General features: G+C 68.3%; 36 protein-coding genes and 1 riboswitch. Of the genes, 23 read left to right on the forward strand and 13 right to left on the reverse strand.

What is annotated here, in order from left to right; all coding sequences use genetic code 11:
- The first annotated feature begins 92 nt into the window (after positions 1–92).
- A riboswitch (TPP riboswitch) is annotated at positions 93–212 on the forward strand.
- The 4 genes from thiO to ACFRAU_RS23310 all read left to right on the forward strand — a co-directional run bounded on the left by thiO (position 205) and on the right by ACFRAU_RS23310 (position 3,274).
- Positions 205–1,458, forward strand: coding sequence for a glycine oxidase ThiO (gene thiO, locus ACFRAU_RS23295; RefSeq protein ID WP_378001681.1), 1,254 nt, complete (start codon positions 205–207; stop codon positions 1,456–1,458). Its footprint overlaps the riboswitch before it by 8 nt.
- A gap of 39 nt (positions 1,459–1,497) precedes the next feature.
- Complete coding sequence (gene thiS, locus ACFRAU_RS23300) at positions 1,498–1,734, forward strand: sulfur carrier protein ThiS (RefSeq protein WP_377997622.1); 237 nt, start codon at positions 1,498–1,500, stop codon at positions 1,732–1,734.
- Between the two features lie 5 nt (positions 1,735–1,739).
- Positions 1,740–2,534 (forward strand): thiazole synthase, encoded by a 795-nt coding sequence (locus ACFRAU_RS23305; protein WP_378001682.1) that lies wholly within the window; start codon positions 1,740–1,742, stop codon positions 2,532–2,534.
- Positions 2,535–2,599: 65 nt separating this feature from the next.
- Complete coding sequence (locus ACFRAU_RS23310; RefSeq protein WP_378001683.1) at positions 2,600–3,274, forward strand: 4a-hydroxytetrahydrobiopterin dehydratase; 675 nt, start codon at positions 2,600–2,602, stop codon at positions 3,272–3,274.
- A gap of 36 nt (positions 3,275–3,310) precedes the next feature.
- Here the strand turns inward: ACFRAU_RS23310 and ACFRAU_RS23315 are convergent, their stop codons facing one another.
- The 3 genes from ACFRAU_RS23315 to ACFRAU_RS23325 are packed head-to-tail and all read right to left on the reverse strand — an operon-like array spanning position 3,311 to position 4,571.
- The gene (locus tag ACFRAU_RS23315) at positions 3,311–3,613 is read right to left on the reverse strand and encodes a hypothetical protein (RefSeq protein ID WP_377997619.1); all 303 of its coding nucleotides are present in this window, start codon (positions 3,611–3,613) and stop codon (positions 3,311–3,313) included.
- Between the two features lie 8 nt (positions 3,614–3,621).
- Positions 3,622–3,846, reverse strand: coding sequence for a DUF3107 domain-containing protein (locus tag ACFRAU_RS23320; protein ID WP_076801574.1), 225 nt, complete (start codon positions 3,844–3,846; stop codon positions 3,622–3,624).
- Between the two features lie 56 nt (positions 3,847–3,902).
- Positions 3,903–4,571, reverse strand: coding sequence for a TetR/AcrR family transcriptional regulator (locus ACFRAU_RS23325; RefSeq protein ID WP_377997618.1), 669 nt, complete (start codon positions 4,569–4,571; stop codon positions 3,903–3,905).
- Between the two features lie 84 nt (positions 4,572–4,655).
- Here ACFRAU_RS23325 and moeB point away from each other — a divergent pair, with 84 nt between their 5' ends.
- The gene (gene moeB / locus ACFRAU_RS23330; protein ID WP_377997617.1) at positions 4,656–5,855 is read left to right on the forward strand and encodes a molybdopterin-synthase adenylyltransferase MoeB; all 1,200 of its coding nucleotides are present in this window, start codon (positions 4,656–4,658) and stop codon (positions 5,853–5,855) included.
- 8 nt (positions 5,856–5,863) lie between these two features.
- Here moeB and ACFRAU_RS23335 read toward each other — a convergent pair whose 3' ends face one another.
- From ACFRAU_RS23335 to ACFRAU_RS23345, 3 genes are all read right to left on the reverse strand, one after another.
- Positions 5,864–8,212, reverse strand: a complete 2,349-nt coding sequence (locus tag ACFRAU_RS23335) for a multicopper oxidase domain-containing protein (protein WP_378001684.1) — start codon at positions 8,210–8,212, stop codon at positions 5,864–5,866.
- The gene (locus ACFRAU_RS23340; protein WP_378001685.1) at positions 8,209–8,784 is read right to left on the reverse strand and encodes a hypothetical protein; all 576 of its coding nucleotides are present in this window, start codon (positions 8,782–8,784) and stop codon (positions 8,209–8,211) included. Before ACFRAU_RS23340 ends, ACFRAU_RS23335 begins: the two co-directional genes overlap by 4 nt.
- 207 nt (positions 8,785–8,991) lie before the next feature.
- Entirely contained in the window at positions 8,992–10,356 is a 1,365-nt protein-coding gene (locus tag ACFRAU_RS23345; protein WP_378001686.1) for a glutamyl-tRNA reductase, read from the reverse strand.
- A 158-nt stretch (positions 10,357–10,514) separates the two neighbouring features.
- Between ACFRAU_RS23345 and hemE the strand changes: the two genes are divergently transcribed.
- Both hemE and hemG read left to right on the forward strand, forming a co-directional pair.
- Positions 10,515–11,609: a uroporphyrinogen decarboxylase gene (gene hemE / locus ACFRAU_RS23350; RefSeq protein WP_378001687.1), complete on the forward strand. Its 1,095-nt coding sequence runs from the start codon at positions 10,515–10,517 to the stop codon at positions 11,607–11,609.
- A gap of 6 nt (positions 11,610–11,615) precedes the next feature.
- Complete coding sequence (gene hemG / locus ACFRAU_RS23355; RefSeq protein ID WP_378001688.1) at positions 11,616–13,115, forward strand: protoporphyrinogen oxidase; 1,500 nt, start codon at positions 11,616–11,618, stop codon at positions 13,113–13,115.
- A 124-nt stretch (positions 13,116–13,239) separates the two neighbouring features.
- On the opposite strand, the gene ACFRAU_RS23360 is transcribed toward hemG, so the two are convergent.
- Complete coding sequence (locus tag ACFRAU_RS23360; protein WP_378001689.1) at positions 13,240–13,929, reverse strand: hypothetical protein; 690 nt, start codon at positions 13,927–13,929, stop codon at positions 13,240–13,242.
- Between ACFRAU_RS23360 and ACFRAU_RS23365 the strand changes: the two genes are divergently transcribed.
- From ACFRAU_RS23365 to hemL, 8 genes are all read left to right on the forward strand, one after another.
- Positions 13,916–14,272: a hypothetical protein gene (locus ACFRAU_RS23365; protein WP_378001690.1), complete on the forward strand. Its 357-nt coding sequence runs from the start codon at positions 13,916–13,918 to the stop codon at positions 14,270–14,272. The two genes, ACFRAU_RS23360 and ACFRAU_RS23365, sit on opposite strands and share 14 nt — an antisense overlap.
- A 74-nt stretch (positions 14,273–14,346) precedes the next feature.
- Positions 14,347–15,048, forward strand: coding sequence for a hydrogen peroxide-dependent heme synthase (hemQ, locus tag ACFRAU_RS23370; protein ID WP_377997610.1), 702 nt, complete (start codon positions 14,347–14,349; stop codon positions 15,046–15,048).
- Complete coding sequence (locus ACFRAU_RS23375) at positions 15,045–16,280, forward strand: ferrochelatase (RefSeq protein ID WP_378001691.1); 1,236 nt, start codon at positions 15,045–15,047, stop codon at positions 16,278–16,280. The genes hemQ and ACFRAU_RS23375 overlap by 4 nt, the downstream gene beginning before the upstream one ends.
- Positions 16,277–17,275, forward strand: coding sequence for a hydroxymethylbilane synthase (gene hemC / locus ACFRAU_RS23380; RefSeq protein ID WP_378001692.1), 999 nt, complete (start codon positions 16,277–16,279; stop codon positions 17,273–17,275). Before ACFRAU_RS23375 ends, hemC begins: the two co-directional genes overlap by 4 nt.
- 17 nt (positions 17,276–17,292) lie before the next feature.
- Positions 17,293–18,201 carry a uroporphyrinogen-III synthase gene (locus ACFRAU_RS23385; RefSeq protein WP_378001693.1) on the forward strand — a complete coding sequence of 303 codons (909 nt, stop codon included), beginning with the start codon at positions 17,293–17,295 and terminating at the stop codon, positions 18,199–18,201.
- Between the two features lie 42 nt (positions 18,202–18,243).
- Complete coding sequence (gene hemB, locus ACFRAU_RS23390; protein ID WP_378001694.1) at positions 18,244–19,224, forward strand: porphobilinogen synthase; 981 nt, start codon at positions 18,244–18,246, stop codon at positions 19,222–19,224.
- Positions 19,224–20,339, forward strand: coding sequence for an LLM class flavin-dependent oxidoreductase (locus ACFRAU_RS23395; protein WP_378001695.1), 1,116 nt, complete (start codon positions 19,224–19,226; stop codon positions 20,337–20,339). Before hemB ends, ACFRAU_RS23395 begins: the two co-directional genes overlap by 1 nt.
- A 29-nt stretch (positions 20,340–20,368) precedes the next feature.
- On the forward strand, positions 20,369–21,700 hold the full coding sequence (hemL, locus tag ACFRAU_RS23400; protein WP_377997604.1) for a glutamate-1-semialdehyde 2,1-aminomutase: 1,332 nt from the start codon (positions 20,369–20,371) through the stop codon (positions 21,698–21,700).
- A gap of 91 nt (positions 21,701–21,791) precedes the next feature.
- Here the strand turns inward: hemL and ACFRAU_RS23405 are convergent, their stop codons facing one another.
- The 4 genes from ACFRAU_RS23405 to ACFRAU_RS23420 form a co-directional block, all read right to left on the reverse strand.
- Positions 21,792–22,529: an amino acid ABC transporter ATP-binding protein gene (locus ACFRAU_RS23405; RefSeq protein ID WP_377997791.1), complete on the reverse strand. Its 738-nt coding sequence runs from the start codon at positions 22,527–22,529 to the stop codon at positions 21,792–21,794.
- On the reverse strand, positions 22,526–23,290 hold the full coding sequence (locus ACFRAU_RS23410) for an amino acid ABC transporter permease (RefSeq protein ID WP_354258232.1): 765 nt from the start codon (positions 23,288–23,290) through the stop codon (positions 22,526–22,528). Before ACFRAU_RS23410 ends, ACFRAU_RS23405 begins: the two co-directional genes overlap by 4 nt.
- Positions 23,291–23,308: 18 nt before the next feature.
- A complete protein-coding gene (locus ACFRAU_RS23415; protein ID WP_377997790.1) occupies positions 23,309–24,259 on the reverse strand; it encodes an ABC transporter substrate-binding protein in 951 nt (316 codons plus the stop codon).
- Positions 24,260–24,545: 286 nt separating this feature from the next.
- A complete protein-coding gene (locus tag ACFRAU_RS23420) occupies positions 24,546–25,256 on the reverse strand; it encodes a 3'-5' exonuclease (protein WP_377997789.1) in 711 nt (236 codons plus the stop codon).
- Positions 25,257–25,400: 144 nt separating this feature from the next.
- On the opposite strand from ACFRAU_RS23420, the gene ACFRAU_RS23425 reads away from it, so the two are divergent.
- The 3 genes from ACFRAU_RS23425 to ACFRAU_RS23435 all read left to right on the forward strand — a co-directional run bounded on the left by ACFRAU_RS23425 (position 25,401) and on the right by ACFRAU_RS23435 (position 32,709).
- Positions 25,401–25,817, forward strand: coding sequence for an MGMT family protein (locus ACFRAU_RS23425; RefSeq protein WP_377997787.1), 417 nt, complete (start codon positions 25,401–25,403; stop codon positions 25,815–25,817).
- 137 nt (positions 25,818–25,954) lie between these two features.
- On the forward strand, positions 25,955–29,218 hold the full coding sequence (locus tag ACFRAU_RS23430; RefSeq protein WP_377997792.1) for an ATP-dependent helicase: 3,264 nt from the start codon (positions 25,955–25,957) through the stop codon (positions 29,216–29,218).
- The gene (locus ACFRAU_RS23435; RefSeq protein WP_378001696.1) at positions 29,215–32,709 is read left to right on the forward strand and encodes an ATP-dependent helicase; all 3,495 of its coding nucleotides are present in this window, start codon (positions 29,215–29,217) and stop codon (positions 32,707–32,709) included. Before ACFRAU_RS23430 ends, ACFRAU_RS23435 begins: the two co-directional genes overlap by 4 nt.
- 128 nt (positions 32,710–32,837) lie before the next feature.
- On the opposite strand, the gene ACFRAU_RS23440 is transcribed toward ACFRAU_RS23435, so the two are convergent.
- Positions 32,838–34,232, reverse strand: coding sequence for a macrolide 2'-phosphotransferase (locus ACFRAU_RS23440; protein WP_378001697.1), 1,395 nt, complete (start codon positions 34,230–34,232; stop codon positions 32,838–32,840).
- Between the two features lie 211 nt (positions 34,233–34,443).
- On the opposite strand from ACFRAU_RS23440, the gene nudC reads away from it, so the two are divergent.
- The 3 genes from nudC to ACFRAU_RS23455 all read left to right on the forward strand — a co-directional run bounded on the left by nudC (position 34,444) and on the right by ACFRAU_RS23455 (position 38,300).
- Positions 34,444–35,448: an NAD(+) diphosphatase gene (nudC, locus tag ACFRAU_RS23445; protein ID WP_378001698.1), complete on the forward strand. Its 1,005-nt coding sequence runs from the start codon at positions 34,444–34,446 to the stop codon at positions 35,446–35,448.
- Positions 35,449–35,535: 87 nt separating this feature from the next.
- Positions 35,536–37,668 (forward strand): ATP-dependent helicase, encoded by a 2,133-nt coding sequence (locus tag ACFRAU_RS23450; RefSeq protein WP_378001699.1) that lies wholly within the window; start codon positions 35,536–35,538, stop codon positions 37,666–37,668.
- A complete protein-coding gene (locus tag ACFRAU_RS23455) occupies positions 37,668–38,300 on the forward strand; it encodes a M48 family metallopeptidase (protein ID WP_377997782.1) in 633 nt (210 codons plus the stop codon). The genes ACFRAU_RS23450 and ACFRAU_RS23455 overlap by 1 nt, the downstream gene beginning before the upstream one ends.
- 16 nt (positions 38,301–38,316) lie before the next feature.
- Here ACFRAU_RS23455 and ACFRAU_RS23460 read toward each other — a convergent pair whose 3' ends face one another.
- A complete protein-coding gene (locus tag ACFRAU_RS23460) occupies positions 38,317–39,747 on the reverse strand; it encodes a zinc-dependent metalloprotease (RefSeq protein ID WP_377997781.1) in 1,431 nt (476 codons plus the stop codon).
- Positions 39,748–39,969: 222 nt separating this feature from the next.
- On the opposite strand from ACFRAU_RS23460, the gene ACFRAU_RS23465 reads away from it, so the two are divergent.
- A complete protein-coding gene (locus ACFRAU_RS23465; RefSeq protein WP_377997780.1) occupies positions 39,970–41,130 on the forward strand; it encodes a PDZ domain-containing protein in 1,161 nt (386 codons plus the stop codon).
- Positions 41,131–41,259: 129 nt separating this feature from the next.
- Positions 41,260–44,244 carry a UPF0182 family protein gene (locus tag ACFRAU_RS23470; RefSeq protein ID WP_377997779.1) on the forward strand — a complete coding sequence of 995 codons (2,985 nt, stop codon included), beginning with the start codon at positions 41,260–41,262 and terminating at the stop codon, positions 44,242–44,244.
- The last annotated feature ends 68 nt before the right edge of the window (positions 44,245–44,312 follow it).

Genomic DNA, 44,312 nt, shown 5'->3' on the forward strand with positions numbered 1-44,312 from the left:
CCGATGAGCACCAGATCACGACCAAGACAGGTGAGGGACCCACCAATTTTCCACCGCCACGGCGCGGCGACCGCCCCTCGGAGACTAAACTGGGCAGGTACCGCGGGAGCCGTTACTGCTGTCATAAAAGGCGCAGGGCTGAGAGGGCGTCAGAGCCGACCGCTTGACCTGATCCGGTTAGTACCGGCGTAGGGAAGGATTTTCATGAACCCTGACATCAGTGGCGCGGAATGTGCCGCCACCAGTCTTGAGGCAGATGTCGCCGTCGTCGGCGGCGGCGTGGTGGGCCACGGCATCGCCTGGGAGGCACGGCGCTCGGGCCGGTCGGTGGTACTCATCGATGAAGCGCCCGGCAGCGGTGCAAGCTGGGCCGCGGCCGGCATGCTCGCTCCGGTCAGCGAACTGCATTACCAGGAGGAAGGGCTCCTGGAGCTGATGCTGGAGTCCTCCGCCAGGTGGCCGGAGTTTGCCGCCACGCTCACCGCCGGCGAAGACGCGGGATACCTGACGACGCCGACCCTTGCGGTGGGTGCCGATCCCGCCGACCGGCGCGCCCTGATGGACCTGCGGGACGTGCAGCGGACCCACGGCCTGGAGGTTGAACCGCTGACCATCCGTGAGGCACGGTCACGGGAGCCGCTGCTCAGCCCCGGGATCTCCTGTGCCCTGGACATCCCGGCAGACCATCAGGTGGATCCCCGCAGGCTGGTCCGCGCGATTGCTGCGGAGCTGGCCGGCCATGGCCAAGAGATCGCGGCAGCGGACGGCTACGCCGTGCGCGAGCACGCCGCCGGCCTGCTCTGGGACGGCGGAAGGGTCTGCGGGGTCCGGCTGGCCGGCGGCGGCACCGTCAGGGCCACTGAGACGGTGGTGGCCAACGGCCTGGCCGCGGCGCAGCTGCAGAACCTGCCGGAAGGCCTGCAGCTGCCGCTGCGCCCGGTCTACGGGGACATCCTCAGGCTCAGGGTCCCCGGACACCTGCAGCCCCTGCTCACCGCAACAGTCCGCGGTATGGTGCGGGGCGTTCCGGTCTACATCGTGCCGCGCCAGGACGGCACGGTGGTGGTCGGCGCCACGCAGCGCGAGGACGGCGTGCCGGGCACCAGCGCCGGCGGTGTCTACCAGCTGCTGCGCGACGCACAGGTCCTGCTGCCGGCAGTCGCCGAGCTCGAGCTCCTCGAAGCCACCGCGCGGGCGCGGCCGGGCACACCCGACAACGCGCCGCTGCTCGGCCGGGTGCCGGCCCGCGGGCAGGGGCCCGGGACGGACGTGGCCGGCCTCATCATTGCCACCGGGTTCTTCCGCCACGGCGTCCTGCTGACCCCGGCGGCGGCAGCGATCTGCCGCCAGCTCATGGACGGCATTCCGGACCCGCGCTGGGCCCACTTCCTGCCGGGCCGGTTTTCCCCCGGGCTCCCGGACCCGGTGGCAGCACTGTCACATTTGAGCCCCGCCTGATTTGATCCACGTCACATTTGACCCAAACAAGGAACCAGCATGAACATCACTCTGAACGGCATAGATCAGGTTGTGGGCGAGGGCGCCTCGGTCACCTCGCTCGTCAGCCAGATCACGGGGCGGCGCCTGTCCGCCAACGGGCAGGCCGCCGACGGCCAGCGACTCGGTGTGGCGGTGGCGCGCAATGCAGCCGTCGTGCCCCGCAGCCAGTGGTACAGCACCGCCCTCGCCGAGGGCGACGAGATCGAACTAGTCACGGCAGTCCAAGGAGGATGAGCACGATGGCAGAAACATTGATTGAAACAGCAGACAGCCTGGTCATTGACGGGGTGGAACTGACATCGCGGCTCATCATGGGCACCGGAGGGGCTCCGAGCCTGGACGGTCTCGGCGCGGCGCTGGTCGCGTCCGGCACCCAGCTGACCACAGTTGCAATGCGACGCTATTCGCCTGCGGAAACGGGCTCGCTCTTCCAGCTGCTGGTGGACCACAACATCCGTGTGCTCCCCAACACCGCCGGCTGCTTCACGGCCCGGGATGCCGTCATGACGGCCGAGCTGGCCCGTGAAGCCCTGGAGACCGACTGGGTCAAGCTCGAGGTCATCGCGGACGAGCACACGCTGCTGCCGGACGCCGTGGAGCTCGTGGACGCCACAGAGCAGCTGGTCAACCGCGGCTTCAAAGTCTTCGCCTACACCAACGACGACCCCGTCCTGGCACTCCGGCTCGAGAACCTGGGGGCCTCCGCCGTCATGCCGCTGGGAGCACCGATCGGCACAGGCCTGGGCATCCTCAATCCGCACAACATCGAGCTGATCGTGTCGCGGGCGTCTGTCCCCGTGGTCCTGGATGCAGGAATCGGTACGGCCTCGGACGCGGCACTGGCCATGGAACTGGGCTGCGACGCCGTACTGCTGGCCACCGCCGTCACCCGGGCGCAGAACCCGGCACTCATGGCCGGGGCCTTCAAACACGCAGTCGTCGCGGGTAGGCTGGCGCGTGCGGCCGGGCGTATCCCGCGCCGTGAGCATGCCCTGGCCTCGTCGGCCATGGAGGGCCGGGCGGAGTTCCTCTAAACCCCGGCCAATCTCCTTGGCGGCCCGGCGGGGCAGGCTCAGCAGGTACTGCCAAGGAGTCAGTTGTGGCCGCCAAGGACGACATCCTCACCCGACCCCAGATCGACGAGGCGCTCGCAGGCCTTAGCGACTGGCGTTACCGGCTGGGCGGCCTGGTCACCGTCTATAAGACGCCGACGGCGGCTGCCGCGCTGGAACTGATCGCCGCCGTCGGGCGTGTGGCAGAGGACATGGACCACCATCCGGACCTGGACTGGCGCTACAACCGGGTGTTCATCCGGTTCAGTTCGCACGACGTCGGGGGCGAGGTGACCACGCGGGACACTGGAGCCGCGGCCTCGGTCAGCGCGGCCGCGTCGGCGGCCGGCGCCGAGGCCCAGCCCGGCCTGTACCGGTCGGTGGACATCGGCATCGACACAGCCAACGCGGCGGAGATTTCCGAGGTCTGGCGCGTCGCGCTCGGTTACCGGAAGGGCCGGTTCGGGGACCTCACGGATCCGTACGGCCGCGGTCCCGGTGTGTGGTTCCAGGAGACCGCGACCCCCAGCGTCAACCGCCTGCACCTGGACGTCCACCGCTCGAAGGCGGAGTCGGCACCCGCCCTGGAGAAGACGGCGGCCACCGGGGCCTTAATGAACAGTGACCACGCACCCAGTTGGGTGGTGGTCACTGATGCCCAGGGAAACCGGCTCTGCCTGTGCACCGAGGAAGGCCACGGGCCGGACGCTAGCGAATCCTGACGCTGCCGAGTCCTGACGCTGCCGAATCCCGGGCGGTCAGATCTTCAGCGCTGCCGTCAGCCGGTGGGTGTCCTGTTTGGCCCGCGTGCGGCCCAGGTAGACAGCCACTGCCAGGGCAGCAGCCGTCCCGGCCGCCATGGGAAGGACCCACGGTATCCAGGTCAGGCCCGGCTGGTAGCCCAGCCCCGCCCAGATGCAGATGATCCACGCCAGCATGCCTACCGCCGCAGCGGTACCGGCCGGCAGGAGGATGCCGTACTTGGTATGGCGCCGGTCGTTGGCCCAGACGATGAAGCCGGCAGCGGCAGTCACCAGGAGCACGATCACGAGGGACAGCACGGCTCGGCCTACAGGGCGCCGAAGCCGACCCGGCGCACTTCCTCAGCGCCGATTTCGACGTAGCCCAGCACGTTGGCCGGGACGATGATCTGGCGGCCCTTCTCGTCGTTCAGGCGGAGCTCACTGCCCTTGGCGATGGCCTCGGCCACTACTTTAGCCACAGCGTCAGCATCCTGAGCCGATTCCAGCACAATTTCACGGCCGACGTTCTGAATGCCGATCTTTACTTCCACAGCGAGGCCTCCCAGCCAATCAAGGTTGAAATTACAAAGGTAGTTTCAGTTGTAGTCTAGGTCTCTTTGGGGAAGCGAGAGATTCCGCGCCAAGCTAAACGGTAAATCAGGTCGCTGGCCACATCGAGGTCGAGGTTCCCGTCCGTCTCGAGCCAGTAGCGGGCGCTGACCTGGGCCATGCCGGCCAGCCCGCGTCCCAGCAGCTGGGCTTCCAGCAGCGGCAGTTTGGTGTCCTCGGCGATGATCCTTGCAATGGCCTCGGCGAACGTCTTGTTGAACGTCTCCAGGCGCGAGCTGACATCGGCGTCGTTGATGAGGTCGGACTCGAACACCAGCCGGTGGGCCTGGTCGTCGCTGTCAATGAAGCGGAAATAGGCGCGCATGACGGCCTGCACACGCTCCTTGTTGTCCGTGGTGGAGTTCATGGCCCCGAGCATGAGCTCGGTCAGTGCCTCGAGATGGCTGTCCAGCAGGGCAAGGTACAGCTCACGCTTCGACGGGAAGTGCTGGTAGAGCACGGGCTTGCTGACGTGGGCCGTTTCCGCGATCTCGTCCATGGCTGCGCCGTGGTAGCCGTTGGCAACAAAAACCTCCTGGGCAGCTGCCAGCAGTTGGGCCCGGCGCTCGTCGCGCGGCAGCCTGGCGGAGCGCTGGCCGGCGGGGCGGGCCGGGCCGGCATTGGATTGCGCGGCCTGAGTTCGATCAACCGGTGCATGATGAACCACTGTTGGCCTTCTTTCCTTTGCTGTTAACTTCACTTTACCCGGGGGTAATATGACCGCGCGGTATCTTCAGGCATACATTGAAGTATGGCTTCTCCGTCCACCGCAAATACTGTCCGCACGCAGCCGGGCCCCCTCGTCGATCCCGCGCCCGGGCTGTCCACCGAAGAGGTGGAGCGGTATTCCCGGCATCTCATCATTCCCGAAATCGGAGCCCTCGGCCAAAGGCGGCTGAAGAACGCGCGTGTGCTGGTCATCGGTGCGGGTGGCCTGGGCGCGCCGGCGCTGCTCTACCTTGCCGCTGCCGGCGTGGGAACCATCGGGATCGTCGACGACGACGCCGTGGACCTGAGCAACCTGCAGCGGCAGGTCATCCACGGAGTCCACGACGTCGGCCGTCCCAAGATCGAGTCCGCACGGGATGCCATCGCTGAGCTGAACCCGCTGGTGGACGTCCGGCTGCACAACGTCAGGCTCGATGCCTCCAACGCACTGGAGCTCTTCGCCGGCTACGACCTCATCCTGGACGGCGCGGACAACTTCGCCACCCGCTACCTGGTCAACGACGCCGCCGCCATCCTCGGCAAGCCGTACGTGTGGGGATCGATCTTCCGTTTCGACGGGCAGGTCAGCGTCTTCTGGGAGCAGCACGGACCCACCTACCGCGATCTCTATCCGGAGGCGCCGCCGGCGGGTTCCGTGCCGTCGTGCGGGGAGGGCGGTGTGTTCGGCATGCTGTGCGCGGCGGTCGGATCGCTCATGGTGACGGAGGCAGTCAAGCTGATTACCGGCGTCGGGCGTTCCCTGCTGGGCCGGGTGGCCCTGTACGACGCCCTGGGCGGCAGCTGGCGCGAGATCAGGGTGTCCAAGGACCCCGACGCCCCGCGGATCACGGAGCTCACCGACTACGAGGCCTTCTGCGGCATCGCGCCGGCGGAGACAACCGACACGGACCACACCGTCACGGCAGCGCAGCTGGCAACCATGCTGGCGTCGCGGGAAGCGGGGCTGAAGGACTTCGACCTTGTGGACGTGCGTGAATCGGGGGAGTACGACATCGTCCGGATCGACGGTTCCGTGCTGATCCCGCAGGGACGCATCCTCTCCGGCGAGGCATGGGGCGAGCTGCCCCAGGACAAGGACATCGTGTTCCACTGCAAGGCCGGGACGAGGTCCGCCGCCGTGCTGGCAGCCGCCCGGAAGGCCGGCTACCAGCGCGTCAGCCACCTCGACGGCGGCATCCTCGCCTGGGTTCGGGACGTGGAGCCCCAAAAGCCCGTCTACTAACCCCGGGCTCACCGCGCGATGACCGGGATTTGCCGTGACTTGACCACCTTTCGGGTGATCCAGTCCAGCAGGTCCACAGTGAGCGTGTAGTCACCAGCCGCCGGCGGGCGCAGGAGCATGTCGTAGCGCTCGGCGGCACCGAAGTTGATGATGCTGGTGCGCATGGGGCTCGTTTTCGAGATGGGCAGAGCCGGCGCATTGGGGTTTGAAGTGTCCCGGAACGGCCGGCCGTCGTGGGCGATCAGCTCGGCCATGGCGACGCGCTTTCCCGCGGAGTCGGTGAAATAGGCGTTCACCGGGAAATAGTTGGCGTTCAGCAGGCGCAGCAGCGTGGGCTTTACCGTGCCCCCGGTGGAGACGCGGGCACGGATGCGGGTCAGCTGGATTGGCCCCTCTGCTGTGGGCGCGGGGGCAAGTTCGCCGCCGAGCAGGTAGAAGTGCTCGGGCTGGAACTTGTCCAGGCCGGCATCATCTCCGGAGAGGCCCGCGGCGTGGTTGAGTTCGTGCCAGCGCGGGTCCACCGAATACGGGACCAGGATGGTCTCGGTGTCGATGTCGTACTCCGGGCCGTCGACGAATGCCCGCCGCGCTCCCTTGGTCACCGGGTAGTCCTTATGTACCGGCGGGTCGATGATCAGCGGGCCGAACATGCCCATCTGCACATGCAGCGTGGTATTGACGTGGCAGTGGTAGAAGTATGTTCCGGACGCGCCGACGTTCGGGTTTCCGGGGATGCCCCGCTCAGGCCGCCACTGGTAGGTGTAGGAACCGGATACCTCGAAGGATGTGTGGCCCACGCCGTCGTTCCTGGGGTCGGGCTCCATGCCGTGCCAGTGGACTGTGTGGACCCGCTTGCTCGGGTGGATGGTGCCGTGGAACAACTGTCCTTCCGTGAGTCGAACCAGGGGAGCGGGGAAGATCCGGCCTGAGTTCTCCGTCTCGAACGTCCACATCTCGAACTCTCCGCCGTCGTCGAACTTCATCTTCTGGTTGAAGAACTTGAATTCATGTGCGACGTCGGGCTTCAGGGGGAACTCGGTGGCAGGGCTTCCCTCGTGCATCTGGTTCGAGCTGAAGTCCACCTGGCTGCGGAACAGTTCGTGCGGCGGGGTGGCGTTGACCGGTCCGGGTGCGGCGAGGGTCCAGTGGCCCACGAGCCCGCCGGGGTACATGCCGCCACGCGCCACCTGCGACGGCTCGGCATGACAGTGCATCGGGTAGTTCCAATCCGTCTTCCGGGCGTTCCACACCTGCTCGATGGCCTCCGGCGGGCGCCGCATCGGCAGCATCGACTCCTTGCGGTCCAGCGGGTGCATTTCCACCACGTCTTCCCACTGCTGGAGCACCACGTGTCCGTCGGAATCCACCCGGCCCTTGGTGCGCGGAAATGGCTCACCGTTGCGCTGCACCGTCCAGAGATGGTTTCCGTGGAAATGGAGCTGGTGGTGGACGACGCCCGCATTGACAAAGCGCATAAGCTGCCCGGCGCGGACAGTGCCGGCCGCGGGTGTGAGGCTGAAGTTCCGGACGTCGATCTGGCGCGCGGAGCCGGACATCAGGGTGTCCTCCTCCCGGATCCGGTTCAGCGACTCATCGGTGGAGGCGGCCAGGGACTGGTAGCCGCTGCGCCCGTTGAGCGTGAAGTAGCGGGGCACCACGGGCGTCTTGTCCGGGTCAACGGTGCCCTGCCGGGAGGCGATGCCTGCCCAGACAGGATCGACGTTGTGGAGTATCCACAGCCACTGGCGCTCGAATTCGGGTCCGTCCGCGCCCGCCAGCCACGGCGAGTCCGGGTTCACCACCAGGAGGGCGCCGAACAGGCCCAGGATCCGCTGCACCGGATCCGCATCGGGGTCTGCCGGTTCGCCGCCGGGGTCGCAGTACAGGTAGGCGCCTTCCGTCGGCGCCTTAAAGGTCAGCGTCTTGGTTTGCCCCGGCCTGATGGCCCCGGTTCCGACGTGGCCCTTCGTTGGGCCGGCGTTGAGGAACTGGAGGGAGTGGTCCTGCGTGAGGTTGTTGGTCACGCGGATGCTGATGGTGCTGCCGGTTTCCGCGATGAGCGTCCGGTCCGGGAAGAAGCTGGCCCAGTGGGCGCGGCGGATCAGGAACTCCCCCGGGTTGAGGGGATCCTTGGCTGCCGGTGCGGGCCGGCCCAGGGGAGGCAACGCGGCCTTGAGCGGATAGGTCCGGCTGGCCACGACGGAGCCGTTGCGCAGGAACACCCGGGGACTCACGGCCAGGCTGGGTTTCGGATCCTTGACCGCGCTCCGGCGGTCCCCAAACCCGCGGTGGTAGACGAGCGTGCCGTCCACCATCGGAAGGTAGCCGTCATTGATGTGAAGGTCCAGGGGGCTCATGAGGTCTCCTTGGCGACGCTGAGAAGCGGCAGGGCGAGAGCCTGGCCGGCGACGTCCTCCAGCCCCGTGTATTCGATCTCCATGGCGACGGAGTCGTGAGGGGCGAGGTAGCTGATCCAGACCTGTTCAGTGGCGCCGGCGGCAATCGTGCCGGGGCCGCGGTCGGCGTCCTGCGGGGCAACGGTGATGCCTGAGGGCAGGAGCTTCAGCCGCAGCTGTCCGGGGCTGAACAGGACCGGCTCGGACCGGACATTGGTGAGTGCCACTTCGAGCACGACGACGTCGCCCCAGGTGAAGTTGCCGGGCTGCGGCCAGTCGGAGTCCAGGAGGGGATCGCTGTGGTGGTCGTCCACCGCGGTGCCCCGCCGGCTGGAAATGCGCTGGATCCCTGGCTGGCCGGCCGCGGCGGCCCGCCGCGTTCCGTCCGTGACCTGCGATATGGCCGAGGCGAGCGGCGTGGCAGCAGGCCGCCCCTGCGCATCAAGCCTGGCCAGGCGTCCGGCGTCGACGAGGGACAGGGTCCCGAAGGCCGTGGCGAGCCCGGCTCCGCCCCCGGGTCTGCTGCGGGACACTATGCCGTAGGTCCCACCGCCTAGGAGGAGGAGCGCTCCGCCTCCCACAATCAGTCCGAATTGCCGGCGGCTCAGAGGCGGGACGGCAGGGGCCGGTGAAGAAAAATGCATGATTGCTCCCCAATATGGTGTTCACGGGCAACATCAATGCTGCGCGGGGAGCCTATGGAAAGCTTGCGGGACCTTGTTTGTCAGAACATGCGCCGGTTAGGCGGAGTTCCTGTGTGCCTCGTGTTCGGGCAGGGCGCCAGTACTCTGCTGGCTTGGGGCGAGGGCACTGTGGTCCACGGGGCATTCGGCCTTGGATGCGGCAGCCGGCTGCTCCACCGTGATGCCGTACAGGGTTTCCAAGGCAGCGACGTAGTCGTCCTGCTGGCCGTTGGATGCCAGCTCGCGGGCGCGCACCGTGGGGACATGGAGCAGCTGCTTCACCATGCGGCGCAGCGCAAACTCCACCTCTTCGGCAGCGGCGGTGCAGCCGTGGCGGGCGCGCACCTTTTCCATTTCCGCGTCGAGCACGTTCATGGTGTGGCGGCGGAGGGCCACAATGGCCGAGTCCACGGACCGAGCCTCGCGTTCCTGTTCAAAAGCCTGGGCGGCGCCGGAAACCATGGTGCTGGCCTGGGCGAGGGACTCCGCCTGCTCCTGGGGCGCTGCGAGCCGCACGGACTCCAGCGTCAGCAGCTCCACGCCGTCGAGCTCTCCGACGGCGGGATCAAAATCGTGGGTGAGCGCCAGGTCGATGGCGATCAGCGGCTGGGCGGACCCGGCGCGGACCCGGGCGAGCTCGTCGGCTTCCACCCTCGTGTCCGAGCCGCTGCAGCCGATCATGACGTCGGCGGCGGTGACGGCGGCGTGCAGGGAGTCGCCGTCGAGGGCGGTCCCGCCGCGCGTTGCCACGAAGGTGGCCGCGCGTCCGGACGAGGAGAACACCGAGATGTCGCGGCAGCCGCGTTCCCGGAGGAGGGCCATGGTGGCGCCTGCGTAGGCGCCGGTGCCGAACACCACAACCTTTTTCCTCGACCAGTCGGTCTCTTCGGAAAGGTCGGTGGCGAGGTCCAGGGCCACGGAGACGATGGACAGGCCGCGGGAGCCGAGCGCAGTCTGCGCGCCGACGTCCTTGGCTGTCTTGGAGGCGGCCTGGAACAGGCGGACCAGTCCGGCGCTTGCCGTGCCTTCGTGCTGGGCGGTGATCAGGGCCCGGCGCACCTGCCCGGCGATTTCACGTTCGCCGACCACCGCGGAGTCGAGTCCCGAGCTCACGGCGAACAGGTGCTTGGTGACCTCGGGGCCGGTGTTCGTGCTGAATGACCGGGACACCAGCTGCTCGCTGAGTCCGCTCGATTCGCTGATCTGGCCCACCAGGGCGGCGCGTGCAGCCTCCACGTCGTCGGCGTGCGGCGCCTCGCCGTAGATTTCGTAGCGGTTGCAGGTGGCAAGGACAACCGCGCCCTTGACCGCCGGGGAACCGGCGAGGGCGGACGTGGCAATGCCGGAAGAACCGTTGCTCAGCTGAGCAACGGTTTCGAGGTCGATGTCGGCGTGTGTAGCCACCAATGAGAAAAGAACCACAGCAGGACAATCATAGCTTTTTCGCACCCCCGTAGAACAACCCCCTGCCCGGAAGCGGGGCTTCCGCGGCTGTGATTCCGGCCACGGCCCGGTTGGGCACGCGCGGGATGACAGGCTGTCGTTATCTTTTGGGGGCGAATTTGGGCACAATCAAAGGCATGACTTCTAGCGCTGTAACCCCCGCCGGTACCGGACTCGATGCAGGCCATCCGCTTCGCGACGGACGCACTGCAGACTCTGCGCTCATCACGGCGTACCGCGGCGGCAAGCCCAGCCGCCGTCCGGTGTGGTTCATGCGCCAGGCGGGGCGTTCCCTGCCTGAATACCTGAAGGTGCGCGAGGGCGTCGCCATGCTGGAGTCCTGCCTGCGGCCCGAGCTGGCCTCGGAAATCACCCTGCAGCCGGTGCGCCGGCACGACGTTGATGCGGGCATCTTCTTCTCCGACATTGTCATTCCGCTCAAGCTTGCCGGCGTCGGCGTGGACATAGTTCCGGGCGTGGGGCCGGTCCTGGACAAGCCCGTGCGGACCGCCGCCGACGTCGCGGCCCTGCCCCGCCTCACCGAGGAGTCGCTCGAACCCATCCGGGAAGCTGTCCGGCTGACCGTGGACCAGCTCGGCAAGACCCCGCTGATCGGCTTCGCCGGAGCACCCTTTACGCTGGCCGCATACATGGTGGAGGGCCGGCCCTCCCGCGACCATCTTGGTCCGCGCACCATGATGCACGCCGACCCCGAGACCTGGACGGCGCTGGCCAACTGGGCCGCGGACGCCTCCGGCCTGTTCCTCCGCGCCCAGTTGGAGGCCGGTGCCTCGGCCGGCCAGTTGTTTGACTCCTGGGCGGGTTCCCTTGGCCTGGCGGACTACACCCGCTTCGTCGCCGCAGCCTCATCCCGGGCACTGGACCACGTCCGCGACCTTGGCGCGCCGCTGGTCCACTTCGGCACCGGCACCTCCGAACTTCTCGTGGCCATGCGCGACGTCGGTGTTGACGTCGTCGGCGTCGACTACCGGCTGCCGCTGGCGGAGGCCAACCGCCGGCTGGGCGGCACCGTCCCGCTGCAGGGCAACATCGATCCGGCGCTGCTGTCTGCCCCGTGGGAGGTCCTTGAGGCGCACGTCCGCGAGGTCATCGCGTCGGGCGCGGCAGCCCCCGGCCATGTGCTGAACCTCGGCCATGGCGTACCGCCGGAGACGGACCCGGACGTCCTGACGCGCGTCGTCGAACTCATCCACTCCATCTCTCCGGAGTAAAGGGCCGTGGCTGCAGGCAGTCCTCCGGCTGCCGGGCGCACGGCGCTGGTGGTCGGCGGCGGCATCTCCGGGCTCCTGGCCGCACGGGAGCTGGCCCGGGCGGGCCTCAACACCACCGTGCTGGAAGCTGCCGACGCGTGGGGCGGCTGTGTGGGCCGGCACGACGTTGCCGGGCTGACCCTGGACAGCGGCGCCGAGTCCTTCGCCACCCGTTCCACCGCGGTGGCCGATCTGGCGGCCGAACTGGGGCTGGGCGGACACATCGTTGCCCCGCGGCCCGGCGGCGCCTGGGTGCAGCTGCCGGGCGGACCCCGTGAACTTCCCAAGACAGGCGTGCTGGGCATCCCCGCCAATCCGTGGGACCCGGAGGTGCGCCGCTCGCTGGGCCTGGGCGGCTCCCTGCGCGCCTCGCTGGACAAACTGCTTCCGGCCTCCATAGGGACCACCGCCGAGGTTTCCAGCGTCTCCGCGCTGGTGCGGGCCAGAATGGGACGCCGCGTCCTGGAGCGGCTGGTGGAACCCGTGGTGGGCGGCGTGCATTCGGCTGATCCCGGGCTGCTCGACGTCGATATGGTCGCCCCGGGGTTGCGCGCCGGCGTCGCCCGGCACGGCTCGCTGGCGGCCGCTGTGGCCGCCCAGCGCAAGGGGGCCGGAACCCAGTCCGCGCGAACCCAGGCTGCGCCGGCGCAGGGCGCGCCGACCCAGGGCAAACCTGCCAAGGCAGGCTCCGCCGTCGCCGGACTGAAGGGCGGCATGCACACCCTCGTCACGGAGCTCGTGGCGGACCTCCGGGCGCGCGGCGTGCAACTGCTGCCGGCTACTGCGGCCACCGCTGTCACGCGGACCCCGCGCGGCTGGGAGGTAGCGGCGGGGGAGGACGGCTTCACGGCAGACGTCCTGGTGGTCGCTTTGGACGGGCCGTCTGCAGTACGGCTCCTGGGGGAAGCGGTCCCGGCCCTGGCCGGGCATCAGCCCGGGCCCGGACCCTTGGTCAAGCTTGTGACACTCGTGGTTGATCTCCCGGCGCTGGACCGTCGGCCGCGCGGGACCGGAATCCTGGTGGCGCCGCAAACGGAGGGAATCCGGGCGAAGGCTCTCACCCACGCCACCGGCAAATGGGACTGGGTAGCGGAAGCGGCCGGAAGCGGCAGGCACGTGTTGCGGCTCTCCTATGGGCGCAGCGAGGGTGCTTCAGCGGCTTCGGCAGGGTCTGTGCCGGGGCCGGAATCAGCACCGGACGAGGAACTGCTTGACACGGCTTTGCGGGATGCGTCAGCGCTGCTGACTGTGCCCGTCACACGCGAGGCGCTGGTGGACTGGGACGTCGTCAGCTGGGCCGGAGCCCTGCCTTTTGCCGCTGTGGGGCACCGGCAGCGGGTTGCCGAAGTGCGGCAGGTCTGCGCCGGCGTCGACGGGCTGCTGATGGTCGGCGGCTGGCTGGCCGGCAACGGGCTGGCGGCTGTGGTGGCCGACACGAAAGCGCAGGTCACGGCCTTCCTGGCGTAGGGCATCCCGTGGCCCCGGGGATGCCCGGAGACAGGTTCCCTGCCGCCCGCGATACCGTCTGGCCGGCCCGCCCGCAAGTTTTCCCCGGCACGAAAATGTGTCTAGGGTCGATGACTATGGTCAATCAGAAGTCCGATGGTTTTCGTTCGCTGACTGGTTTCCATGGGGGTCTCCGGCGCGGCACCGCAGCAGCCGCGTTCGGGGCGGTACTGGTCTTGTCCGCAGGTGTTCCTGCATCCAACGCTGCTGCGTCCGACCTGCTGGGGGATTCGGAGCAGTCCGGCACTGCCGGGACGGGGCTCACCGCCACCGTCGACGCCGCAGGCCTCGAGGCCTGGGCGGCGGCAGCCCTGTCGAACGACCACAGGTCGGGGGAACCCCGGCCCTCGGACCAGCCCGCACCCTCGGTGCCGCCGTCGCTGGCACCCGTGGTCCGAATTCCAACTCCGGCTCCCGCTGTGACCATCTCGGCCGGCCCGACGCCGGCCGTTCCCGTGCCGTCGCCCTCTGTCACGGTCCCGTCCGTTCCGGTTCCCACTTCTCCGGTCCCGTCCGTTCCGGTCCCGACTGTTCCCGTACCGACCACTCCGGCACCGTCGTCTCCAGCCCCGCCGGCAGGCTCGTCCGGAAGTTCGGCGCCTGCCCCGACCCGGTCATCGAGCCCGGCAGCCCCATCCTCGCCGGCGGCCCCATCCTCGTCCGGAACAGCATCGCCGTCGGGAACGGCAACGGGAGCCGGAGGCTGGCCGGGACCCTCAACCGGCACCGGCGGCACCCCGGGCGGCCAGATTCCGGGCGCGGTGGCAGGAACCACCGGATCCTCTGCGCCCGCCGCCGGCAGTTCCCAAAGCGCAGCCACCACCAAGTCCGCGGACGCCAGCCCGTTCGGGGAGATTGCGGGCCTGTCAGGCGGAGCCGGGCTGCGGGGACGCTCGGCCGCGGGCATTCCTGGCGGAGTCTGGGGCTCGGCACAGCTTGCCGGCCCCAACAACATGGCCACGATCAGCTCGCCCTACACGCGGGGTCCGGCCGAAAATGCCGTTATGGGCGTCTCGCGGAGCGGCACCATTGCGCCGCAGGTGTGGTGGGGAGCAGGGCTGCTGGCGCTGGCAGGGGCGGCGGGTGTGGCTGCAGTCCGGATCCGGAGGTCGCTGTGAAATAAACCACTTCTACGCGACGTAGAAGTCGAGTTTTTCGACTTAGGCCGCATGGAAGGGGCAGGATAGTAACCATGAGCCACACTCCTGCCGAATCTGTCACTAAAACCGAAGAATCAGCCGAGCAGTTCTTCACCCTCTGGACCGTTTTCAAGCGCTCCGCCGAGGTCCTCCGCAGCGCCGATGCCGCCGAGGATTTCGACGCCCTGGTAGCACGCCTGGCCGAGGGAGGGGTGACCCACCGTGGAAGCTACGACGTTTCCGCCATGCGCGCCGACGCCGACGTCATGGTCTGGCTCCACGGCCCCAAGCCCGAGGCGCTGCAGCAGGCCATCCGGGATATCCGCCGCAGCAAGCTGTTCGCGGGAACCGAACTCGTATGGTCCGCCATGGGCGTCCACCGCGAAGCGGAGTTCGCCAAGAACCATACCCCGGCCTTCTCCCGCGGCGTCGAACCGGCCGAATGGCTGTGCGTGTACCCGTTCGTCCGCTCCTATGAGTGGTACCTGCTGCCGGACAACGAGCGCGGCCAGATGCTGCGTGACCACGGACTGCTGGGCCGCGACTTCCCGCAGGTCATCTCCAACACCGTTTCCTCCTTCGCGCTGGGCGACTGGGAGTGGATCCTTGGCCTGGAGGCGCCCGAGCTCGTGGACCTCGTGGACCTGATGCGCCACCTGCGCTCCACCGAAGCGCGCAACCACGTCCGCGAGGAGATCCCCTTCTACACCGGGCGGCGGATCACGGCCAGCGAGATCGCCGAGGTCCTCGCATGAGCCCGCTGGATCCCCAGGACGGCACCGGAAATCCGGTCACCGAGGCCGGCAGGATGGCCCCCAAGGAATACGACGGCGTCCTCCTCGCCTCCTTTGGCGGTCCCGAGGGCCAGGACGACGTGATCCCGTTCCTCCGCAACGTCACCCGCGGCCGGGGGATCCCCGATGAGCGCCTCGAAGAGGTGTCCCACCACTACCGCGCCAACGGCGGCATCAGCCCGATCAACCAGCAGAACCGCGAGCTGAAGGCAGCCCTCGAAGCCGAGCTGGCTGCGCGGGGCATCGAGCTTCCTGTGCTCTGGGGCAACCGCAACTGGGATCCCTACATCCCGCAGACCCTCCAGGACGCGTACGACGCCGGCCACCGCCGGCTGCTGATGCTCACCACGAGCGCGTACTCCTGCTACTCCAGCTGCCGCCAGTACCGCGAGGACATCGGCATGGCACTGACCGAAACCGGGCTCGACGGCAGGCTGGAAGTGGACAAGGTCCGCCAGTACTTCGACCACCCCGGCTTCGTGGAGCCCTTCATTGCTGGCACCGCCCAGGGAGTCGCCGAGGTGCGCGCGCAGCTGGCCGCCGCCGGCAAGCCCGACGCCCCCATCCACGTGCTCTTCGCCACGCACTCCATCCCCACCCGGGATGCGGTGGCCGCCGGCCGCTCCGGGGACGAGCCCCGTGAGTTTGCCGAGGATTCCGCCTACGTGGCACAGCACCTGGCCAACGGCGCGGAGATCATGCGCCGCGTGGAAGCCGAGTCCGGCCTGCCCGCCCCGTGGTCGCTCGTCTACCAGTCCCGGTCCGGTGCCCCGCACATCCCGTGGCTCGAGCCGGACATCAACGACGCCATCGAAGAGCTCGCCAAGCAGGGCGTCGCGGGCATCGTGATCGTGCCACTGGGCTTCGTCAGCGACCACATGGAGGTCGTTTGGGACCTGGACACCGAAGCGCTACAGACCTGCCAGGACCTCGGCCTCGCCGCCACGCGGGTACCTACTCCGGGAACGCACCGCCGCTTCGTCGAGGGGCTCGTGGAATTGATCTGTGAACGCACGGTCGCGAACAACATCGCCGACCGCCAGGCCGTCACGGGCCTCGGCCCGTGGTACGACGTATGCCGCCCCGGCTGCTGCGAAAACTTCCGCGGCGAAAAGCCCACCATTGCCGGCGCCGACACCACGGTCGGCCAGGGGCACGACCCCTACCCGGCCGCCGGGCAGGACGCGAAGTGACGGTACGGATCGGCACCAGGGCGAGCAAGCTCGCCCTGACCCAGACGCAGCAGACCGCCGACCGGCTGGCCGCCGTCGGGGGTTTCGACGTTGAGCTTGTCCACGTCAGGACCGACGGCGACGTCCTCACCGGATCGCTGTCCCAGATGGGCGGCACCGGCGTCTTCGTCGCCGCGCTGCGCGACGCGCTGCTGCGGAACGAATGCGACGTGGCCGTCCACTCCCTGAAAGATCTGCCCACGGGTTCCGCCCAGGGCCTGGCGCTGGCCGCAACCCCGCCCCGGGTTGATGTCCGCGACGTCCTCTGCGCCCGCGACGGCCTCAAGCTGGCCGACCTGCCCAAGGGCGCCCGCGTGGGCACCGGCTCTCCGCGCCGGGCTGCGCAGCTGCGCGCCGTCCGCCCCGACCTGGACATCGTGGACATCCGAGGCAACGTGGACACTCGGCTGGGCCGCGTGCCCGGGCTGCCCGGCAACGCCACCGACGCGGTGGTTGACGGGAAGTCGTGCGACCTCGACGCCGTCGTCCTCGCCGCCGCCGGGCTGGAGCGGATCGGCCGCCTGGACACGGTCACCGAATACCTGGAAACGGACATCATGCTCCCGGCAGCCGGCCAGGGATCGCTGGCCATCGAATGCCGCACCGCCGAGGCGCCCCGCCGGGCCGGCTCCACCGAAGGGTCGCAGGGCGTGCTCGCCCAGGCGCTGGCCGCCCTTGACGACGCCGACACCAGGCTTGCGGTCACGGCTGAGCGTGCACTGCTGGCCCGGCTCGAGGCAGGCTGCGCCGCCCCCGTGGGCGCCTACGCGTACCGCAAGGGCAGCATGCTTCACCTGGAAGCCGTGGTGTGTGCTGTGGACGGCACCGCCTCGGTGCGGGACAAGCGGGCCACGGACGGGCTCACCGAGGTGGGCGCCACCCTGCTCGGCATCGAACTGGCCGAGGTCCTGCTGGCAGCGGGGGCTGCGGACATCGCGGACCTGACGGCGTCCTGACCGCAGCCGGCCACCAAATGGGAACGACGAGCGGGGAGTACCCGGCGGGCGAACGCACGCTTGAAGACCGCCCGCTGGAAGGGTGCCGTGTCCTGGTGACGCGGAGCCCCGAGCGGTCCGGGCCCCTCGCGGAGGCGCTGCGGCTGGCCGGCGCGGTTCCCCTCCTGCTGCCGCTGACGGACGCCGAACGCGCACCGGACCAGGCGGCGCTGGACGATGCCTTTGAGGCGCTGGGCGCGGGCCGCTTCGAGTGGCTCGTGGTCAGCTCCGCCACCACCGTCCTCGCGCTGCGGGAAAAGGCGGCGGAGCGCGCAGTCAAACTGCGCGAGTGGCTTCCGGCTGCCACCCGCGTTGCCGCGGTCGGCCCCGCCAGCCGGAAGGCGCTCGAGGCAGCGGGGATCGCCGTGCACTTCGAGCCGCAGCATGAGCACTCAGCGGCCGGTATCGTCAACGGGTGGCCCGGAGGTCCCGCCGAGGTTCTTCTGCCGCAGGCCGATATCGCGGCCCCTGCGCTGGCGCGGGGGCTGGAGGCGAAGGGCGCCCGGGTCCGCACCGTGGTGGCCTATGCCACGGTGGACTTCCCGGCCGAGCCGGCGCAGCGCCTCGGCCAAACCGTGAACGGCCCCGGCCGGCCCGGCGGCGACGGTACCGGCGGTGAAGGCAGCGCCGCGCCGCCGTTGCTCACGCCCGCCGAAGCAAAAGTGGAGGTCGACGACGGGGCCCTGGCCGCCGTCGTCGCCGCCTCACCCAGCGCCGTGCGGCGCATTGGCGCCACCCTGGCGCCCCTCGGCCCCTGCCGCCTCGTGGCCATCGGCCCGGCGACAGCGGCCGAGGCGGAAGCCCTGGGCCTCGTGGTGGCTGCCACGGCCCGGGAGGCCACGCCGGAAGGGCTTGTCGCCGCCGTCATCCTGGCGCTTGCCCCCTAGACATCCATTTCCCAACAGCAGGAAGACAGTGAAGGACAGGACATGAGCTTTCCGCACCACCGCCCCCGGCGGCTCCGCACCACCCCCGCCATGCGCAGGCTTACGGCCGAGCACCGGCTCGCCGCGGCAGACCTGATCCTTCCCGCGTTCATCCGCGAGGGGCTGCAGGAGCCCAACCCGATCGCCTCCATGCCGGGCGTCGTGCAGCACACCACCGACACCCTCAAGCGGGCGGCGGCCGAAGCCGTGGAACTGGGCATCGGCGGCATCATGCTGTTCGGCATCCCCGAGACCCGGGACGCGGAGGGCACGGCGTCGCTGGACCCGGACGGGGTGCTCAACAGGGCCATCCGTGACGTCCGGGCCGAGGTGGGGGACAGTCTCGTGGTGATGAGCGACGTCTGCCTTGACGAATTCACGGACCACGGCCACTGCGGCGTCCTGGACAGCGACGGCTATGTGGACAACGACGCCACGCTGGAGATCTACGCGAAGATGGCGGTGGCGCAGGCTGACGCCGGCGCCCACGTGCTGGGCCCGTCCGGCATGATGGACGGACAGATCGGCGTGATCCGCCAGGCCCTGGAGGACGCCGGCCACGTGAACACCGCCGTGGTGGCCTACGCCGCGAAGTACGCGTCGGCGTTCTACGGCCCGTTCCGGGAAGCGGTGGACTCCCAGCTGAAGGGCGACCGCAGGACGTACCAGATGGACGCCGCCAACCGCCGCGAGGCCATCCAGGAGGTGGAACTTGACCTTGCCGAGGGTGCGGATATGGTGATGGTCAAACCGGCCATGAGCTACCTCGACATCCTGGCCGACGTCGCCGGAATGAGCCCCGTTCCGGTCGCCGCCTACCAGATCTCCGGCGAGTACGCCATGATCGAGGCCGCCGCTGCCAACGGCTGGATCGACCGGCGGGCTGCCATCACCGAATCTGTTCTCGGCATCCGCCGCGCCGGGGCCAACCTGGTCCTCACGTACTGGGCCAGCGAAATCGCCGGCTGGCTCAGGGAATCCTGATGCCGGCGCCGGCCCAGGGACAGGCCGCCGGACCCACCGGTCCGGTGGGTCCGGTTCAGCCAGTGGGATCACGGCGGATCCTGCTGGGTCTGAACACGTTCGGTGACGTTGGCGTGGACGGTGCCGGCGAGCCGAAGCCGCATGCCCAGGTGCTGCGGGAGCTGCTGGACCAGGCGGTCCTGGCTGACGCCGTCGGCCTTCACGCCTTCGGTGTGGGGGAGCACCACCGCCGCGACTTCGCCGTGTCCGCCCCCGAGGTGTTCCTCGCAGCCGCCGCGGCCAGCACCACCCGGATCCGGCTCGGTTCGGCCGTGACCGTCCTGAGTTCGGACGACCCCATCAGGGTGTTCCAGCGCTTCTCCACCGTGGATGCCCTGTCCGGCGGCCGCGCCGAGGTGATGCTGGGCCGCGGCTCGTTTGTCGAGTCGTTTCCGCTGTTCGGCCTGGACCTGGCGGACTACGAGGTGCTGTTCGAGGAGAAACTCGAGCTGTTCGACAGGGTGCGCGCGCAAAAGCCGGTCCATTGGGAGGGCCGCACGCGGCCCGCGCTGGCCGGGTTGAGCGTGTATCCGCCGCTGGAGCACCACCTGCTGCCGGCCTGGATCGGCGTGGGCGGAACCCCGGAGTCTGTCCTGCGGTGCGCGGAATACGGCTATCCGATCATCTTTGCCATCATCGGCGGCCAGCCCCGCGCGTTCGCCCCGCTGGTGGACCTGTACCGCGAGGCGATGGCCAAGTACGGCCAGCCCATGCAGCAAATCGCCACGCATTCCCCCGGCCACATCGCCGAGACCGACGAGGCGGCCCGCGAGGAGCTTTTTCCGCACTGGCTTGCCCAGCGGAACAGGATCGGCGCCGAGCGGGGCTGGGGCCCGGGAAACCGCCGGGAATTCGACGCCATGTGCGGGCCCGAGGGCGCGCTGTACGTCGGTTCGCCCGAGACGGTGGCGCAGAAGATAGCACTGCTTAAGCGGAACCTCGGCGTCGACCGCTTCGACCTGAAATACGGCAACGGCACGCTGCCGCACGAATCCATGATGCGCTGCATCGAACTCTTCGGCACGGTGGTGGCACCGCGCGTGGCCGAGCTGCTTTCCGGAGACACTGTCCGGTGACACTCCCGCAGACTGAAAGAATGGAAACCATGACTTCCAGTACCCCTCGCAACGAGGAACTTTTCGACCGCGCCCGCCAGCTGATGCCCGGCGGCGTGAACTCCCCGGTCCGCGCCTTCGGTTCCGTCGGCGGCACCCCCCGCTTCATGGTGGCGGCCAAGGGCCCGTACCTGACCGACGCCGACGGCAAGGAATATGTGGACCTGGTGTGCTCCTGGGGCCCGGCCCTGCTGGGGCACGCCCACCCGGCCGTCCTCGACGCCGTGCACGCTGCTGTGGACCGCGGCCTCTCCTTCGGCGCCTCGACCCCCGATGAGGCCAACCTCGCGGCCATCGTCAAGGAACGCGTTTCCGCCGTCGAACGGCTGCGCATGGTGTCCACCGGCACGGAAGCCACCATGACGGCGATCCGGCTGGCCCGGGGCTTCACCGGCCGCAACCTGGTCATCAAGTTCGCCGGCTGCTACCACGGGCACCTTGACGGGCTGCTCGCGTCCGCCGGCTCCGGCGTGGCCACCCTCGCGCTGCCCGGCTCCGCCGGCGTCACGGCCGCCACCGCTGCCGAGACCCTGGTGCTGCCCTACAACGACCTCGGCGCCGTCGAGGCCGCCTTCGCCGAGCACGGGCCCAACATCGCCGCCGTCATCACCGAGGCGGCGCCCGCCAACATGGGCGTGGTGACGCCAGGCGAGGGCTTCAACGCGGGCCTCTCACGGATCACCGCCGCCCACGGCGCCCTCCTGATCGTCGACGAGGTCCTGACCGGCTTCCGCACCGGCTACTCGGGCTATTGGGGACTCACCGGCGGCGCCGCTGACGCTACGGAGAAGTGGACCCCCGACCTGCTGACCTTCGGCAAGGTGATCGGCGGGGGCATGCCGACGGCGGCCCTCGGCGGCCGTGCGGACGTCATGGACTACCTGGCGCCGATCGGTCCCGTCTACCAGGCGGGCACGCTGTCCGGCAACCCGGTGGCCATGGCTGCCGGCGTCGCCACCCTGACGCACGCCACCCGGGACGTGTACTCGTTCGTGGACGCGCGGTCGCTGGAACTGTCCGGCGCCCTGTCCTCCGCCCTGGATGCGGCCGGCGTTGACCACTCCATCCAGCGTGCAGGCAACTTGTTCTCGGTGGCGTTCGGAACGTCCGGGCAGGGGGTCCACAACTACAGCGACGCACTGAAGCAGGAGTCGTTCCGCTACGCGCCCTTCTTCCACTCCATGCTGGATTCGGGCGTCTACCTCCCGCCGTCCGTCTTCGAGGCCTGGTTCCTGTCCGCGGCGCACGACGACGCCGCCATGAACCGGATCTTTGAAGCACTGCCCGCCGCCGCCGAGGCGGCCGCCGCAGCGAAGGCCTAAACCGCCTTCGGGCTCTTAAAAACTCTGGCACCCGCCGCGGCGGGTGCCAGAGTTTTTCGGTGTTTCGGTGTTCCGGTGTTCCGGTTGGCCGCTAGAGGACGTCCGAGAGGAAGCCCTGCAGCCGCTCCGTCTCCGGGTTGCCGAAGACCTGCTCCGGCGGACCGGACTCCACCACCACACCGCCGTCCATGAAGGTCACGCTGTCCGAGACGTTGCGCGAGAAGCCCATTTCGTGGGTCACCACCACCATGGTCATGCCGCCCTTCGCCAGGTCCGCCATGAGGGCCAGGACCCCCTTGACGAGCTCGGGGTCGAGGGCGGAGGTGGCCTCATCGAAGAACATGACCTCCGGCTTCATGGCGAGGGCGCGTGCGATCGCCACCCGCTGCTGCTGACCGCCGGAGAGGGTGGCAGGGCGGACGTCGGCCTTGTGCCTGAGCCCGACGAGGTCGAGCTGGCTGAGGGCCTCCTCACGCGCCTGCTCCTTGGGCAGCTTCCGCAGCTTCCGCAGGGCGAAAGCTACGTTCTCGCCGACGCTCTTGTGCGGGAAGAGGTTGAACTGCTGGAACACCATGCCGATCCTGCGCCGGAGCTCATCAGGGTTCTCCTTCAGGACCGACTTGCCGTCCAGGAGGATGTCTCCGGCATCCGGTTCGATCAGCCGGTTCATGACGCGCAGCAGGGTCGACTTACCGGAGCCGGACGGACCGATCACCGAGGCAGTGGTGCCAGCCGGGACGCTCAGGTCAATGCCGCGGAGGACCTTGTTGTGCCCGAAGGCGAGATGGACGTTTTTCGCTTCGAGAGAGCCTGACGTGAACTGGCTCATGAGTGGGCTCCCTTCCCGACGACGGCGGCAGCCTCGTCCGGTTCCATCTTCTGCGGCCGGCCGGTGCGCAGGCGCGCGTCGATCCAGTTGACCAGGTGCGTCAGCGGGACAGTCATCGCGAGGTAGAACACGGCAGCCGCCACGTAGCCGGACAGGTTGCCGCTCCGGGCGGCGGCGTCCTGGCCGATCTGGAACAGTTCCCGCTCGGAGGCCAGGAGTCCCAGGGTGAAGACCAGCGAGGACTCCTTGATCAGCGCGATGAACTGGTTCACCAGCGCCGGGAGCACCCGGCGGATGCCCTGCGGCACCACGACCATGCGCAGCGAGGGGCCGTACCCGAAGCCCAGCGCCCGCGCGGCCTCGAGCTGGCCCTTGTCCACGCTCTGGATGCCGGAGCGGAAAATCTCTCCGATGTAGGCGCTGGACATGAGCGAGAGTGCGGCTATGCCCATGGGGTACGGGCTCGTGACCCCGGTCAGCTCGCGGAAGATCGGGCCGAAGCCGAGGCCGATGACGAGAATGGTCAGAACCGCCGGGAGTCCACGGAACACGTCCGTGTACACCCGGGCGGCCCACCGCGCCACAGGATTACGCGAGATGCCCATCAGGGCCAGCACCATGCCGGCCACGCAGCCAATGATGCCCGAGACGATTGCGAGGACGAGGGTGTTGGGCAGACCGACCGAGAACATGGCCGGGAGTACCTCGGCGATGGCCTTCCAGTCGAGGAAGGTCTCGGCGAGCCTGTTCAGATAATCCATGTGGCGCCTGTCAGTTGGTTACTTCGTGGGGACCTGGACGGCCTTGCTGCCCGGCTTCCAGCCCTCAGGAGTCTGCTCCTTGATGGTCGGGCGGTCCGTGTACCACTGGGTGGTGAGCTTGGTCCACGTGCCGTCGGCGATCACGGCGTCGAGCGCCGAGTTCAGCGCGTCATTGAGGGGCTGGTTGTCCTTGGCCACTGCGTACGCCGTGAAGTTCTGGGTGTTGACCTTCTTCTCGGCGATCTTCGTGCCGTCGCCGGACTTGACCTGGCCCTCGGCCTGCTGCGACGGGGCAACCCAGGCGTCGATCTGGCCGCTCTTCACGTTGGCGTAGACGGTGTTGTAGTCCGGGAAGCGGACCGGCTCCAGCTTCAGCGTGTTGGTGACGAAGTCGTCCTGGACGGTGCCCTGCACGACGCCGATGCGTACACCCTGCTTCAGGTCGTCGAAGGTCTTCACCTTCGCGTCATCCTTGGTCACGATCGCCATGTAGCCGAAGTCGTAGCCGTTGGTGAAGGCCACGGTCCCGCGGCGGGCGTCCGTGGTGGAGATGGAGGAGGATCCGACGTCGAACTGCTTGTTCTTCACCTGGGCAAGGAGGCTCTGGAACTTGGTCGACGCGAACTCCACTTTGAGGCCGAGCTTGGCCGCCATGGCCTTCAGGAGTTCGTTGTCATACCCCGTGAAGTTTCCATCCTTGTCGATGAAGATGTTGGGCGGGGCGTCGGACAGGGTGCCGACCTTGAGGACGCCCGGGGTGATCAGGCCGAGCTTGGACTTGTCGATCTTGTCCAGGGCGGTGACGTCCTTGGTGGTGTACTTGTCCAGCGCCTGCTGGTCGCTGCCGGCGAGGGCATCGGTCGACGAGCCACTGGGAGCAGCGGTGCCTCCACCGCAGGCAGCCAGGGATACGGCCATGACCACGGCCACGGGAACCGTGGACAGCCACTTCAAGGCTTTGATTTTCATCACGCATCACTTTCATTGGGATAAACGGGGGCGGGCAATCAAGCCGTCTGTCGCCGGGATCCGGCGCCGCAGAGGCGCGCCCGCAAAACTTAATTGTCTCACCTGGCCTTAACGTGGCCGTTAGACGACGTAATGAACGGAACCTGGCGGCATTGGCCGAATATAATGCGGACTTTAGGCAACCGGCAGGTCAATAGCAATGAAAGAATTTGCTGTTACAGAATCAGCAAGGCATTGCCCGGGCACTGGCAGGGTGTGCCCGTTTTTGTGAAATGCGTCGCACCAGTCAGAAGCCGCCGCGGCTGGCGTCCTCAGGAGGCAGCACCGGCCAGTCACCCTCGATGACGGCGGCGGGCTTGGTCTTGCGGAGGTACTGCTGGAAATCGGCCGCCTGGCTGACGGCCCAGTCCACCTGAAGCTGGTGCAGCTGGCTGGCCGGCATGCTCAGTTTAGGGAATTTGCCGGCCATGGCGTCAAGCATGCGCAGTGTTGCGAGTGCGTCCGCGGCTGATGTGTGGGCGTTTTCCAGCTCGACGCCGTACTCCTCGCACAGGGCCGTCAGCGTCCTCTTGCCCTTGCGGTACCGGTCCACCTGCTTGTTCATGATGTAGGGGTCCAGGACGGGGAACCGGCTCAGCTGCGGCACGCCGTAGCGGGCCGACTCGGCGGCCAGGACGGTGAAGTCGTAGCTGGCGTTGAAGGCGATCACCGGAACGCCGTCGTCGAAGAGCCCCTGGAGCACGGCAGCGACTTCCTTGGTGACCTCGGCTGCAGGCCGGCCATGGCTGCGGGCGTGTTCGGTGGTGATCCCGTGGATGTCGCTTGCCTCCGCCGGAATCTCAACCCCCGGGTCAGCAAGCCATTCATGCTCCCGAATCACGTCCCCGGAGCTGTCCACCAGGGTGACGGAAGCCGTCACGATCCGGGCGGCACGGGAGTTGCGGCCCGTGGTTTCGAGGTCGAACGCGGCCCGGGGGAGAGTGTTCCAAGTGCTCATGGCTCCAAATTACCCGGAGGCACCGACAGTAACGGTGCTTGCCCTGCGCGTGTCCGGCATGCTGTGGGAAGACGCGGTGTGGGACGACGCACACGGCGCCCGTCCTGACGGCCGATGGTGACTGCCGGCCGATAGTCTGGGGACATGCGGGCGGAGTATGTAGAGGCGGTGTTGGCGGTGGTCGACCTCATCCCGGCCGGCTCGGCGGTGGCTTATGGCGATGTCGCTGAACTCCTTGGGGCCGGAGGGCCGCGGCAGGTGGGGTCCGTGCTGAGCCATTACGGCAGCGGCGTTCCGTGGTGGCGGGTGCTGCGGGCCAGCGGACTGGCCCCCGATGGCCATGAGTCCGAGGCCCTCAACTACTACCTGCAGGAGGGCACGCCCCTGCGCGGCGACTATCGCGGGTACCTGCGGACGGGCGAAGGCCGGTGGCGGGTGGATCTGACCGCTGCGCGGTGGGCCCCGTCCGACGCCGACTTCGACGCCCTGGACGCGATTGCCGAGCGGCTCGAAGCGTCGCTGCGAAAATTGTCAGTGCCGGATGATGGAATGTCCGTGTGACCGCAACCCTCGATCAGACCGCCCATCCGGCGTCAGTCCACCCGGCATCCGCACTCACATCGGAACGGGACCACGCGGACTCTTTCGCCGCCGCCCCGTTCCCGCCCACCGGTCTTCGGCTGCTGCCCCCGCGCCAGGTGCACTCCCGCGTTCTGGTCCTCACCGCGGACCAGCTGGCCGCCGTCGACCTGCCCCGGGGATCCGGCCCCGTGCTGGTCCCCGGCGCGCCCGGCACCGGAAAGTCCACCGTGCTCATCGAGGCGGCCATCCGCCGGGTGGAGGCGGAAGGGGTGGACCCCGAACGAATCCTCATTCTCGCCCCCGGACGGCTTGCGGCCGACACTCTCCGTGACCGGTTCACCGCAAGGCTGAACCGGAGTCTGAGCACCACGCCCGCCCGCACCTGGGCAGCGTATGCCTTTGACCTCATCCGCCGTGCCAAGGCAGGGGGGCTCCTGCCGCTGTCGAAGGCTCCGCGGCTCCTGTCCGGCCCGGAGCAGGACCTCATCATCAAGGAACTGCTGGAGGGGCACGCCCTGCCGGGCCTCGGGCTGCCCTGGCCCGATGACCTGACCGCGGCCCTGCCGACGCGCGGGTTCCGGCACGAGGTCCGCCAGCTCTTCGACCGTATTACAGAGACGGGCCGCACAGCCGAGGACCTTGCGGGGCTGGGCCACGCCTGCGGACGGCCGGACTGGATTGCCGCTGCCGCACTGTATGCCGAGTACCGCGACGTCCTGGACCTGCGGATGCCGGAGGCCTTTGATCCCGCGGGCATCATCACCGCGGCCCGCCAGCTCTTTCAGGATTTCCCGGACTTCCTGGCGGCGGAACGCGACCGTCTCCAGCTGATTCTGGTGGACGATATCCAGGAGGCCAACCCGGCCGTCTTCGAACTCCTCGCCGATGTGGCCGCCGGCAAGGATGTCTACGTGACGTCCGCGCCGGACACAGTGGTGCAGGGCTTCCGTGGAGCTCGTCCGGACCTCGTGGCAGAGCTCCCGGGCCTTCTGGGCGGCGAGGAGCGGACAGTGGTCGAGAAGCCGCTGTCCCATGCCCACCGCCACCAGCCGGCCGTGGCCCAGGCGTGGCTGGGAGTCGCCGACCGGATATCCCTCCGGTCCGGCGGCCAGCTCTCCCGCCGCCTGGACCCGGTCGGCCCGGACCCTGCTGATAGTGCCGGAGACCCCGGTGATACTGCTTCGGGTGACGCTGCCCGGCCGGCAGGCGGCACCGTGGAGGCGCACCTTCTGCCCTCGGCCGTGCATGAGTTGCGGTTCGTCGCCCAAAGGATCCTCGAGGCACATCTCAGGGACGGGCGTCCGTTCGAGGACATCGCCGTCATTGTCCGGAACGGCGGCCAGCTGAGCCAGCTGCAGCGCTACCTGACCGGCCAGGGGATTCCCGTGCGGATTCCGGTGGCTGAGTCCGCCGTGCGCGATGAGGTGGCCGTCCGTCCGCTGCTCGATGCCTACGCGGTGGCCCTGGATCCCGCGGTCCTCACGCCCGAATCTGCCGTGTCGTTGCTGACGTCCCGGATCGGCGGGGCAACGTCCCTCGAACTGCGCCGGCTCCGCCAGTCGCTGCGGCGGGAGGAACTCCTGGGCGGTGGCGGGCGCTCCAGCGATTCCCTGCTCGTGGAGGCGCTCCTGGAGCCCGGCGCGCTTGGCTCACTGGGCATCGAAGGCCGGTCGGCGCGCAGGGTGGCGCGGATGATCCAGGCCGGGCAGAAGGCCGTTGGCGAGTCCGGGTCCAACGCCGAGACAGTTCTGTGGGCACTCTGGCACTCCACCGGGCTCGCGGCGGCATGGACGGCCGCTGCCCTGGCCGGCGGACTTGTGGGGGCGCGGGCGGACCGGGACCTGGACGCCATGATGGCGCTGTTCCACACTGCCGAGCGCTACGTGGACCAGATGCCCGGATCGGGCCCCGAACAGTTCCTGGAGTACCTGCTGAACCAGGAACTGCCCATGGATACGCTGGCGGCGCGGGCCCAGGTGGACGACGCCGTGGAACTCATGACGCCTGCCAGCGCCGCCGGCCGGGAATGGCCGTTCGTCATCGTCGCCGGCCTGCAGGAAGGCGTCTGGCCCAACACCCGCCTCCGCGGCGAGCTGCTGGGCAGCACGCTGTTCGCGGACGCCGTCGAACACGGTGTGGAGTACGCGCTCCAGCTTGGTCCGCTGAGCCGGCTGCGCGAGATCCGGTACGACGAACTCCGCAGCTTTTCCACGGCGGTGTCCCGGGCCAAGGACGTGCTGCTGTGCACCGCCGTGTCGTCGGAGGATGAACAGCCGTCCTCCTTCCTGGACTACGTCGCGCCGCTGCCGCCCGACCAGGAGGGCCGCGGCTACACGCCGGTGGAACGGCCCCTGACGTTGCGTGCGCTCGTGGCGGAACTCCGCCAGTACGCCCAGCTCGACGGCAGGCTGGCCGCGGAGGCGGATGAGGCCGTGCGTGTGCTGGGCCGCCTTGCCACGGCAGAGGCTCCCGTTCCGGGAGCCCATCCGGACACCTGGTGGGGGCTGGCCCCGCTGACGTCCGTGGACCGGGTTGTGCCTCCGGGCGGCACCGTCTACGTTTCGCCGTCCAAGGTGGAGTCGGTGCAGAAATCGCCGCTGGACTGGTTCATCCAGGCCGCCGGCGGCGAGGCGGCAACGGATTTCGCCCGCAGCCTTGGCACCCTGGTGCACGCCATCGCCCAGGACCTTCCGGATGCCAGTGGAGCCGAGTACCTCGCCGAACTGGTCCGGCGCTGGCCGGCCCTGGGCATGAAGGACAACTGGGAAGGGAAACTGGACTTCCGCAGGGCGGAAGCCATGGTCCGGAAACTGGCGCAGTACGTCCTGGTCATGCGCAGCGAAGGCCGGCGTCTGGCGGGTGTCGAGCAGGACTTTGAAGTGATCCTGCCTGAGCCCGGTGCCGTTCCCCGCGGCGATGTTCCCTCCGATGACGGTCCCCGGTCAGCCGTCCTGCGCGGACAGGTGGACCGGCTGGAGATCGACGCCGAGGGGCGGCTGGTGATCGTTGACCTCAAGACGGGCAAACGGCAGCCGGGCAAGGCTGAACTGGACAGGCACCCGCAACTGGGCGCCTATCAGGCAGCTGTGCTGGCCGGAGGTTTTGGCGCCGCCGAGGCTTCCGACGCCGGGCCCCAGCCCGGCGGCGCGGTGCTCGCCCAGCTGGGCACAGCCACCAAGAGCCCGGGCATCCAGCAGCAGGATCCGCTGGACCCGGGGGACAACTGGGCCCTGGAAATGGTGAACGACTCAGCCGCCGTGATGTCCGGCCACGAATTCGAGGCAAGGCACGATCCCGCCAAGGCCGGATTCGGCGGCGTCGGCTGCCGGCTTCCGGAAGTATGCCCGCTGTGTTCGCGGGGAAAGCAGGTTACCGAATGAGCCGGACGGCAGAGCTGCCCGCGCCCAGATTCAGTCCCGAAGAGTTGACTCTCCTGCTGGGGGAGAAAAACCTGCCGACGGCGGAACAGTCGGCCATCATCTCCTCGCCGCTTGCACCCCGGCTGGTCATCGCCGGCGCGGGCTCCGGCAAGACGGCCACCATGGCCGACCGCGTCCTCTGGCTGGTGGCGAACGGATGGGTCAAGCCGGAGGAAGTCCTGGGCGTCACGTTTACCAGGAAGGCCGCCGGTGAACTTGCCAGCCGCATCCGTGCCAAGCTCAGTGCGCTGCAGCGGACGGCCGCCGGCGGCGCCGGCGGTGCCATGGCAGGGGCGCTTCTCAGCGCCGACGCCCTGGAACCCAAGGTTTCCACCTACCACTCGTTCGCCAGCGGCATCGTCTCCGACTACGGCCTGCGGCTGGGGATCGAGCGGGATGTCGTGCTGCTCGGCGGCGCACAGGCCTGGCAGCTGGCCAGCGAGGTGGTTGAGGCGTTCGACGGCGAATACTCGCATTTCAGGGTGGCCAAGTCCACCCTCGTCAAAGCCGTCATCCAGCTCGCGGGGGAGTGCGCGGAGCACCTCCAGGAGCCAGCGGATGTCCAGGGCTGGCTGATGCAGCGGTTCGCCGGGTTCGAGGCCCTGCCGTATGTCGCCGGGGCCAAGAAGAACCCCACCCAGGCCGCCGGCGAACTGGGAGCCATGCTCCGGACCCGGGCAAGCGTGGCAGAGCTCGTGGGGCGGTATGCGGAAGCCAAGAGAGCACGCGGAGCGCTGGACTTCGGCGACCTCGTGGCGCTCGCAGCACGTGTGGCCCGGGAGGTGCCCCTGGCCGCCGAGATGGAGCGCCAGCGCTACAAGGTGGTGCTGCTGGATGAATTCCAGGACACCTCGCACGCCCAGCTGGTGCTGTTCTCCAGGCTCTTCGGGGACGGCCATGCCGTCACGGCCGTAGGTGATCCGAACCAGTCCATTTACGGCTTCCGCGGGGCGTCCGCCGGACAGCTGTTCCACTTTGTCAATGAGTTTCCGGTCTGTGTGGCGGACAGCCAGTCAGGAGAGGCATCCCGGCGTCCCGCCCCCGTTTCGTATCTGACCACGGCCTGGCGGAACGGCCGCAACATCCTGGCCGCCGCCAACCTCATCTCCGCTCCGCTCAGCGCCGCGGCGGCGCAGGCGGGACCCGCGGGGCAGCGATCCTCCAGCGCCGCCGTGGAGGTCCCTGCGCTGCGGCCGAGCCCGGCCGCGGTGCAGGGCCGGGTGGTGATTGGCCGTTTTGCCACCGATGAAGATGAAGCAGCGGCGATCGCCAAGGACCTCCTGAAGTTCCGGGCCACTGATTTCGACGGGTCCTCCCCGGAACCGCGCGTCCAGCCTGCCATGGCCGTACTGTGCCGCAGGCGCGCGCAAATGGAATGCCTCCGCAAGGAGTTCGAGGCCACAGGAATCCCCTACGAAATCGTGGGCCTCGGGGGGCTGCTGGACACTCCCGAAATCGTGGACCTGGTCTCCACGCTGCGGGTCCTGGCGGATCCGGGCCGCTCGGATTCGCTGATGCGGCTCCTGGCCGGTGCCCGCTGGAGGATCGGCCCCGCCGACCTTATGGCGTTCCGGGACTGGTCCTCGTTTCTTGCCCGGCGCCGCGGCACGGTTGATAGCGGCCGCGGCATTGTCGATAGCGGCCGCGGCACGGTTGATAGCGGCCGTGGGCTGGGTGCGAACGACCTGTCGGGCGACGGGGATCCGGAAGCTGCCGACGTCGTCATCGAGGGCGACATCACCGATTCGGCCAGCCTCGTCGAGGCCTTGGACTGGCTGCCCAACGAGGGGTGGACGTCCGCCCACGGCCGCCGCCTGACACCTCCGGCCCGGGAACGGCTGCAGCGGCTGGGCACGGAGCTGCGGCAGCTCCGGGGGCTGATGGGCGAGGACCTGACCACCCTGCTGGGCGAAGTGGAACGGGCCATGCTGCTGGACATCGAGGTTGCCGCCAGGCCCGGGTTCAGCATTCACCAGGCGCGGCGGAACCTGGATGCGTTCCAGGACGCGGCCGCGGGATTCCTGCAGACCTCCCACCGGGTGGACGTCCTGGCCTTCCTTTCCTGGCTGGAGGCGGCCGCATCGGAGGAGGGCGGCCTGGACGTGCCGCCCGCAGACGTCAACCACGAGGCCGTGCAGCTGCTGACGGTGCACGCCTCGAAGGGTCTCGAATGGGACGTCGTGTTCGTGCCGGGCCTGAACTCGGGCGCGTTCCCCAGCAGCCGCGACTCGAGGTGGAGCAGCGGTGCCGCGGCCCTGCCCTGGCCTCTCCGGGGTGACCGTGCGGATCTTCCACAGTGGGACATTGACCAGCCGGACCAGAAGGGATGGCTGGACGCCGAGAAGGTGTTCAAGGGTGACGTCCAGGCCCACGGCGAGGCTGAGGAGCGGAGGCTGGCCTACGTTGCCTACACCCGCGCCAAACACGTGCTTTGGGTTTCCAGCGGAGCGTGGGTCGGCGGGCGCGGCGGGATGGCGGAGATGTCGCCGTTCCTTGCCGAGCTGGCGCCTCTGGCAGAGGGGGAAACCGCGGAAATCCACCCTGGTTCTGTGGATGAGGAATCCCTGCCGCAGGAGAGTCCCCTGACCCGGGAACTGGAGGTGGCGGGCTGGCCGTATGATCCGCTGGAAGGTCCTGTTGACCCCCGCAGCGGCAACCGGCTCCGGCTTGTGCCGGGACGGCGGGCGGCCATGGACCGCGCCGCGGAACGGCTGCTCACCGAGATCGCCGCCGTCGAAGCTGGTGCGCCGGGGCTCCCGGCAGGCCAGGGGCTCCGTCCCCAGGCTGCAGGTTGGGATCGCGAGGCTGCCCTCCTTCTGGAACGGCGTGCCAGGCGGGCCCGTAGCCGCGACGTGTATCTGCCCGGGCATATCTCCGCGTCCACTCTGGTGGACCTGGGGGAGGACGCCGAGGCTGTTGTCCAGCGGCTACGGAGGCCCGTCCCGCGCGAACCTGGCATGTCCGCGCGCAAGGGCACCGCTTTCCACGCCTGGGTGGAAGAGTACTTTGGAACGGCAGGAATGCTGGATCTAGGCGAAGCACCCGGTTCTGACAACCACATCGACGAGGCCTACGGCCTCGATGACATGGTGGCCACCTTCAGGGACTCCCGGTGGGCACACCGCTCGCCCGCGTACGTGGAAGTCCCGGTGGAGACCCGGATCGGCGACGTCGTTGTCCGCGGCCGCATCGACGCGGTGTTCCAGGACGCCGACGGCGGCTGGGACCTCGTGGACTGGAAGACCGGCCGCCGGCCGTCCGCCGGGCAGCTGAAGACCAAGAGTGTCCAGCTGGCCGTCTACCGGCTCGCCTGGGCAAGGCTGAAGGGCGTGCCGCTGGAAGAGGTCCGGGCGGCCTTCTTCTACGTCGCGGACAACCACGTGGTGCGCCCGCACGACCTGGCATCTGGCGCCGAACTCGAAGAGATCGTGGCTGCCGCCCTGGCAGGTTAGGTGCGCACGCAGGTTAGGGGCGCACACGGGTTAGGGGAGCGCACGGGCTACGAGGTTCACGCCAGCCAGGAAAACTGGCCGGTTGGAACACTCGCCGGTTGAACGCTGGCCGGTTGAACGCTGGCCAGTCAGGTCGTCTTGGCGTCAACCACCGTGAGGGCGACAGTGGAGGTGTCGGTGCCTGAGGGCTTCGGGGCCGGTGCATCCCCAGGTGCCTCGACCTTGGCACCGTCTGCTTCAGCACCGCCAGGGGCGCCGGCACCCTCCGCCGCGTCAGAATCCTCCGCTGCGCCCTGCGACGTGTCCCGGTCTGACGGCTGGTCTGCGTTCTCCCGGCCGTCCTCCCCGTCAGCCGGGATGGACGTCACCTCGACCGGGAGGGGCTTCGCGTCAACCGGGACAGGTGCCGCGTCAGCCGGGATGGGCGTCACGTCGACCGGGATGGGAGTCACCACAACCGGGATGGGCGTGACGTGGACGGCGGGCATGGCCTCGGAAATGTCGGTGGCCGCCGGGGCGTCGACGAGGCCGGGTGCGGCCGGTGCCTGGCCGGCTGGCGCGGCGTCGGGCTTGGCCGGGGGCAGCGGTTCCACGCTGATGGGCTGGCCGCCGTATTCGGCGATGTCGTCCGCCAGCGTGGAAAGCATTCCTTCGGCCTCGGCGATCATGTCGGCGTCGGCCGCCGCGATGCCCTTGACAAGGTACTGGGCCAAGGCAAATTCGGCCGAGAGCGCGGCACGGCGCAGCAGGTGCGTGTCCGGTGCGTCCCGGCGCTTCGCGGTGTAGTGCGTGACCACGGCGTCGACGAAGTCGTGCTCATTGGATGCCACGAGCCAGGCGAGATCGTCGGCGGGGTCGCCGATGCGCAGGTCGGTCCAGCCGGTGACGGCCGTGACGCGGTGGCCCTCGACCAGCAGGTTGTCCTCGTGCAGGTCCCCGTGGACCACGCAGGGGTTGAACCGCCACAGTGAGACGTCTTCCATGGCGTGCTCCCAGCGGCGCAGCAGGAGGGCCGGAATCTTGCCTGTGGTTGCGGCCATGTCGAGTTCATTGAGCCTGCGCTGGCGAAACTCGTTGGGGGTGTAGCTGGGCAGGTCCGCGTTGCTGACCAGCGCGCGGGGCAGGTCGTGAATGGCCGCCAGGGCGGTGCCGATCTCCTTCGCCAGCTCCTGCGGACCAGCCGTCAGCTCTTCAACGGTGCGCGTGGCGCCGTGCAGGTGGGAGTACACGAAGGTGGTCAGGTTCTGCTGCCGGACGGTGCCGGCCACCGTGGGCATGAGAAACGGCAGTTCGGCCCGGATGCCGGGTGCGAACGCGCGCAGCACCAGGAATTCGGTCTCCAGCCTGGTGCTGGCTTCCGCGTGCCGGGGTGAGCGGACGCGCCAGCGTTTGCCTTCGGCATCCAGAAGGAGAGCCGAATCAAAGTCTGCCGGGTCGTCCGGGGCAGAGCTCACAGCAGTCGGGCTCAGTCCGGGGACTGCCGCGGTGGCCACAGCTGCCAGTTCGATTGGTTCTCTTCTCACGGTTCCACGGTAGATTGAGCGGCGTCCAAGACCATGATGTGTCGCGGCGAGTCTCGAGATCCGCCTAAATATGGCTGCGCGGGGGCCAACGGAGAGGTACCTCCAGGCCCGGCGGCGGCCGCCCGAAATGTAAATTGTCACTGCGAGTCAGTACGGTGGATACATGAGTCATGCGGAGGCCGCAGTGCCGGTCGGTCAAGCGGGCGGCGCGATGCCGGAAAATCAGCTGTTGGCCGGCGAACTGCCGGCCAACCATCTCTTCGACACCGTCCTGCCGGTCCGGCCCGCAATGGTCAACAGGGGGTCGGTTGAACGGATGAGGCCCGGCCTCGTTCCGGATCTGCTGGCAGCGGGAACGGCCAAGGCCATGCTCCTGTCCGGCCGGCACGCCCTGGTCCACGGGGACGCACTGGTCCTGGCAGAGGCCGGACCGTTGCTGGACCGGCTCGAACGGTCGGCGTCCGGCCCGGTGCATATCATCTATCTCGGCGCGGCACTCGGCTCCGGAGACCTTCCCGCAGGAACCGGCGTCCTGCTGTTCATCCTGCCCGAACCGGTGGACCCCGGTCCGGCCGGCTTGCCCGCCGGAGCCAGCTGGGAAGGCTTCCGGGACGTCGCGGCGCAACTGGATCCGACCCACACCGCGCTGTTCGTTGAGGCCAGTGCCATTGCCAACTGGCACGCCACCCACACCCACTGTCCCCGGTGCGGCGCCGTCACAAACGTGGAGGCCGGCGGATGGGTCCGGCGGTGCCCGGCTGACAACTCCGAACACTACCCGCGCACGGATCCGGCCATTATCGTCACGGTGGTTGGCCCGGACGGCCGTGTCCTGCTGGGGGGAGGCGGTCCGCTGGACGCCAAGAACTACTCCACGCTGGCCGGGTTCGTCGAGCCCGGGGAATCCCTGGAACAGGCCGTGGTCCGGGAAATCCAGGAAGAGGTGGGGGTGCGGGTCAAGGCATGCCAGTACCTCGGCTCCCAGTCGTGGCCGTTCCCGGCGTCCCTCATGCTCGGCTTTACCGCCGTCACCGATGACACGGAAGCAAAGCCCGACGGCGTCGAGGTCACCAGGGCGCGCTGGTTCAGCCGGGAGGAAGTCCAGGAAGCCGTGCTCAGCGGTGAAATCGTCATCTCCACCAGGCTTTCCATCGCCAGGTCCCTCATCGAGCACTGGTACGGCGGCGTGATCCAGGACCGTCCGGCTGACGACTGAACAGTCCTCAGGCCGGCAAAAACCTACTTCCGTAAACGCCTCCATGGCGGAGCAGCCCATCCATCCCCGTAAAGCAAGCAGCAAGAAGTGACGACAGAAAATCCTGATGGCAACGCCTCCCTGGAGGACCGGATCCTTGGCGGCCTCGACGCGGAGCAGCGGGAAGTGGCCACCACCCTGACCGGCCCGCTCTGCGTGCTCGCCGGAGCCGGCACCGGCAAGACCCGCGCCATCACCCACAGGATCGCCTACGGTGTGCAGTCGGGGGTGTACAGCCCGCAGCGGCTGCTGGCTGTCACGTTCACGGCACGCGCGGCAGCGGAAATGCGCAGCCGGCTCCGCGACCTTGGGGTCGGAAACGTCCAGGCCAGGACATTTCACGCGGCCGCGCTGCGGCAGCTGCAGTTCTTCTGGCCGCAGGCGGTGGGCGGGGCGCTGCCCAACCTGCTGGACCACAAGGCGCAGATGATCGCCGAGGCCGCCCGACGGCTCCGGCTCAGTACCGACCGCGCCTCCATCCGGGACCTGGCGTCCGAAATCGAGTGGGCCAAGGTATCCATGCTCACCCCCGCCAACTACCTGGAAAACGCACAGGACAGGGGCGCGCCTGGAGGCTTTGACCTCACGGCCGTGGCCCGGGTGTTCCAGGCCTACGAGGACGTCAAGACGGACCGCAACGTCATCGACTTCGAGGACGTCCTCCTGATCACCGTCGGCATCCTGCAGGAAGACCCCAAGGTGGCGGCGACGGTCCGGGAACAGTACCGGCACTTCGTGGTGGACGAATACCAGGACGTTTCGCCGCTGCAGCAGCGGCTCCTGGAGCTCTGGCTTGGTGGCCGCAACGACCTGTGCGTTGTGGGCGACGCCAGCCAGACCATCTACTCATTCACCGGAGCGTCCCCGAAGCACCTCCTCGGGTTCAAGGCCCAGTACCCGGACGCGAACGTGGTCAAGCTGGTCCGGGACTACCGGTCCACTCCGCAGGTGGTCAAGCTCGCCAACGATCTGCTGGCCTCACGCCGGAGCGGCGGACCGGCGGCCGACGCTGCCTGGGCCGCCCCGCTGAAGCTCGTGGCCCAGCGGAACCCCGGACCCCAGCCGCACTTCACAGAGTGCACGGATGACGAAGCCGAGGCTGCAACGGTCGCCGGCAAGATCCGCACCCTCCTCGACGACGGCGTGCCGGCGAGTGAAATCGCTGTCCTGTTCCGCACCAACGGCCAGTCGGAGGCCTACGAGCAGGCTCTGGCGTCGGCAGGGATCGGCTACCAGCTTCGCGGCGGCGAGCGGTTCTTCGCGCGGAAGGAGGTCCGCGACGCGATCCTCCAGCTCCGGGCAGCCACCCGTGCCGTGGCCGAGTCCGACCCCCAGCCTCTGGGCCAGCTGGTGCGCGATATCGTCGCGTCACTGGGCTACACAGACACCGCCCCGCACAGCGGCGGCGCCTTGCGGGAACGGTGGGAATCCCTGGCCGCGCTGGTGGCCCTGGCGGACGAGCTGGCGCAGAACCGCGGGCCGCAGTTCGGCCTGGCCGACTTTGTCAATGAGCTTCAGGAGCGCTCCGTTGCCCAGCACGCCCCGACCGTCCAGGGGGTCACGCTGGCGTCCCTGCACGCGGCAAAGGGTCTCGAATGGGACGCGGTATTCCTCGTGGGGCTGAGTGAGGGGCTCATGCCCATCTCTTTCGCTGACGATCCCGCCGCGGTGGACGAGGAACGCAGGCTGCTGTACGTCGGCATCACCCGTGCCCGCGAGCACCTGTCCCTTTCCTGGTCCACCGCCAGGACCCCGGGCGGGCGCGCCAACCGGAAGCCGTCCCGCTTCCTCGACGGGCTGCGCCCCGACTCGGTGGCCAGCTCGGCCGCCCCGGGGAGGGGAACCACGCCGCGCCGCAAGGCGGCCGCCCCCGCCTCGTGCCGGGTCTGCGGGAGCATGCTGGCCAGCGGAGCCGAGAGGAAGGTTGGCCGCTGCAGCCAGTGCCCGCCCAGCTATGAAGAACAGACGTTCAACGCGCTGCGTGAATGGCGCAAGGAGGTCGCGCATTCCGCCGACGTCCCTGCCTTCGTGGTTTTCACCGATGCAACCCTGACAGCCATCGCCGAGGCCAGGCCTTCCTCACTTGAGGAACTGGCCCGGCTCGCCGGCGTCGGCCCGTCCAAACTGGAGCGGTACGGCGAGGCAGTCCTCGCGGTCCTGACGGAAAGCAGCACGCTGTAATGCCCGGGAAACCAGAAACCAGCACGCCACTGACCACCCACGACGGCGCTCCCGTGGAGGTCCGCCGCTCCGCCCGCCGGCGCCGCACGGTGGCGGCCTTCTGGGAGAACGGCACCGCCGTCGTGGCCATCCCCGCCCACTTCAGCAGAGCGCAGGAAGCGGACTGGGTTCACCGGATGCTGGAGAAGCTTCGGACCCAGGGGGAGAAGCGTTCCAGCGGTGCCGGGCGGCGGCCTTCCTCCGACGCGGCGCTGGCCGCGCACGCCGCGCAGCTCTCGGCCAGCTACCTCGGCGGCAGGTCGGCCCCGGCCTCGGTCCGGTGGGTCAGCAACCAAAACTCCCGTTGGGGTTCAGCAACCCCCTCGGACGGGTCCATCCGGCTTTCCGACAAGCTCCGGCCCATGCCGCAGTGGGTCATCGATTATGTGCTGCTGCATGAACTGGCGCACCTGCTGGTGGCGGGACACAACGCGGCGTTCTGGAAGCTGCTCGAGGCGTATCCCGAAACGGAGCGTGCCAAAGCCTTCCTGGAAGGCGTGTCCTTTGCCACGTCGCGCGGGCTGGCCCCCGACGATGCAGGACAAACAGAAGAGGCCGACGCCGGGCGGTTACCCTTCGACGTCGGCCTCTAGTTCGGCTGGAACTACACTAGCCCTTCGGCGCCTCGCCCTCGTCGTCGGCAGGGTTTTCGCCTTCGTCACTGCCGGTCTTTTCGTCACCGCTGTCAGCCAGGCTGTCGAAGCCGCCGTTCAGCAGCTTCTGGAGGGCGTCGTCCACCTCGCTGTCACTGGCTTCGGCGAGCTTGCGGCGTTCGCTGAATCCCTTGGGGTCGTCAAGGTCCTCGGCAGTGGGGAGGAGGTCGGGATGCTTCCAGATGGCGTCGCGGCCGTCGATGCCGCGCTCGGCCTTGAGCGATGCCCACAGTGTGGCTGCTTCGCGGAGGCGGCGGGGCCGCAGCTCCAGCCCCACGAGGGAAGCGAACGCGTGTTCCGCGGGACCGCCGGTGGCCCGCCGGCGGCGGACCGTTTCGCGGAGCGCCGCTGCGGAGGGGAGCACTTTTTCGGTGGCGGCTGCGGTGAGCTCGTCCACCCACCCCTCGACAAGGGCCAGTGCGGTCTCCAGCTTCTGCAGGGCCTGGTCCTGTTCGGGCGTGCGCTGGGGCATGAAGACGCCCTGCGACAGGGCCTCCTGGATTCCCTCCGGGTTGCTGGGGTCGAGATCCCGGGCCAGCTCTTCGATCCGCGACGTGTCGATGTGGATGCCGCGGGCGTAGGCCTCAATGGCACCGAGCAGGTGCCCGCGAAGCCACGGAACCTGGACGAACAGGCGGGCGTGGGCGGCCTCGCGGACGGCGAGGAAGAGCCGGATGTCGTTTTCGGGAAGGCTGAGCCCCTCGCCGAACTTGGCCACGTTGCCGGGAAGCAGTGCCATCTCCAGATCGGCCAGCGGAACGCCGATGTCCGTGGAGCTGACCACATCGGTGGAGAGTGCTCCGATGGCCTGGCCCAGCTGCATGCCGAAGATGGCGCCGCCCACGTTCTGCAGCATGGACGAGGCGCCGCCCATCATGGACTTCATCTCCTCCGGCATCTGCTCCGTCATGGCTGTGGAGAGGGCGTTGGCCACGCTGTTGGCCACCGGCTCCGTCAGCCGCTTCCAGGTGCCGAGCGTCTCCTCCACCCATTCGGCGCGGGACCACGCCTTGCCGATGAGGCCGGTGGCGGGCAGGTCCGTCACCTGGTCCAGCCAGAGTTCCGCGAGCCGCAGCGCCTCATCCACTTCCCGTGACTGCGCGGACGTGACCGACGGGTCGGCGCTGCCGGCGGCAACACGGCGGGCGTTGTCATGGGCGAGCTTCCAGTTGACGGGGCCCTCCGAGGGCGCACTCATCATGGCCTGCACCTGGGAGAACATCTGGGCCAGCAGGTTGGGATCGTTCGGCAGTCCGGCGGCTTTGGCCAGTTCTGCGGGGTCAATGTCACCCAGGCCCTTGCCGCCCATGAGGTTCTGCAGCATCTCCGCCAGCGGATCCTTTGGATTTTCGTCGCCGTTGGACGGATTGAGTGGATTGGAGGTCATGATCCCGCCGATCGTCGGTGTGACTATTAATCAACTTCACGCTACCCCTGTGTGGGAGTGGCTGTCTGCCGAAAGCCGGGACGTTCGCTGTAGGCAAAGAGCTAACGGCAGGCCGGGACGCGTAGTGTTAGAAGCCGGAACGTATGTAGGCTGCGCCCCGGCCGTCCGCCGGGCTGCGGCCGCGGTGCAGCGCTGAATGACGCGGTGCGGAGAGGTCCTTCAGTGACGATAACCAAGGGCGGCCAGCCCGCAGAGGAGTCCCCGGCGCCTGCCGCCGGTGGCGGGAATCCCGACGGAACCGAGGATGCCCGCCGGTGGCGGCGTGCCCGGGGCAGGGATCCCCGCATCTCCGCCATGACACTGTCCGGGCTTCTTGCGCTCGGGCTGGGCGTGACGGCCGCGGTTCTTCCCGTCCCTTACGTGGTGGAATCGCCCGGGCCCACGTTCAACACACTGGGCACGGAAAATACGAAGCCGGTGATTAGCGTGTCCGGCCGCGAGACCTTCCCGGCCAAGGGCAACCTCGATCTCACCACTGTCTATGTCGACGGCGGCCCCAACGGCCCCGTGAGTGTCTTTGAGGCGTTCTCGGCGTGGCTTGACGGCTCCAAGGCGGTGTACCCCGAGGAACTGATCTTCCCGACGGGCGTGACCAAGGAGGAATCACAGCAGGAGAGTGCCGTGGCCATGGCCACGTCGCAGGAAAACGCTGTGGCGGCGGCCCTGAAGGGGCTGGATATCCCTTACACGCAGAAGCTCGAAGTGGCGGACCTGTCTGAGGGTTCGGCCGCGCAGGGCAAACTGCAGAAGGGGGACGTCTTCACCTCCATCAACGCCAAACCTGTCACGTCACTTGAGGTGATCCAGGAAGAACTGGCCGCCGGAAAGGGGAAGCCCGCGGTCGTCGTCGTAAGCCGGGACGGCAAGCAGGTGACCGAAACGGTGACTCCAGCGAAGAACCCGTCCGGACGCTACATCCTGGGCGTGCTGCTGCAGTACCGCTTCACCTTCCCGTTCGACGTAAAGATCTCCCTGGACAAGGTGGGCGGCCCCAGCGCCGGGATGATGTTCGCCCTGGGCATCACGGACACCCTGACGCCGGGCGATCTCACCGGCGGAAAACACATCGCCGGGACCGGCACGATTACCCCCGACGGCGTGGTGGGACCGATCGGCGGCATTGCCGTCAAGATGCACGGTGCCCGGGCCGATGGCGCCACCATGTTCCTGGCCCCGGCGGCGAACTGCGCAGAAGTTGTGGGGCATGTTCCGGACGGGCTGCAGGTGGTCAAGGTGGAAAACCTGGCGGAGGCAAAGTCCGCCGTCGAGCTGGCCGCCAAGGGCGCCGACACGTCGGGACTTCCCACCTGCACCAACAACTAGACTAAATCGAGGAACTAAGGCTCCGGTCCGCTCGTGGCACTAATTGACAGCCGGTGCCGGCGCTATGCGTGGCCTCCACTGAAAACTTAAAATTAAGACCAGCAACTGACAAAGCTATGAGGTACGAGTTTGTCCCGTCCTGCCAGCCCCACCCCGCCCGGAAGACTCCAGACAAGGCGCGGTGCATTGACGCCCACGCTCATCGTCGTTGCGCTGGTTGTTGTCGGGTTCATCTTCTTCGCCAATGTATGGACGGACGTCCTGTGGTACCAGCAGCTTGGCTACTTCGAGGTGTTCCTGACTGAGAACCTGGCGAGAATCGGCATTTTCGCCGCCGGCTTCCTCATCATGTTCGCGGCCGTGTTTTACGCGATCCGGATCGCCTACCACGCCCGCCCGGTCTACGCGCCGGACTCGGAAATCCGGGACAACCTCAACCGCTACCAGGCGCAGCTTGAACCCGTGCGGCGCGTGGTCATGATCGGGCTGCCCGTGCTGTTTGGGCTCTTCGCCGGCAGCGCGGCCTCCAGCCAGTGGCAGAAGGTCATGCTGTTCTTCAACCAGGAGTCCTTCGGCCAGAAGGATCCGGAGTTCGGGCTCGATATCGGCTTCTACCTGATGACGCTGCCGTTCCTGGGCTTCGTCACCGGGTTCCTGATCAGCGTGGCAATAGTGGCCGGTATCGCGGGCATCCTCACGCACTACCTGTACGGCAGCATCAGGATCATGGAGCGCGGCATCTTCACCAGCCGCGCCGCGCAGATCCACCTCGCCGTCACCGGTGCCTCGTTCCTGATCCTGCTGGGCATCAACTTCTGGCTGGACCGCTACTCCGCACTGCAGAACAACGGCGGCCGCTGGGCTGGCGCGCTGTACACCGACGTCAACGCCGTCATCCCCACCAAGGCGATCCTGGCCGTGGCGGCGGCACTCGTGGCCATCCTCTTCATTGTCGCGGCCATCATCGGCAAGTGGCGGCTTCCGGTGATCGGCACGGCGATGCTGGTCATCACCTCCATCCTGGCCGGCGGCGTCTACCCGTGGGTCATCCAGCAGTTCCAGGTGCGCCCGTCCGAGCAGACCCTGGAACGGAAGTACATCGAGCGGAACATCGGCATGACCCGGTCGGCGTACGGCCTGGACCAGGTGAAGGTGGAGCGGTACAACGCCACCACCACTACTACCCAAGGGGCCCTGGCCCCGGACGCGCAGACCACGGCCAACATCCGGCTCCTGGATCCGAACCTGATCTCGGACGCCTTCTCGCAGCTTGAGCAGTTCCGCCCGTACTACCAGTTCCCCAAGGCGCTCAACGTTGACCGGTACACGGTGAACGGCAAGGTGCAGGACACCGTCATCGCCGTGCGTGAGCTCAACCCGGACGGCCTCGCCGCCGACCAGCAGTCCTGGCTGAACCGCCACGTCGTGTACACCCATGGCTACGGTGTGGTTGCCGCGAAGGGCAACAAGTTCACGGTCGACGGTAAGCCGGAGTTCCTGCAATCCGGCATCCCGTCCACCGGTGTCCTCGGCACTGACGCGACCTACGAGCCCCGCATCTACTTCGGTGAGGACTCCCCGGAGTACTCAATCGTGGGTGCCCCGGAAGGCGCTCCGCACCGCGAACAGGACCGCCCCGCCTCGAAGGAGGGCGGCGAGACGCAGTACACGTTCACCGGAAACGGCGGCCCGAACGTTGGCAGCTTCCTTAACAAGGTCCTGTACTCGATCAAGTTCCAGTCCTCGGACCTGCTGCTGTCCGACGGCGTGAACGACGCCTCCCAGATTTTGTACGAACGCAACCCGCGTGAGCGCGTGCAGAAGGTGGCGCCCTACCTTACGGTCGACGGCAATGCCTACCCCGCCGTGGTTGACGGCCGGGTCAAGTGGATCGTGGACGGCTACACCACCAGCCAGTACTACCCGTACTCGCAGCAGGAGCAGCTCTCCGACGCCACCACGGACTCGCAGACCACCGCCGGCCGCAACGTGGCGCTGCCCAACAGCTCCGTCAACTACATCCGGAACTCGGTTAAGGCCACCGTGGACGCCTATGACGGCTCCGTGACGCTGTATGCCTGGGATGACCAGGACCCGCTCCTGAAGGCCTGGCAGAAGGTGTTCCCTTCCACCCTGAAGCCGTATTCGGAGATGTCCGCCGCTGTCATGAGCCACGTCCGCTACCCGGAGGACCTGTTCAAGGTCCAGCGTGAACTGCTGGGCCGCTACCACGTCACGGATCCCGTGAGCTTCTACAAGAACGACGACGCGTGGAGCGTTCCGAACGATCCCACCGTGTCGCAGGAGGTCAAGCAGCCGCCGTTCTACATGTCGCTGCAGATGCCGGACCAGAAGACGCCCGCGTTCCAGCTGACCTCGTCCTACATTCCGCAGGTGGTCAACAACAACGCCCGGAACGTCCTCTACGGCTTCCTCGCGGCCGATTCCGACGCCGGCTCACAGAAGGGCGTGAAGGCCGAGAGCTACGGCCAGCTCCGGCTGCTGCAGGTTCCGCCGGAATCACAGGTGCCCGGTCCCGGCCAGGCGCAGAACAAGTTCAACTCCGATCCCACCGTGTCCCAGGCGCTTAACCTGCTGCGGCAGGGTGCCTCGGATGTGCTCAACGGCAACCTGCTGACACTTCCCGCCGGCGGCGGCATGCTCTACGTCCAGCCCGTGTACCTCAAGTCCACGGGTGAGACCTCCTACCCGACGCTGCAGCGGGTACTCGTGGCCTTCGGCGACAAGATCGCCTTCGAGCCCACCTTGGACGAGGCCCTCAACAAGCTGTTCGGCGGCCGGTCCGGAGCAAGCGCCGGAGACTCGCCAAACAACGGCAAGACTCCCACGTCTCCCGGCACGACGCCCGCTTCGCCGGGCTCGGAGGATGCCAAGGCCGCGCTGAAGGCAGCCCTGGATGAAGCCAACGACGCCATCAAGGCCGGCCAGGCCGCACTGGCGAAGGGCGACTTCACCGCATACGGAGAGCAGCAGAAGAAACTGTCGGCCGCGCTGCAGAAGGCCCTCGACGCCGAGGCGAGACTTGGCAGCACCGGGACCGCCAGCAGCCCGACGTCCCCGTCCGCGACGCCGACGCCGTCACCCAGCAGCTGATCAACCGGCACGGTTGAGCGGCAGCTGATCGAGTGAAAGGCCGGCCCCTCCCCACGATGGGGAGGGGC

It is taken from the genome of Arthrobacter sp. NPDC056691, assembly GCF_042791415.1.
Taxonomy (GTDB): domain Bacteria; phylum Actinomycetota; class Actinomycetes; order Actinomycetales; family Micrococcaceae; genus Arthrobacter.

Bases quoted from the DNA above. Each gene is read 5' to 3' on its own strand.
- thiO (WP_378001681.1), top strand. From the start codon at position 205: ATGAACCCTGACATCAGTGGCGCGGAATGTGCCGCCACCAGTCTTGAG.
- thiS (WP_377997622.1), top strand. From the start codon at position 1,498: ATGAACATCACTCTGAACGGCATAGATCAGGTTGTGGGCGAGGGCGCC.
- ACFRAU_RS23305 (WP_378001682.1), top strand. From the start codon at position 1,740: ATGGCAGAAACATTGATTGAAACAGCAGACAGCCTGGTCATTGACGGG.
- moeB (WP_377997617.1), top strand. From the start codon at position 4,656: ATGGCTTCTCCGTCCACCGCAAATACTGTCCGCACGCAGCCGGGCCCC.
- ACFRAU_RS23335 (WP_378001684.1), bottom strand. From the start codon at position 8,212: ATGAGCCCCCTGGACCTTCACATCAATGACGGCTACCTTCCGATGGTG.
- hemE (WP_378001687.1), top strand. From the start codon at position 10,515: ATGACTTCTAGCGCTGTAACCCCCGCCGGTACCGGACTCGATGCAGGC.
- hemQ (WP_377997610.1), top strand. From the start codon at position 14,347: ATGAGCCACACTCCTGCCGAATCTGTCACTAAAACCGAAGAATCAGCC.
- ACFRAU_RS23375 (WP_378001691.1), top strand. From the start codon at position 15,045: ATGAGCCCGCTGGATCCCCAGGACGGCACCGGAAATCCGGTCACCGAG.
- ACFRAU_RS23385 (WP_378001693.1), top strand. From the start codon at position 17,293: ATGGGAACGACGAGCGGGGAGTACCCGGCGGGCGAACGCACGCTTGAA.
- hemB (WP_378001694.1), top strand. From the start codon at position 18,244: ATGAGCTTTCCGCACCACCGCCCCCGGCGGCTCCGCACCACCCCCGCC.
- ACFRAU_RS23395 (WP_378001695.1), top strand. From the start codon at position 19,224: ATGCCGGCGCCGGCCCAGGGACAGGCCGCCGGACCCACCGGTCCGGTG.
- hemL (WP_377997604.1), top strand. From the start codon at position 20,369: ATGACTTCCAGTACCCCTCGCAACGAGGAACTTTTCGACCGCGCCCGC.
- ACFRAU_RS23405 (WP_377997791.1), bottom strand. From the start codon at position 22,529: ATGAGCCAGTTCACGTCAGGCTCTCTCGAAGCGAAAAACGTCCATCTC.
- ACFRAU_RS23410 (WP_354258232.1), bottom strand. From the start codon at position 23,290: ATGGATTATCTGAACAGGCTCGCCGAGACCTTCCTCGACTGGAAGGCC.
- ACFRAU_RS23415 (WP_377997790.1), bottom strand. From the start codon at position 24,259: ATGAAAATCAAAGCCTTGAAGTGGCTGTCCACGGTTCCCGTGGCCGTG.
- ACFRAU_RS23420 (WP_377997789.1), bottom strand. From the start codon at position 25,256: ATGAGCACTTGGAACACTCTCCCCCGGGCCGCGTTCGACCTCGAAACC.
- ACFRAU_RS23425 (WP_377997787.1), top strand. From the start codon at position 25,401: ATGCGGGCGGAGTATGTAGAGGCGGTGTTGGCGGTGGTCGACCTCATC.
- ACFRAU_RS23435 (WP_378001696.1), top strand. From the start codon at position 29,215: ATGAGCCGGACGGCAGAGCTGCCCGCGCCCAGATTCAGTCCCGAAGAG.
- nudC (WP_378001698.1), top strand. From the start codon at position 34,444: ATGCCGGAAAATCAGCTGTTGGCCGGCGAACTGCCGGCCAACCATCTC.
- ACFRAU_RS23455 (WP_377997782.1), top strand. From the start codon at position 37,668: ATGCCCGGGAAACCAGAAACCAGCACGCCACTGACCACCCACGACGGC.
- ACFRAU_RS23460 (WP_377997781.1), bottom strand. From the start codon at position 39,747: ATGACCTCCAATCCACTCAATCCGTCCAACGGCGACGAAAATCCAAAG.